This window comes from Nocardioides sp. 503 (assembly GCF_004522095.1).
In the GTDB taxonomy this organism is placed as follows: Bacteria; Actinomycetota; Actinomycetes; order Propionibacteriales; family Nocardioidaceae; genus Nocardioides.
On the sequence record NZ_SPUI01000003.1, the window covers coordinates 1 to 56,617 of the forward strand.

At 72.5% G+C, this 56,617-nt stretch carries 55 protein-coding genes and 1 other RNA gene (1 of these 56 cut by a window edge); 23 read left to right on the top strand and 33 right to left on the bottom strand.

From position 1 onward, the window contains the following. Positions 1–85: 85 nt before the first annotated feature. Entirely contained in the window at positions 86–1,075 is a 990-nt protein-coding gene (locus E4622_RS07260) for a type IV toxin-antitoxin system AbiEi family antitoxin domain-containing protein (protein WP_167736009.1), read from the bottom strand. A 260-nt stretch (positions 1,076–1,335) separates the two neighbouring features. Between E4622_RS07260 and E4622_RS07265 the strand changes: the two genes are divergently transcribed. Both E4622_RS07265 and E4622_RS07270 read left to right on the top strand, forming a co-directional pair. After that, positions 1,336–1,839, top strand: coding sequence for a helix-turn-helix domain-containing protein (locus E4622_RS07265; protein WP_134739463.1), 504 nt, complete (start codon positions 1,336–1,338; stop codon positions 1,837–1,839). Then, the gene (locus E4622_RS07270; protein WP_134739464.1) at positions 1,836–3,074 is read left to right on the top strand and encodes an MFS transporter; all 1,239 of its coding nucleotides are present in this window, start codon (positions 1,836–1,838) and stop codon (positions 3,072–3,074) included. Before E4622_RS07265 ends, E4622_RS07270 begins: the two co-directional genes overlap by 4 nt. Here the strand turns inward: E4622_RS07270 and E4622_RS07275 are convergent. Both E4622_RS07275 and hppD read right to left on the bottom strand, forming a co-directional pair. Further along, a complete protein-coding gene (locus E4622_RS07275) occupies positions 3,046–3,576 on the bottom strand; it encodes a DUF1697 domain-containing protein (protein ID WP_134739465.1) in 531 nt (176 codons plus the stop codon). The genes E4622_RS07270 and E4622_RS07275 overlap by 29 nt on opposite strands. Before the next feature lie 67 nt (positions 3,577–3,643). Then, on the bottom strand, positions 3,644–4,861 hold the full coding sequence (gene hppD / locus E4622_RS07280; RefSeq protein WP_134739466.1) for a 4-hydroxyphenylpyruvate dioxygenase: 1,218 nt from the start codon (positions 4,859–4,861) through the stop codon (positions 3,644–3,646). Between the two features lie 81 nt (positions 4,862–4,942). On the opposite strand from hppD, the gene E4622_RS07285 reads away from it, so the two are divergent. Continuing rightward, complete coding sequence (locus tag E4622_RS07285; protein WP_134739467.1) at positions 4,943–5,401, top strand: Lrp/AsnC family transcriptional regulator; 459 nt, start codon at positions 4,943–4,945, stop codon at positions 5,399–5,401. Here E4622_RS07285 and E4622_RS07290 read toward each other — a convergent pair. Beyond that, on the bottom strand, positions 5,394–5,843 hold the full coding sequence (locus E4622_RS07290) for a PaaI family thioesterase (RefSeq protein WP_209021835.1): 450 nt from the start codon (positions 5,841–5,843) through the stop codon (positions 5,394–5,396). The two genes, E4622_RS07285 and E4622_RS07290, sit on opposite strands and share 8 nt — an antisense overlap. Before the next feature lie 54 nt (positions 5,844–5,897). Here E4622_RS07290 and E4622_RS07295 point away from each other — a divergent pair, with 54 nt between their 5' ends. Next, a complete protein-coding gene (locus tag E4622_RS07295) occupies positions 5,898–6,404 on the top strand; it encodes a helix-turn-helix domain-containing protein (RefSeq protein ID WP_134739468.1) in 507 nt (168 codons plus the stop codon). A 16-nt stretch (positions 6,405–6,420) separates the two neighbouring features. Here the strand turns inward: E4622_RS07295 and E4622_RS07300 are convergent, their stop codons facing one another. The 5 genes from E4622_RS07300 to E4622_RS07320 all read right to left on the bottom strand — a co-directional run bounded on the left by E4622_RS07300 (position 6,421) and on the right by E4622_RS07320 (position 10,332). Further along, complete coding sequence (locus E4622_RS07300) at positions 6,421–7,056, bottom strand: helix-turn-helix domain-containing protein (RefSeq protein ID WP_134739469.1); 636 nt, start codon at positions 7,054–7,056, stop codon at positions 6,421–6,423. 29 nt (positions 7,057–7,085) lie between these two features. After that, positions 7,086–8,876 carry a DEAD/DEAH box helicase gene (locus E4622_RS07305; RefSeq protein ID WP_134739470.1) on the bottom strand — a complete coding sequence of 597 codons (1,791 nt, stop codon included), beginning with the start codon at positions 8,874–8,876 and terminating at the stop codon, positions 7,086–7,088. Next, the gene (locus E4622_RS07310) at positions 8,873–9,121 is read right to left on the bottom strand and encodes a DUF3039 domain-containing protein (RefSeq protein WP_134740716.1); all 249 of its coding nucleotides are present in this window, start codon (positions 9,119–9,121) and stop codon (positions 8,873–8,875) included. Before E4622_RS07310 ends, E4622_RS07305 begins: the two co-directional genes overlap by 4 nt. A gap of 70 nt (positions 9,122–9,191) precedes the next feature. Continuing rightward, entirely contained in the window at positions 9,192–9,749 is a 558-nt protein-coding gene (locus E4622_RS07315; protein WP_134739471.1) for a YqgE/AlgH family protein, read from the bottom strand. 52 nt (positions 9,750–9,801) lie between these two features. Continuing rightward, positions 9,802–10,332, bottom strand: a complete 531-nt coding sequence (locus E4622_RS07320; RefSeq protein WP_134739472.1) for a hypothetical protein — start codon at positions 10,330–10,332, stop codon at positions 9,802–9,804. A 135-nt stretch (positions 10,333–10,467) separates the two neighbouring features. On the opposite strand from E4622_RS07320, the gene E4622_RS07325 reads away from it, so the two are divergent. Further along, positions 10,468–11,151, top strand: a complete 684-nt coding sequence (locus E4622_RS07325) for a TetR/AcrR family transcriptional regulator (RefSeq protein ID WP_134739473.1) — start codon at positions 10,468–10,470, stop codon at positions 11,149–11,151. A gap of 111 nt (positions 11,152–11,262) precedes the next feature. On the opposite strand, the gene E4622_RS07330 is transcribed toward E4622_RS07325, so the two are convergent. Beyond that, a complete protein-coding gene (locus E4622_RS07330; protein ID WP_134739474.1) occupies positions 11,263–12,276 on the bottom strand; it encodes a DUF3048 domain-containing protein in 1,014 nt (337 codons plus the stop codon). Between the two features lie 83 nt (positions 12,277–12,359). Continuing rightward, the gene (fabG, locus tag E4622_RS07335) at positions 12,360–13,127 is read right to left on the bottom strand and encodes a 3-oxoacyl-ACP reductase FabG (RefSeq protein WP_134739475.1); all 768 of its coding nucleotides are present in this window, start codon (positions 13,125–13,127) and stop codon (positions 12,360–12,362) included. A gap of 192 nt (positions 13,128–13,319) precedes the next feature. On the opposite strand from fabG, the gene E4622_RS07340 reads away from it, so the two are divergent. Then, positions 13,320–14,582 carry a hypothetical protein gene (locus E4622_RS07340; RefSeq protein ID WP_134739476.1) on the top strand — a complete coding sequence of 421 codons (1,263 nt, stop codon included), beginning with the start codon at positions 13,320–13,322 and terminating at the stop codon, positions 14,580–14,582. Here the strand turns inward: E4622_RS07340 and E4622_RS07345 are convergent. Continuing rightward, a complete protein-coding gene (locus E4622_RS07345; protein ID WP_134739477.1) occupies positions 14,579–14,989 on the bottom strand; it encodes an HIT family protein in 411 nt (136 codons plus the stop codon). The two genes, E4622_RS07340 and E4622_RS07345, sit on opposite strands and share 4 nt — an antisense overlap. Positions 14,990–15,076: 87 nt before the next feature. Here E4622_RS07345 and E4622_RS07350 point away from each other — a divergent pair, with 87 nt between their 5' ends. Beyond that, on the top strand, positions 15,077–16,318 hold the full coding sequence (locus tag E4622_RS07350; protein ID WP_134739478.1) for an MFS transporter: 1,242 nt from the start codon (positions 15,077–15,079) through the stop codon (positions 16,316–16,318). Here E4622_RS07350 and E4622_RS07355 read toward each other — a convergent pair. Then, on the bottom strand, positions 16,288–18,075 hold the full coding sequence (locus tag E4622_RS07355; RefSeq protein ID WP_245155935.1) for an ABC transporter ATP-binding protein: 1,788 nt from the start codon (positions 18,073–18,075) through the stop codon (positions 16,288–16,290). The two genes, E4622_RS07350 and E4622_RS07355, sit on opposite strands and share 31 nt — an antisense overlap. A 34-nt stretch (positions 18,076–18,109) precedes the next feature. Then, entirely contained in the window at positions 18,110–19,492 is a 1,383-nt protein-coding gene (locus tag E4622_RS07360) for a M15 family metallopeptidase (protein WP_134739479.1), read from the bottom strand. An 81-nt stretch (positions 19,493–19,573) separates the two neighbouring features. Between E4622_RS07360 and E4622_RS07365 the strand changes: the two genes are divergently transcribed. Continuing rightward, a complete protein-coding gene (locus E4622_RS07365; protein WP_134739480.1) occupies positions 19,574–20,617 on the top strand; it encodes an NAD-dependent epimerase/dehydratase family protein in 1,044 nt (347 codons plus the stop codon). Between the two features lie 7 nt (positions 20,618–20,624). On the opposite strand, the gene E4622_RS07370 is transcribed toward E4622_RS07365, so the two are convergent. Beyond that, positions 20,625–21,986, bottom strand: coding sequence for a hypothetical protein (locus E4622_RS07370; RefSeq protein ID WP_245155936.1), 1,362 nt, complete (start codon positions 21,984–21,986; stop codon positions 20,625–20,627). 46 nt (positions 21,987–22,032) lie between these two features. On the opposite strand from E4622_RS07370, the gene E4622_RS07375 reads away from it, so the two are divergent. The 8 genes from E4622_RS07375 to E4622_RS07410 all read left to right on the top strand — a co-directional run bounded on the left by E4622_RS07375 (position 22,033) and on the right by E4622_RS07410 (position 28,706). Continuing rightward, positions 22,033–22,692, top strand: a complete 660-nt coding sequence (locus E4622_RS07375; protein ID WP_134739481.1) for a glycosyltransferase family 2 protein — start codon at positions 22,033–22,035, stop codon at positions 22,690–22,692. Next, positions 22,689–23,366 carry a DUF2064 domain-containing protein gene (locus E4622_RS07380; RefSeq protein ID WP_134739482.1) on the top strand — a complete coding sequence of 226 codons (678 nt, stop codon included), beginning with the start codon at positions 22,689–22,691 and terminating at the stop codon, positions 23,364–23,366. The genes E4622_RS07375 and E4622_RS07380 overlap by 4 nt, the downstream gene beginning before the upstream one ends. A 99-nt stretch (positions 23,367–23,465) precedes the next feature. Then, on the top strand, positions 23,466–24,140 hold the full coding sequence (locus E4622_RS07385; protein ID WP_134739483.1) for a hypothetical protein: 675 nt from the start codon (positions 23,466–23,468) through the stop codon (positions 24,138–24,140). Next, on the top strand, positions 24,137–24,832 hold the full coding sequence (locus E4622_RS07390) for a class I SAM-dependent methyltransferase (RefSeq protein WP_209021837.1): 696 nt from the start codon (positions 24,137–24,139) through the stop codon (positions 24,830–24,832). Before E4622_RS07385 ends, E4622_RS07390 begins: the two co-directional genes overlap by 4 nt. Positions 24,833–24,839: 7 nt before the next feature. Further along, on the top strand, positions 24,840–26,153 hold the full coding sequence (locus E4622_RS07395; protein ID WP_134739484.1) for a molybdopterin-dependent oxidoreductase: 1,314 nt from the start codon (positions 24,840–24,842) through the stop codon (positions 26,151–26,153). Next, a complete protein-coding gene (locus E4622_RS07400; RefSeq protein ID WP_134739485.1) occupies positions 26,153–26,641 on the top strand; it encodes a hypothetical protein in 489 nt (162 codons plus the stop codon). The genes E4622_RS07395 and E4622_RS07400 overlap by 1 nt, the downstream gene beginning before the upstream one ends. Positions 26,642–26,728: 87 nt before the next feature. After that, on the top strand, positions 26,729–27,628 hold the full coding sequence (locus E4622_RS07405; RefSeq protein WP_134739486.1) for a class I SAM-dependent methyltransferase: 900 nt from the start codon (positions 26,729–26,731) through the stop codon (positions 27,626–27,628). Between the two features lie 400 nt (positions 27,629–28,028). After that, positions 28,029–28,706, top strand: a complete 678-nt coding sequence (locus E4622_RS07410) for a hypothetical protein (RefSeq protein WP_134739487.1) — start codon at positions 28,029–28,031, stop codon at positions 28,704–28,706. 133 nt (positions 28,707–28,839) lie between these two features. On the opposite strand, the gene E4622_RS07415 is transcribed toward E4622_RS07410, so the two are convergent. The 3 genes from E4622_RS07415 to E4622_RS07425 form a co-directional block, all read right to left on the bottom strand. Next, on the bottom strand, positions 28,840–29,979 hold the full coding sequence (locus E4622_RS07415; protein WP_134739488.1) for a glycerophosphodiester phosphodiesterase: 1,140 nt from the start codon (positions 29,977–29,979) through the stop codon (positions 28,840–28,842). 245 nt (positions 29,980–30,224) lie between these two features. Further along, positions 30,225–31,910 (bottom strand): ribonuclease J, encoded by a 1,686-nt coding sequence (locus E4622_RS07420; protein ID WP_134739489.1) that lies wholly within the window; start codon positions 31,908–31,910, stop codon positions 30,225–30,227. 40 nt (positions 31,911–31,950) lie between these two features. Continuing rightward, positions 31,951–33,525 (bottom strand): peptide chain release factor 3, encoded by a 1,575-nt coding sequence (locus tag E4622_RS07425; protein ID WP_134739491.1) that lies wholly within the window; start codon positions 33,523–33,525, stop codon positions 31,951–31,953. A gap of 188 nt (positions 33,526–33,713) precedes the next feature. Here E4622_RS07425 and E4622_RS07430 point away from each other — a divergent pair, with 188 nt between their 5' ends. Beyond that, on the top strand, positions 33,714–34,991 hold the full coding sequence (locus E4622_RS07430) for a putative glycoside hydrolase (RefSeq protein ID WP_134739493.1): 1,278 nt from the start codon (positions 33,714–33,716) through the stop codon (positions 34,989–34,991). A 201-nt stretch (positions 34,992–35,192) separates the two neighbouring features. Here the strand turns inward: E4622_RS07430 and E4622_RS07440 are convergent, their stop codons facing one another. The 7 genes from E4622_RS07440 to ftsE all read right to left on the bottom strand — a co-directional run bounded on the left by E4622_RS07440 (position 35,193) and on the right by ftsE (position 41,321). Further along, positions 35,193–36,245, bottom strand: coding sequence for a hypothetical protein (locus E4622_RS07440; RefSeq protein ID WP_134739495.1), 1,053 nt, complete (start codon positions 36,243–36,245; stop codon positions 35,193–35,195). A 156-nt stretch (positions 36,246–36,401) separates the two neighbouring features. Further along, positions 36,402–36,772, bottom strand: a transfer-messenger RNA (tmRNA) gene (ssrA, locus tag E4622_RS07445). Positions 36,773–36,867: 95 nt separating this feature from the next. Further along, on the bottom strand, positions 36,868–37,797 hold the full coding sequence (locus tag E4622_RS07450) for an amidohydrolase family protein (protein WP_134739496.1): 930 nt from the start codon (positions 37,795–37,797) through the stop codon (positions 36,868–36,870). 62 nt (positions 37,798–37,859) lie between these two features. After that, positions 37,860–38,339, bottom strand: coding sequence for an SsrA-binding protein SmpB (gene smpB, locus E4622_RS07455; protein ID WP_134739498.1), 480 nt, complete (start codon positions 38,337–38,339; stop codon positions 37,860–37,862). Between the two features lie 57 nt (positions 38,340–38,396). Then, a complete protein-coding gene (locus E4622_RS07460; protein WP_134739499.1) occupies positions 38,397–39,659 on the bottom strand; it encodes a M23 family metallopeptidase in 1,263 nt (420 codons plus the stop codon). A 55-nt stretch (positions 39,660–39,714) separates the two neighbouring features. After that, complete coding sequence (gene ftsX / locus E4622_RS07465) at positions 39,715–40,626, bottom strand: permease-like cell division protein FtsX (protein WP_134739501.1); 912 nt, start codon at positions 40,624–40,626, stop codon at positions 39,715–39,717. 2 nt (positions 40,627–40,628) lie between these two features. Then, the gene (ftsE, locus tag E4622_RS07470; protein WP_134739503.1) at positions 40,629–41,321 is read right to left on the bottom strand and encodes a cell division ATP-binding protein FtsE; all 693 of its coding nucleotides are present in this window, start codon (positions 41,319–41,321) and stop codon (positions 40,629–40,631) included. 94 nt (positions 41,322–41,415) lie between these two features. Here ftsE and E4622_RS07475 point away from each other — a divergent pair, with 94 nt between their 5' ends. Continuing rightward, entirely contained in the window at positions 41,416–42,045 is a 630-nt protein-coding gene (locus E4622_RS07475; protein ID WP_134739505.1) for a hypothetical protein, read from the top strand. A gap of 9 nt (positions 42,046–42,054) precedes the next feature. Here E4622_RS07475 and prfB read toward each other — a convergent pair whose 3' ends face one another. Together prfB and E4622_RS07485 are read right to left on the bottom strand one after the other, a co-directional pair. Next, positions 42,055–43,173 carry a peptide chain release factor 2 gene (gene prfB / locus E4622_RS07480; protein ID WP_134739507.1) on the bottom strand — a complete coding sequence of 373 codons (1,119 nt, stop codon included), beginning with the start codon at positions 43,171–43,173 and terminating at the stop codon, positions 42,055–42,057. Between the two features lie 32 nt (positions 43,174–43,205). Further along, entirely contained in the window at positions 43,206–43,673 is a 468-nt protein-coding gene (locus E4622_RS07485; protein WP_134739509.1) for a MarR family transcriptional regulator, read from the bottom strand. A gap of 65 nt (positions 43,674–43,738) precedes the next feature. Here E4622_RS07485 and E4622_RS07490 point away from each other — a divergent pair, with 65 nt between their 5' ends. Beyond that, positions 43,739–44,107, top strand: a complete 369-nt coding sequence (locus E4622_RS07490; RefSeq protein ID WP_134739510.1) for a VOC family protein — start codon at positions 43,739–43,741, stop codon at positions 44,105–44,107. 162 nt (positions 44,108–44,269) lie between these two features. After that, positions 44,270–47,656 (top strand): pyruvate carboxylase, encoded by a 3,387-nt coding sequence (locus E4622_RS07495; protein ID WP_134739512.1) that lies wholly within the window; start codon positions 44,270–44,272, stop codon positions 47,654–47,656. A gap of 3 nt (positions 47,657–47,659) precedes the next feature. Here E4622_RS07495 and E4622_RS07500 read toward each other — a convergent pair whose 3' ends face one another. The 5 genes from E4622_RS07500 to lpdA form a co-directional block, all read right to left on the bottom strand. Beyond that, positions 47,660–48,124: an acyl-CoA thioesterase gene (locus E4622_RS07500; protein WP_134739514.1), complete on the bottom strand. Its 465-nt coding sequence runs from the start codon at positions 48,122–48,124 to the stop codon at positions 47,660–47,662. A 47-nt stretch (positions 48,125–48,171) separates the two neighbouring features. Further along, complete coding sequence (locus tag E4622_RS07505) at positions 48,172–49,359, bottom strand: SpoIID/LytB domain-containing protein (RefSeq protein WP_134739516.1); 1,188 nt, start codon at positions 49,357–49,359, stop codon at positions 48,172–48,174. A gap of 120 nt (positions 49,360–49,479) precedes the next feature. Further along, positions 49,480–50,667, bottom strand: a complete 1,188-nt coding sequence (locus E4622_RS07510) for a SpoIID/LytB domain-containing protein (protein ID WP_134739518.1) — start codon at positions 50,665–50,667, stop codon at positions 49,480–49,482. A gap of 38 nt (positions 50,668–50,705) precedes the next feature. After that, positions 50,706–52,088 (bottom strand): NAD(P)H-quinone dehydrogenase, encoded by a 1,383-nt coding sequence (locus tag E4622_RS07515; RefSeq protein ID WP_134739520.1) that lies wholly within the window; start codon positions 52,086–52,088, stop codon positions 50,706–50,708. Positions 52,089–52,307: 219 nt separating this feature from the next. Next, complete coding sequence (gene lpdA, locus E4622_RS07520) at positions 52,308–53,699, bottom strand: dihydrolipoyl dehydrogenase (RefSeq protein ID WP_134739521.1); 1,392 nt, start codon at positions 53,697–53,699, stop codon at positions 52,308–52,310. A gap of 37 nt (positions 53,700–53,736) precedes the next feature. Between lpdA and E4622_RS07525 the strand changes: the two genes are divergently transcribed. The 3 genes from E4622_RS07525 to E4622_RS07535 are packed head-to-tail and all read left to right on the top strand — an operon-like array spanning position 53,737 to position 55,655. After that, a complete protein-coding gene (locus tag E4622_RS07525; RefSeq protein WP_134739523.1) occupies positions 53,737–54,189 on the top strand; it encodes a gamma-glutamylcyclotransferase in 453 nt (150 codons plus the stop codon). 34 nt (positions 54,190–54,223) lie between these two features. Continuing rightward, a complete protein-coding gene (locus E4622_RS07530) occupies positions 54,224–55,045 on the top strand; it encodes a purine-nucleoside phosphorylase (protein ID WP_134739525.1) in 822 nt (273 codons plus the stop codon). A 16-nt stretch (positions 55,046–55,061) separates the two neighbouring features. Further along, complete coding sequence (locus E4622_RS07535) at positions 55,062–55,655, top strand: TetR/AcrR family transcriptional regulator (protein WP_134739527.1); 594 nt, start codon at positions 55,062–55,064, stop codon at positions 55,653–55,655. On the opposite strand, the gene E4622_RS07540 is transcribed toward E4622_RS07535, so the two are convergent. After that, positions 55,652–56,617: the 3' portion of an HtaA domain-containing protein gene (locus E4622_RS07540; RefSeq protein WP_134739529.1), read on the bottom strand. Its footprint extends 462 nt past the window's final position; only the last 966 of its 1,428 coding nucleotides appear in the window; its start codon lies off the right edge, out of view; the stop codon is at positions 55,652–55,654. The two genes, E4622_RS07535 and E4622_RS07540, sit on opposite strands and share 4 nt — an antisense overlap.

The window sequence follows — 56,617 nt, forward strand, 5'->3', positions numbered from 1 at the left end:
CCCCTGCAGGGGAGCCGAAGAGCCGACAGAGGGGCACCAGACGCGGGATCGGCGCGGCCGCGGCGGCGCGGCTCGGCCCGCGGCGTCAGGCGGCGGTGATGACGTACGGCGCCAGGTCGGCGATGGAGGTGCCGTAGCGGGCCCGGGTGGCGTGGTACTCGCGGAGCACGCGGCGCTTCGTGGACTCCCAGCGGTCGGGCTGCACGTCTGCCCAGGTGATGCGGGACATGCCGAGGTGGAAGCCGCAGATCCAGTCCTGCCGCTTCTTCTCGCGCCACCGGACCAGCTGGGGGTCGACCGTGGCGACGCCGCCCTCCGCGGCGGGCTGGTACTTCAGCTTGCCGTCGAACTCCACGACGTGGCGCCCGACGCGGACGTCGCACCATGCCCTGCGAGAGCCGTCGCGGAGCCCGAACTGCGGCTCCACCGGGCCGACCCCCAGCTCGAGGACGAGGAGCCGGGTGAGGGACTCCGCGACGTTGTCGGCGCGGTGGTCGGCGAGCTCGACCGCCTCGCGGGCGACCGTGACGTAGGGCCAGCAGGTCATCGGCGCGACCGCCGCCCACAGGTCCGCACGCGACACCCCGAGCCGCAGCGCCGAGTCGCACGCCGCCAGTCCGTGTCGCAGCCCGTGCTCACGCGCGATGTCGACGGCGGTGCGGGCGCGGTCGAGGGTCCAGATCCCGTCGATCTCGACCAGCTCCTCGGGCAGGTGCGGGGCGCGGTGGTGCTTGACCCCGTGCTTGGTCCGACTGCCGACGACGCCGAAGCGCGTGATGTGGACGAGCTCGGGGACGGCCGCCAGGATCGGCAGCCCGTGGGCGAGCGCGGCGGAGTCGTGGCTCATGACGTGCGGCACCAGCATGTTGCGGCTGGCCGCGCGCGCCCTCAGCAGCGGCCTGCCGACGTGGACGTCGAGCGACTCCCAGAGGGCGGCGGTCGCGTAGACGCCCCGCCGTACGGCGACCCACTCCCCCGCATGGACCAAGCGGTCGATGGCGTCGCCGGTCATGCCGCCCTGCCGCGCCTGTCGCCGCAGCACCAGCCCGTTCTGCGACGCCATGAAGGCGGCCACCCGTGGCCTCATCCCCCGATGGCGCCCTTCATCGGCCGCCCGCCGGCGCCGCGCCGGCGCAGCCTGTGGACAACCGGTCCGACCCCGGCGGCGCCCCGACGCTTGTAACGCTGAGTTATCTGCTCTGGTGCCCCTCCGCAGGGGCGCACCAGAGCGGATAACTCCGCGTTACAGCGGTGGTGAGCGGTGACTCCCCAACAACCGCTTGACAGTCACGACCACCCCGAGGCAGACTCCCCAACGACCATTGGGAGGTTGTCATGTCAGACTCGGACGACGTCAGGGCACTGCGCTCCACGGCGCACCCGCTGCGGTTGCGGATCCTGTCGCTGCTCACCGCCGCGGAGCTGTCCGCGGCCGAGGTGGCGCGCGAGCTGGGCGTCACGCACGCCAACGCCTCCTACCACCTGCGGGTCCTGCTGGACGCCGGTGAGGTCGTGGTCGCGGGCGAGGAGCGGATCCGCGGCGGGGTCGCCAAGCGCTACCGCCACCCGTGGCGCCAGGAGGACCACGGGGACCGCCGGCGGGGCGTCGACATCCGCACCATGGCCCACGAGATGGTGCGTCGCATGGACCTGCGCGAGCCCGGGCCGAAGGCCAGCTTCACCGACGCCGAGCTCTGGGTGGAGCCGGAGGTCTGGGAGCGCGCCGTCCGCCTGGTCGTGGAGGCCTCCGAGCTGGTCCACGCCGAGGCGCGGCCGTCGCGCACCGAGGGCACGGCGCCGGTCAGCCTCACGGTCGCGGCGTTCGGGATGACGTCGTGAGTCGCCCCGGCGCGCTCGCGCCGCTGCGCGAGCAGAACTTCCGCTGGTACTTCCTCGCCCGCATGGTCAACATGGCCGGCACCACGATGGCGAGCGTGGCGCTGGCCTTCGCCGTGCTGGAGGTCAGCGACTCGCCCAGCGCCCTCGGGACCGTGCTGGCCGCGATGAGCATCCCGATGGTGGTCTTCCTGCTCGTCGGGGGTGTCGTCGCGGACCGCTTCGGCCGCACGCTGGTGATCCAGACCTCCAACGTGGTCTCCGGCCTGTGCCAGCTGTCGATCGCCGCGCTCGTGCTCGGCGGGCACGCGCAGGTGTGGCAGCTCGTGTGCCTGGCCGCGGTCATCGGCACGTCGTCGGCCCTGAGCTTCCCGGCCATCGCCAGCGTGCTGCCCCAGCTCGTCCCGCGCGAGCAGCTCCAGCAGGCCAACGTGCTGATCTCGATGATGCGCGGGACGCTCACGGTCATCGGCCCGTCGGTCGCCGGCATCCTCGTGGTCACGGCCGGCCCCGGCTGGGCGCTCGCCGTGGACGGCACGACGTACCTCGTCTCGGCGGCGCTCCTGCTGAGGGTGCGCATCCCCGCGCCCGTACGCCGCCAGGACGGGCCCAGCATGCTGGTCGAGCTCCGCGAGGGCTGGACGGTCTTCCGGAGCACGACCTGGCTGTGGGTCGTCGTGCTGGCATTCATGGCGCTCAACGCGATCCACTCGGGCGCGATCTCCACCCTCGGCCCGGTGCTGGCCAAGCAGAGCGACCTCGGCGAGCGCGGCTGGGGGCTGGTGCTGTCGGCGGAGGCCGTGGGCCTGCTGGTGATGACGCTGGTGATGACGCGGGTCCGCCTGGAGCGGCCGCTGCTCTTCGGGATGGTCGGCATCGGCGCGCTGGCGCTGCCGATGATCATGCTCGGCCTGCACCCCCAGGTGGCCCCGGTGATGGCGGTGATGGTCCTGGCCGGCGCCGGCACCGAGGTCTTCAACCTCGGCTGGAACCTCGCCATGCAGGAGCACATCCCCGACGAGATGCTCTCGCGCGCCTACTCCTACGACGCCCTCGGCTCGTTCGTCGCGATCCCGGTCGGGCAGCTGCTGTTCGGCCCGCTCGGCGTCCACTTCGGGGTGCAGCACGTGATCCTCGCCGGCGGCGTCGCCTACGCCGCGATCGCCGGGATCACGCTGCTGTCGAGGTCGGTGCGCGACCTGGAGCGGGTCAGCACCACTTACGACGTACCGCGCTGAGCACCGTCAGGTTGCGGTTGGTCGCGACGCCGAGCAGCCTCTCGACCGTCGCGTTGGTGGTCATCGAGTCCAGGTAGCTCTCCCGGACGAGCAGGTGGACGGCACGCCCACGGACGACCACCCGCTCCTCCTCGGTCGTCCGCGCCTCCAGCGTCCGCGCGGCCTCCGGGTCCGGCTCCTGCTTGAGCAGCGACACGTAGTGGCGCCCCTCGTGGCCCTCGCCCAGCTCTGCGGCGTCGTCGACCACCCGGCCCAGCTCGGCCTGGGACAGGACGATCGTGGGCACCTCGAAGCCCTGCGACTCCCGGTAGGCGCCCTCGAGCGCCGTCTCGATCCGCGCCCGCGACCGCATCGCCGTGCTCAGCCGGACGTTGCCGGTGTTGATGTGGGTCTCGACGTCCGCGAAGCCGGCCGCCTGCGTCGCCGCGACGATCGCGGCCTTCGGGAACTTCCGCGTGGCGCCCAGGTTGATCGCCCGCAGGAACGCCACGTACGTCGCCATGCGAGCGATCATGCCAGCCCGGGCGTGGGCGGCCCGGCCCGAGCCCGCCCGGCACGCCTGCTGTAAGTCAGAGGTTGCCGCGGGCGTCCTGCTCGCGCTCGATGGCCTCGAAGAGGGCCTTGAAGTTGCCCTTGCCGAAGCCGAGGGAGCCGTGGCGCTCGATCAGCTCGAAGAAGACGGTGGGGCGGTCGCCGAGCGGCTTGGTGAAGATCTGGAGCAGGTAGCCGTCCTCGTCGCGGTCCACCAGGATCCCGCGCTGCTGCAGCTCCTCGATCGGCACCCGGACGTTGCCGATGCGGGCGCGCAGCTCGGGGTCCTCGTAGTAGGAGTCGGGCGTCACGAGGAACTCCACGCCGTTGGCGCGCAGCGCGTCGACGGAGGCCACGATGTCGTTGGTCGCGACGGCGAGGTGCTGGGCTCCGGCGCCGCGGTAGAACTCGAGGTACTCGTCGATCTGCGACCTCTTCTTCGCGATCGCCGGCTCGTTGAGCGGGAACTTCACGCGGTGGTTGCCGTTGGCGACGACCTTGCTCATCAGCGCGGAGTAGTCGGTGGCGATGTCGTCGCCGATGAACTCCGCCATGTTCACGAAGCCCATGACCCGGTTGTAGAAGCCGACCCACTCGTCCATGTGGCCGAGCTCGACGTTGCCGACGATGTGGTCGAGGGCCTGGAAGAGCCGCTTGGGCTGGCCCTCGGGCTTCACGAAGGTGCTCTGCTGGGCGACGTAGCCGGGCAGGTAGGGGCCGGCGTAGCGGCTGCGGTCGACGAGGGTGTGGATGGTCTCGCCGTACGTCGCGATGGCGGCGATCCGCACCGTGCCGTGCTCGTCGGTGACGTCCTCGGGCTCGCGGACGACCGTGGCGCCGGCCTTGCGGGCCTGGGCGATGCACTTGTCGACGTCGGGCACCTCGAGAGCGATGTCGACGACGCCGTCGCCGTGGCGGCGGTGGTGGTCGGCCAGTGGGCTGTCGGGGTCGACCGCGCCGTTGACGACGAACCTGATCGAGCCCGAGCGCAGGACGAACGACTTGTGGTCGCGCTGGCCGTTCTCCGGGCCGGAGTAGGCGACCAGCTCCATGCCCCAGGCGGACTGGTAGTAGTGCGCGGCCTGGGTGGCGTTGCCGACCACGAACACGATCGCGTCCCAGCCGGTGACCGGGAAGACGTCGCCGTCCTCGTCGTACTCGACGAGACCCACGAGCTGGCGCAGCTGCTCGAGGGTGAGGTCGGCCTTGAGCTCGTCGGCGGTCAGGGCGCCGCCGGTGGATGCCGTAGTCGTCATGGCCTCAGGGTGTCGAGCGGTGACATTCTGTGCAACAGTCGGCCTCACGACTGGACAGACTGTCCGACATCGGAGGCACGCATGGACGATCTCGACCGCAACCTGATCGGGCTGTTCGCCACCGAGCCGCGCGTGGGCGTCCTGGAGGCGTCGCGGCGCCTCGGCGTCGCCCGCGGCACGGTGCAGGCGCGCCTCGACAAGCTCGAGTCCTCCGGGGTGGTCACCGGGTGGGGGCCGGACCTCGCTCCTGAGGCGCTGGGCTACCCCGTGACGGCGTTCCTGACCCTCGAGATCAGCCAGTCCTCGGGCCACGAGGCCGTCGCCCAGCACCTCGCAGGAGTGCCCGAGGTGCTGGAGGCCTACACGATCACCGGCGCCGGCGACCTGTGGTGCCGCGTGGTCGCCCGCACCAACGCCGACCTGCAGCGCGTCATCGACCGGGTGGTCGCGGTCGCCGGCGTGCAGCGGGCCTCGACCGTGATGGCGCTGGAGACGCAGGTGCCCTACCGGGTGCTGCCGCTGGTCGGCGCCTCTAGCTGAAGATCATGCAGCTGCTGGTCGCGTGCGCGACCAGCTTGCCGCGGGCGTCGAGGACCTGCGCCTCGGCCAGCGCCGTACGCCGCCCGCGGTGGACCACTCGACCGACCGCGCGCAGCAGGCCGGAGTCGACGGTCGCCGGACGCAGGAACTTCACGGTCAGGTCCAACGAGGTGTAGCCCTCCCCCACGGCGAGCGTGGAGTGCACCGAGCACCCGGCGGCGGTGTCGAGCATCGTGGACAGCACCCCGCCGTGCACGGAGCCGAGCGGGTTGTAGTGGCGCAGCTCGGGCACCAGCTCGACCGAGATCTCGCCGCGCTCGCCGCCGAAGTTGACCAGCCCGATGGTGTCGGCGATCGGCGGGGGTGGCAGCCGGCCGTCGATCATGGCCTGCAGCTGCTCGTAGCCGTCCATCGCGGTCGGGTCCACCTGGGTCTGGGTCACGGACCCAGCCTGCCGGTCCTTGCTGGGTCTGTCAACAAGACCTAGGGTGGCGTCATGACCAGCCGCGCCGCCGACACTCCCCCGGCCCTGGCCTTCGCGACCGACAACTGCACGGTCGGGCGCACCATGGAGATCCTGGGCGAGCGCGGGACGATCGTGGTGCTGCGCGAGGTCTTCAACGGCGTACGCCGCTTCGACGACATGCGCCGCCACACGTCGATGCCGCGCCAGGTGCTGACCAACCGGCTGACGCTGCTCATCGACCACGGCATCCTGCGCCGCGAGCCCTACCAGGTGCCGGGCGAGCGGGCCCGCCACGAGTACCGCCTCACCGCCAAGGGGCTCGACCTCTACCCGGTGATGGTCGCCCTGGCGGCCTGGGGCGACCGCTACGTCGCCGACCCCGAGGGCCCGCCGGTCGAGTTCGCGCACCGCGGCTGCGGGAAGCCGGTGCACCCCGTGCTGGAGTGCGCCGCGGGCCACCGGGTCGACGACGTGCGGCAGGTCGCGCCCCGACCCGGGCCGGGGGTCCGCCCGCTGGCCGCACCGCAGGAGCGGTAGCGCCCGAGCAGCGCGCTCAGGCGAGCTGCTCGGCCAGCCGCGCGGCCGCCTCGACGACCTGGGGCCCGACGACGTCCTCGTCGAGCTCGCCCAGGGTCACGATCCCGATGCTGGCCTCGAGCCCGTTGACGCCCGTCACCGGCGCGGCCAGCCCGCGGGCGCCGGCCTGCAGCTCCCCCGCCGTCACGACGTACGGCGTGAGGTCGCCCTCGCGCCCGGCCAGGAGCGCCTTGCCGGCCGCGCCCTGCTGGAGCGGGTGGCGCGACCCGATGCGGTAGCTGACGTGGAAGTCGGTCCACGACGGCTCGACGACCGCGAGCGCGAGCGCCTCGTCCCCCTCGGCCACGGTCAGGTGGGCCGTGGACCCGACCGACTCGGCCAGCTGCCGCAGCACCGGGACGGCGACGTCGCGCACGAGCGGGTGCACCGCGGCCGCGAGGTGGAGCATGCCGAGGCCGACGTGCAGGCGACCGCGGGAGCTGCGCCGCACGAGCGCGTGCTGCTCGAGGGTGCTCACCAGGCGGTAGACCACCGTGCGGTTGACGTCCAGCCGCGCCGCCAGCTCGGTCACGGTCAGGCCGTCGGGGGCCGAGGCCAGCACCGTCAGGACGCGCAGCCCCCGGTCGAGGGTCTGGGACGTCTCCACGGGCATGCCGCCACCCTAGGTCGGGCGTCCAGCGTCTAGGACGACTTGCGCGAGGCCCACTCGCGCAGTCGGTCGATGCGCAGGTGCAGCTGCTCGGCGTTGGCGACCGCGGCCGCCGGGCCGCCGCACTCCTTGCGCAGCGCGGCGTGGGTGATCCCGTGGGCCTGGCCGGTGCGGTGGAACCACGCCGCGACCAGGCCGTTGAGCTCGCGGCGCAGCACAGCGAGCTGCTCGTGGGTCGAGACCTCCGCGACGGTGTCGGACTCGACCGCGACCCGCTTCTGCTTCTGGGCGCGGTCGCTCTGGCGCTGCTGCAGCAGCTCGCGCATCTGGCCGGGCTCGAGCAGGCCGGGGATGCCGAGGAAGTCCATCTCCTCCTCGGAGCCGACGTGGACCTCGCCCTCGTGGCCGAACTCGCCGCCGTCGTAGAGCACCCGGTCGAAGCGCGCCTCGGAGCCCAGCGCCTCGAACGGCAGACCCTCGTCGTCGCCCTCGGTCTGGGTCGCCTCCGCCTGCGCCATCAGCTCCTTCTCGGCCGCGAAGATGTCGCCCTCGTCGTTGATCTTGCGCCCCAGGACGTGGTCGCGCTCGACCTCCATCTCGGAGGCGAAGCCCAGCAGGGCCGGGACCGACGGCACGAAGATCGAGGCGCTCTCGGCGCGGTTGCGCGCACGCACGAAGCGACCGACGGCCTGCGCGAAGAACAGCGGGGTCGAGGTGGTGGTGGCGTAGACGCCGACGGCCAGGCGCGGGACGTCGACGCCCTCGGAGACCATCCGCACGGCGACCATCCAGCGGGCGTCGCTCGTGGCGAACGTCGAGATCTTCTTCGACGCGGCCTTCTCGTCGGAGAGCACGACGACCGGCGACTCACCGGTGATGCGCTTGAGCAGCTTGGCGTAGGCCCGCGCCGACTCCTGGTCGGTCGCGATCACGAGCCCGCCCGCGTCGGGCACGTGGCGACGTACCTCCGAGAGCCGGCGGTCGGCAGCCTCCAGCACCGACGGCACCCACGCGCCCGACGGGTCGAGGGCGGTGCGCAGGGCCTGCGAGGTGAGGTCCTTGGTGAGCGGCTCCCCCAGCCGGGCGGCGATCTCGTCGCCGGCGCGCGTGCGCCAGGTCATCTCACCGGAGTAGGCCAGGAAGAGCACCGGGCGCACGACATGGTCGGCGAGCGCCTGGGAGTAGCCGTAGGTGAAGTCCGCGACCGAGCGCGGCACCCCGTCGGGCCCCGGCGCGTAGGTGACGAACGGGATCGGGTTGATGTCGGAGCGGAACGGCGTGCCGGTCAGCGCCAGGCGGCGGGCCGCGGGCTGGAATGCCTCGCGCACGCCCTCGCCCCACGACAGCGCGTCACCGGCGTGGTGCACCTCGTCGAGGATCACCAGGGTCTTGAAGCGCTCGGTGCGGATCCGCATCGCGAGCGGGTTGACCGCGACGCCGGCGTAGGTCACCGCGACCCCGAGGTAGTCGCTCGAGATCTTGCCCGAGCCCGCGGAGTACGTCGGGTCGATCGGGATCCCGGCGCGCGCGGCGGCCTCGGCCCACTGCAGCTTGAGGTGCTCGGTGGGCGCCACGACGATGATCCGGTCGACGATGCGGCGCCCGATCAGCTCGGAGGCCACCGACAGCGCGAAGGTCGTCTTGCCCGCGCCCGGCGTCGCGACCGCGAGGAAGTCCTGAGGAGCGCGCTGGAGGTAGTCGGCCATCGCCGCGGTCTGCCAGGCACGCAGCGAGGGCGCGGTGCCCCACGCCGCGCGGTCCGGCCAGGCCGGGGTGAGTGCGGGGGTGAGGTGGACGGCGGCTTCGGAGTCGCCGCCCGTCACTCGTCGTCGCCCTTGAAGCTCTCCCAGGCGTCCTTGCACTCGGGGCAGACCGGGAACTTCTCCGGCGCCCGGCTCGGCACCCAGACCTTGCCGCACAGGGCGACGACCGGGGTGCCCATCACCATCGCCTCCGTGAGCTTGTCCTTGTCGACGTAGTGCGAGAAGCGCTCGTGGTCACCCTCGTCGGTCGGGACGGTACGGCGGTCCTGCTCGACGTCGGTGTCGGTCTTGGTCGAGAAGCCGATGGAGGTCACGGCTCCAACTCTAAGCCCTCTGCGGTGGCCCCGATCAATCCGTCGGAGCGTCGGTGGAGAGTCAGTTGAGCTCGGGGTCCGAGGGCCGCGTGGAGTGCCACGCCAGCTCCCCCGGCTGGCGCCGCAGCACGTCGCGCCACAGGTCCGAGGGGTCCTCGCGGAACACGTCGTCGGCGGTCGCGGGCACGACGTACCAGCTGCCCGTCTCGATCTCGCCGTCCAGCTGGCCGGCCCCCCAGCCGGCGTACCCGGCGAAGATCCGCAGCGAGTCCAGGCTGTCGCCGAGCAGCTCGACGGGGGTGTCGAGGTCGATCAGGCCGAGCTGGCCGGTGACCTCGCGGAAGCCGACGGGGCTGTCGGCCGAGGCGGTGAGCAGGGCGACGGCGAGCGCACCCTCGGTCATCACCGGGCCGCCCTGGAAGAGCACCTCGGGGCCGGACACGACGTCCTGCCACGCGTCGAGCACGTCCGCGACCGGCAGTCCCGACGGGCGGTTCAGCACCACGCCGAGGGTGCCGCTGTCGTCGGCGTCGAGGACCAGGATCACCGTGTCGGTGAAGTTCGGGTCGTCGAGCGCAGGGGTGGCGACCAGCAGCACACCTGCCTCCACCGCGGTCACCTCGCCATTCTGCAGCACGCCGGTCGACCCGGGCTGCACCCCGCAGGGTGGGCTAGGCGGCGACGACCGCCTTGAGGCGCTCCAGCAGGCCGGGGCGTACGTCGGTCACGCTCGCCGTGGCCGGTCGGCCGCGGTGGCGCAGGCGGGCCGCCTCCTCGATCCGGGCGCCGACCGCGGCGGCCGCGGGGTCACCGACGCTGGAGCGGCCGGCCATGACGGCCAGCATCATGTGCTCCTTGGCGGTGGCCTTGGCCATCGCCCGGCCCATGTCGTCGTCCAGCGGCGCGGAGCGGTAGCCGTCGAGGATCAGGCGGACCCCGGGGAGGGCGTCCGCGCTGTCGGCCCATGCGTCCTCGACGGCGGCGTCGAGGTCGAGGGGCTGGTCGGAGAGCGCGCGCTCGATGCGACCGGCGAGGTGCGTGTGCCAGCGCAGCTGGAGGGCGGCGAGCAGCTCGAGCTCGTCGCGGAAGGTCTCGGTCACACCGTCGAGGTCCGTGGGAAGCGTGGCGTCCCGGCGCTCGTCGGCGGTGCGGATGACGGAGCGCAGGATCTCGCCCCGGTGGTGGAAGGTCGTCCAGGTCATGGTGGTTCCCCCTACTTGGTGGCACTCACATACCGTGAGTACGTACCGAGAGTATGCAACCGACCGCCGGTCTGCCAACCGTGAGCCGGGTGATCCCGGCCACCAGAGACGAGCGCCACACGTAAGGTTCGGGGGATGAGCAAGTCCTCGGTGTCCAAGCTGGTGCCCCAGGTGCCCTCCGTGGGCGCGAGCCGACGGGCGGCGTACTCCGCCTCCACCAAGCGCGCCCTGATCGACGTGGCGCAGACGCTGTTCACCGACCAGGGCTACGCCGCGACCTCGCTGGACCAGATCGTCGGCGGCGCGCGGGTGACCAAGGGTGCGCTCTACCACCACTTCAGCGGCAAGCAGGCGCTCTTCGAGGCGGTCTTCGAGCGCGTCGAGAGCGACGCCGCCCAGGCCGTCAAGAAGGCGCTGCGCGGGCACCGTGACCCGTGGGACAAGGCCCGCGCCGGCCTGCGCGCCCACCTCGAGGTCGTCCAGGAGCCCCGCTACCGCCGGATCGTGATCCAGGAGGGCCCCGCCATCCTCGGTTACGAGCGCTACCGCGAGCAGGAGGAGCGCTCGACCTTCGCCAACGTCCTCGACATCGTCCAGTCGGTCCTCGCCGCCGGCAAGTGGGAGCTCGACGACGACATGCAGCAGACCTTCGCGCGGATCTTCTTCGGCGCCATGTCGTCCGCCGGCGAGGCCGTCTCCGGCTCCGAGGACCCGATCGCGGCGGCGGTCCGCGTCGAGACCGCCATCGGCTTCATCCTCGCCGGCTTCCAGATCCTGGTCGAGAACGACGTCCAGCTCCCCAACGCCCTCGCCGACTGACCCCACGCCGCAGCGTCCGTCGAGACCCCCTGACCCGAGGCGGGAGGCCGGGTGCGGGGGTCTCGACGTTCGCTCGCTGCGCTCGCTGCTCGACCAGCGGTTGGTCGACGCCTACTGGAAGGTGATGTTGCCGCCGTTGCCCTCAGGGACGAGCTCGATCCAGGTCTTGCCGGCGGGGACGAGGAGCTTGCCGGCCTTGGTGGTCAGCTGGATCGGGGCCTTGAGGTTCTTCTTGGCCCAGGTCCCGCGGACCAGGCGGCCGTTGTGGAACAGCAGGGCGGCACCCTTGCCCTCGAACTTGGTCTCCGGGACGGGGTTGCCGGCCGGGTCGGTGTAGCCGGCGTCGCCGACCTTGACCCGCAGCACCAGCACGGAGTCGGCCGGGAACTCGTCGCCGTCGGCGGCGAAGGTGTTCTCGTTGACGTAGCCCTTGTCGCGGAAGACCCAGTTGGTCGTGTGGCCGCCGGAGAAGCTGGCCGCGATGCTCGTGGCCTTCTGGCCCTTCGGCAGGTCGGCGGCGGTGCCCCACGGCAGGTAGTCGTCGGGTCGCGCGGCCTTGCCCTTGGCCAGCGTCGCGGTCTTGCTCATGTCGGTGAAGAGGTTGTAGGGGGCGCTGCGCCCGGAGTCGCGGTAGAAGCCCTTGGCGCCCTCCTGGAAGAACTCGATGCCGGCGCCCTGGATGCGACCGATGGTCACGGCCGCGGCGCCGCTGGTGACCATGGCGCCCTTGACGGGCGCCACGATGCCGATGTCGCTCGCGCGCATCGAGCGCACCGGGCCCACGTCGCCGGGGATCTTGGAGTAGTAGAACGCCGCCAGGCGGGTGACCCCACCCTCGACGAGCTCCTCGACCACCAGGTCGGCCTTGCTCAGGCCGACCTGCGGCGCGCTGGAGGCGGTGTTGTCCATCTTGAGCACCATCACCGGGTGCTGCTTCTCGACCTGCTGGCCGTCCGGCACCTGCAGGCCCGTGAGCGGCCAGGTGTCGGGGACCTCCACCGCTGCCGAAGGCGCGGCCTCCGGCTCCTCCGACTCCTTGCCGCCGCCCTTGTCGTCGCCGCCGCAACCGGCGAGCAGCAGGGATCCGGACAGGACGATGCCGGCGAGCATGCGGGCAGAGCGCATGGCAGAACTCCAAACGTGTAGTGATCGACTCGACTTCAGTGTCGCGTGCGGCGCGGCCCTCCCGGGGAGGCGCGCGGCGGTGACTAGCCGAGCTTGGCGCCGCCGTCGACGTAGAGGGTCTGGCCGGTGATGTAGGAGGCCTCGTCGCTGCACAGGAACGCCGCCGCGGCGGCGATGTCCTCCGGGAAGCCGACCCGGCGCACCGGGTTGGCCTCGGCGTTGAGGGCGCGGAACTCGTCGACGTCCATCTTGAGGCGCGCGGCCGTGGCGTCGGTCATCTCGGTGGCGATGAAGCCGGGCGCGATGGCGTTGGCGTTGATGCCGAAGGGGCCCAGCTCGATGCCGAGCGTGCGGGTGAAGCCCTGGACGCCCATCTTGGCGGCGGAGTAGTTGGCCTGGCCGCGGTTGCCCAGCGCGGAGACGCTGGAGAGGTTGAGGATCTTGCCGTACTTCTGCGCGACGAAGTGCTTCTGGGCGGCCTTCGTCATCAGGAACGCACCCTTGAGGTGGACGCCCATGACCAGGTCCCAGTCGTCCTCGCTCATCTTGAAGAGCAGGTTGTCCCGGGTGATGCCGGCGTTGTTGACCAGGATGTGGATCCCGCCCAGCTCCTCCACCACGCGGGCGACCGCGGCGTCGACGGACCCACCGTCACTGACGTCGGCGCCGATGCCGACCGCCTTCGCGCCGTCGGTGAGCGGCAGCCGCGCGGCGGCCTCCGCGGCGGCGGTCTCGTCGAGGTCGATGATCGCGACCGACGCGCCCTCCTCGGCGAACCGCGTGGCGGTCCCGAAGCCGATGCCGCGCGCGGCCCCGGTGATGACGGCGATGCGTCCGTCGAAGCGACCCATGGTGAGCTCTCCTCGTGTGGCGAAGGGGGCGTGCGCCCCGGAACGCCCGCCACTCTAGAAGGCCGTGGCGCGAGGGTGCGGGGAGGGGCGGACCCCGCCGCTGCCGGTCCGCCCTGGAGCGCGTGCCGATCCTGACCGGCTCCTGACCGGCTGCTCACGGGTTCCTGACAAGTCGCTGCCAGGGTCGCGGTCATGACTCGCACCTCGACGTCCCTGCGGACGTACTTGCCCTCCTCGAGGGCCCTGGTCCTGGGGCTCGCCCTGGTCCTCGGCCTCCTGGCGCCGACCCTTCTCCCTCCGGCGGGAGCGGCGCCTGCGGCGCGGGCCGCGGGGCACGAGCCGCGACCCGAGGCGCGGGTGCAGGTCCTGGAGTACGACCTCGGCGACGCGGCCTTCCACGTCGCGGGCTTCCACGGCACGACCCGCGACGGAGCACCCTCCCAGCGCCTGGCTCCGATCGAGCTCACGGGCCGCGCCTACCTGCCGCCCCGGGCCGCGGGGCGGCACCTGTCCCTGGTCGTCATCGCGCACGGGCTCTTCTGGAGCTGCGCGGACCGGTCGAGCGGGCGCCCGGACATGGGCTGGCCCTGTCGCGGCCGCCTGCGTGCCATCCGCAGCGACCGCGGCTACGACTACCTCGGCCGGCACCTGGCGGCCCGGGGCTTCGCGGTGGTCTCGGTCGGCGCCAACGGGGTCAACGCCGGTGAGATGGGCGAGGTCGCCGACCGCGCGCGGGGCCAGGTGGTGTTCCGCCACCTCCGGCTCTGGCGCGACCTGGTCGAGCGCGGGACCGGCCCGCTCGTCGACGCCCTGACCGACGCGCGCACGGGACGCCCGGTCCACCCCGACCTGCGCGACTCCGTCGACCTGCGCAACGTCGGGTTGCTCGGCCACTCGCGCGGCGGTCGTGGCGTGGTGTGGGCGGCCGCCGACTCCCACCGAGAGCGCGTGCCCGACGGGGTCCGGCTCCGGGCGGTCTTCGGGATGGCGGCGGCCGAGCCGCCCTTCATGGACCACGCCACCCGACGGCTCGAGGTGAGCGACCTGCCCCTGGCCACCTGGGCCGGGACGTGCGACGCCACCGGCCGCGACGAGTACAACGTGCTGGCCCAGCGGGTCGGCAACCCGGTCAACATCGGGCTGACCGTGCACGGCGCCAACCACAACAACCTCAACTCGCGGTGGGCCGGCGGCACGGGGCGGCCCGGCGCCGTGGACGACGCGCAGCACCCGGCCGGTCGACCCGGTCGGTGCTACGCGTGGGACCCCGAGGAGCTCGACGACACGCTGCGGCGCGGACCCGAGCAGCGGGTCGCCCAGGCCTACGTGCACGCGTTCTTCGCGCGCTACCTGCGCCACCAGCGTCGCTACGACGCCGTCCTCAGCGGCCGGCGGCACCCGGTGCGCGGCCTCGCGGACGTCGACGTGCGCCGCTACCGCCCGGCACGGGACTAGTCGAGGACGGCGCGCAGCCGGGCGGCGTACTCGGCCGACTCGGCGTCGGCGTACTTCGTGCGCGGCCAGAAGAACCCCCGCAGGCCGTCGCCCTTGGTGCGGGGCACGACGTGCAGGTGCAGGTGGGGCACGGACTGGCTGACGATGTTGTTCATCGCGACGAAGCTGCCCTGCGCGCCGAGGCCGTCGACGACGGCGGTGGCGATCCGCTGGGCGGCCGCGAGGAAGCCGTCGCGCAGCTCGGCCGGCAGGTCGGGCAGCGTCACCACGTGCCGGCGCGGCACCAGCAGGACGTGGCCCTTGAACACCGGGCGCCGGTCGAGGAACGCGAGGAAGTCGTCGTCGTCGAGGACGACGTCGGCGTCGGCCTCGCCGGCCACGATCGCGCAGAAGACACAGTCAGGCATGTCCGCGAGTATCCTTCAGGGGCACAGGGTTTCGCGCGTCTTGGAGGTGGGTTCGACGCGCTGTCGACTCCTACCCTGAGGACCACCGTGTCGCCGCTCGCCTCCTACCGCCGCCTGCTCCACCTGGCCGGCCCCCTCTACGTCCTCGTGGCGTTCCTCGGCCGGCTGCCGCTGAGCATGAGCCAGATCGGCACCCTGCTGCTCGTATCCAGCGCCACCGACAGCTACGGCGCCGGCGGGCTGGCCGCCGGCGCGCTCGCGGTGGCCAACGCCGTCGGCTCCCCGCTCGCCGGCGGGCTCGCCGACCGGGTGGGCCAGCGTCCCGTCGTGCTCGTGCAGTCGCTCGCGGGGTCGGCCGGCCTGGTGCTGCTCGTGCTGCTCACGCGCGCCGAGGCCTCGTCGGCGGTCCTCACCGCGACCGCCGCGGCGGCCGGGCTCATGCTGCCGCAGGTGGGCCCGCTGGCGCGGGTCCGCTGGCGGCCGATCACGAGCCCCGCCCGCGGTGGGCAGGAGCGGCTGATGGACGCGGCGTTCTCCTACGAGGGCGCCGCCGACGAGGCGTCCTTCGTGCTCGGCCCCGCCCTCGTGGGGCTGCTCGTGGCAGCCGTGTCGCCCGCGGCCGCCGTGCTGGTCGCCGCCGGCCTGCTCGTGGTCTTCGGCTGCGCCTTCGCCGTGCACCCGACCGCGCGGATGACCGGGCCCGCCGCCGCCCCGCTCGGCGGTCACGGGCCGATGCTGGGCCTGGTCTTCGTGGGCCTGCTCCTCGCCCAGCTGTGCATCGGGATGCTCTTCGGCTCGATCCAGACCGGCACCACCGCCCTGACCACCGACGCCGGCCAGCCTGGGCTCGCCGGGATCGTCCACGCCTGCCTCGGGGTGGGCAGCGTGCTCGCCGGCCTCGCCACGGTGGCGCTCCCGCCGACGTTCGGCCAGGAGCGCCGGGTGCTCGTCTCGGCCGCGCTCCTGCTGCTGCTGGCCGCGCCGCTGCTGGTGGTGGACTCGGTCGGCGCCCTGGTCGCCGCGGTCCTGCTGCTGGGCTTCGGCGTGGCGCCGTACATGATCGGCGTCTTCAGCATCGGCGAGCGGGCCGTCCCCCCGACCCGCGTGGGGCTGGCGATGACGCTGCTGGCCGGCGCCACCGGCATCGGGTACGCCGTCGGGTCGGGCGTGGCCGGGCGGCTGGCCGACGACCGGGGCTACACCGCCGCGTTCGGGGTGACGGTCCTCGCCACCGCACTGGCGCTGGTCCTCGCCGCCGCCGGACAGCGACCCGCGCGTCGCCTGCTCGCGGCCCGCGCTCAGACGACCGCGGCGGCCTCGCCGGTCTGAACCGCCCACAGGGCGGCGTAGGCGCCGCCGCGGGCGACCAGCTCGTCGTGGGTGCCGCTCTCGGTGATGCGGCCGGCGTCCATGACCCAGATCCGGTCGGCGTGGCGCACGGTGGAGAGCCGGTGCGCGACCACCAGCGCCGTGCGTCGGGCACCGACCTCGGCGAGCGAGCGCTGGATGGCCGCCTCGGTCTCGTTGTCCACCGCGCTGGTCGCCTCGTCCAGCACCAGCACCGCCGGGTCGCGCAGCAGCGCCCGCGCGAGCGCGAGCCGTTGGCGCTGGCCCCCCGAGAGCGTCACTCCGCGCTCCGCCACGGGCGTGTCCAGCCCCTCGGGCAGCGCGTCGACGACGTCGAGCGCCGCGGCCTGCGCCGCGGCCCGACGGATCTCCTCGCGCGACGCGTGCGGGGCGCCGTAGGCGATGTTGTCGGCGATCGTCCCGGCGAAGAGGAACACGTCCTGGGCGACGTAGCCCATCGAGCCGCGCAGCGAGTCCCAGTCGAGCTCGCGCATGTCCTGGCCGTCGAGGAGCACCGAGCCGGCGCGGGGGTCGTCGAAGCGCAGCACCAGGCGCAGCAGCGTCGACTTGCCCGACCCGGTCGGCCCCACCACGGCGTGCGTCTCGCCGGCAGGCACCACCAGGTCGATGCCGTGCAGCACGTCGGGGCCGTCGGCGTAGCCGGCCCGGACCCCGCGCAGCTCCAGGCGCCCGCCCACGGGGCGGGCCAGCACCGTGCTCCCGGCCGGCACCGTCACGGGCACGGCGAGCAGCGCGAGGATCCGCCCGGCCGAGGCCCGGCCGCGCTGGTAGAGGTCGAGCACCGTCGCGACCTCGGTGAGCGGCCACAGCAGTCGCTGGGTCATGAAGACCAGCACGGAGTAGAGGCCGACCGCGAGGTCGCCGCGCAGGGTGGCCCAGCCACCGAGCAGCAGGGTGCAGGTGAAGCCGGCGAGGATCGCCAGCCGGACCAGCGGCACGAAGGCCGCCGACGAGCGGATCGCCCGGGAGTTGGCGTCGCGGTAGGCCGCGGACACCGACGTGATCCGGTCGCGCTCGCGGTCCTCGGCGGTGAACGCCTTGATGGTGGCGATCCCGCCGAGGTTGGCGGACAGGGCGCTCGACAGGTCCGAGACCGCCTCGCGCACCCGGGCGTAGAGCGGCTCGAGCCGGCGCTGGAAGACCAGCGAGCCCACCACGATGAGCGGGATCGGGAGGAACGCGAGCACCAGCAGGGTCCAGGACGAGGCCGCGAACACCGCGCCGACCAGCAGCACGTTGAGCACGGTCTGCAGGATCGCCGGGGCGCCCACGTCGAGGAAGCGCTCCAGCTGGTTGACGTCGTCGTTGAGCGTGGCCAGCGTCGAGCCCGCCGGCCGGGCCTCGTGCCACCCCAGGTCGAGGTGCTGCACGTGGTCGTAGGCCTCGACCCTCAGGTCGTGCTCGACGCCCTGCGCCAGCCCGCGCCACAGCACGTCGGCGACGTACTCGGAGGCGGACTCGACCAGCCAGATGACCGCGTTGATGCCGGCCAGCCACGCCAGCTGGGTGTAGCGCGACTCGACGCCGAGCACCTCGCCGGCCAACGAGTCCGAGCCGCGGACGACGACGTCGACGGCGGCGCCGATGAGCAGCTCCGGGACGACGTCGGCGACCTTGTTGAGCACGGACATCGACACCGCCCACACGAAGCGGGAGCGGTAGCGGTGGTAGCGGCGCCACAGCTCGCGCAGCGGGGCTTCGGGCGGGGCGGTCGACACCGGGTAAGGCTAGCCTTACCGGTGGGGGCCTCTGTCAGTGGCAGACCTCGGCGACGCAGGCGCGCGGCAGGACGACCCGGCCGTTGCGGGCGGCATCGAAGTGCTGCGTGTCGCCGTTGCCGTAGGTCCAGCGCAGCCCGTGGCTCGCCATGAGCCGTACGACGGCGTGGGAGGACGAGCGCCACGCCACCAGCGGGTGCGAGCGCGACTGCCACCAGCTGTTGGGGACCAGGCCCGTCGCGGAGCGGTAGGGGTTCTCCCAGGTGTTGACGTCCAGGGACCGGCCGTAGGAGTGGGGGGAGCGCACCCCCGGGCGGTTGACGACCTGGCGGCAGTTGAACGCCGAGGTGTTGCCGGCCGCCATCGACTCGTAGTCGTCGCCCCCCTGGAGCCGGCCGGACCAGCCGAAGCGGTCGATGCGGTACATCGAGCGGATCGGGAAGCCGCGGCGGTACATCTCGGCGAGCGCCCCGCCGATCTGGTCGCTCGCGCCCGTGGCCGCGACGACCTCGCCGCGGTGGCGGTAGCCGTCGTAGCCCCAGTAGTTGACTCGTACCAGCCGCAGGCCGGCGCGGCCCACGGGGCAGCCGCGGTGCCAGCTCACGCCGGTCATCTGGTCCCAGATGCCGTCCGGGATCGCGCTGACGCGGAGGTTGGCTCCGGTCCCCACGGCCCGGGCCTGCACGGGCAGCCTGACCCGCGGCCTGGGGGCGCCCTTCGGCAGGCGGACCGGCCGGCTCGGCGGCACGTTGTCGACGGCCCGGACGCCGCTGACGTCGGCGGAGACCCAGTCCAGGGAGGGCGCACGGACGCGGTAGCGGGTGTCGACGCGGGGCCGCAGCCGGATCTGCACCCGACCGTCGGAGCGCGTCGTGACCGACCCCGCGGCGCGCCAGCGCCGGCCGGCGGTGCGCCGCTGCAGCTGGACGGTCCCGACGACCGGCACGCCGGTCGTCGTCTGCCAGCGGACCCGGGCGGTGACCGAGCGCTCGTCGACGACGCGGCGCGGGACGGAGATGGAGGCCAGGCTGCGACGGCGGGTCAGGGGCGCGGCGACCACCGGCGAGACCGCCGGGGCGTACGTCGCGTCGCCGGCGTAGGACGCCCGCCAGACGTTGTCGCGCGCGGCCCGTCGCAGCACCTGGCCGAGCGGCGCGGCGCCGGCCGCGTCCGTCGTGACCGTGCCGGCCGGCTGCCAGACACCGGCGACCTGGCGCTCGACGAGCACCTGCGCGCCGTCCAGCGGCGACCCGCCGCTGTGGGTCAAGGTCACCGTGAGGTTGGTCGAGGCGTCGGCGTAGCCGCCGGGCGCGGTCAGCGTGAGCGCCGTCGGCGCGGGCGCCGCGGCGCTCGCCGGCACCGCCGTCACCGCGAGCAGGACCGACACGACTGCGACCACCCAGCGCCCGAACGACATGGGAGGAGTCTCCCCGACGCGCAGTGACGGCTGGGCCCCTCCCCCGGCGTGTCGGTGCGAGCCACCCCGCATGATGGGCGCATGAGGGTGCTGCTGACGGGCTCGGCCGGTTTCATCGGGAGCGCGATCGCCACCGCGCTCGAGTCCGCCGGGCACGAGACGGTCCCCGTGGACCTGATGCTGCCCGCGGCCCACGGTCGCTCGGAGCCCCCGGCGGGCACCCACCGGCTCGACGTCCGCGACGCGCTCGAGTGGGTCGACCTGCTGCGCGGCGTCGACGCGGTGTGCCACCAGGCCGCCCTCGTCGGCGCGGGCGTGCGCGTGGGCGACCTTCCGTCGTACGCCTCGCACAACGACCTCGGCACCGCCGCCCTGCTGGCCGCGATGCACGAGGCGGGGGTCGCCTCGCTCGTCCTGGCCTCGTCGATGGTGGTCTACGGCGAGGGCCGCTACGAGTGCCCCGAGCACGGGCACCAGCAGCCTCCGCCGCGCGCGCGGGCAGCGTTGGACGCCGGCGACTTCGAGAACCACTGCCCCCACTGCGGCCGCGCGCTCACGTGGGCGCTCGTGGAGGAGAGCGCTCGCCTGGACCCGCGCAGCACCTACGCCGCCAGCAAGCTCGCCCAGGAGCACTACGCCTCCACGTGGGCGCGCCAGGCCGACTCCGCGGTCGTCTCGCTGCGCTACCACAACGTCTACGGACCGGGGATGCCGCGCGACACCCCCTACTCCGGGGTGGCGGCGATGTTCCGCTCCTCGCTCGAGCGCGGCGAGGCGCCCCGCGTCTACGAGGACGGCGGTCAGATGCGCGACTTCGTGCACGTCAGCGACGTCGCCGCGGCCAACGTGGCCGCTCTGGAGGCCGTGGTGGGCCTGCCCGCGGGCGGTGCGGCGGCCTACAACGTCTGCTCCGGCGAGCCGGTGACGATCGCGCGCGTCGCCGAGCTGGTGGCCGGCGGGACCGGCAGCGAGCTGGCGCCCGAGGTCACCGGCCAGTACCGCGCCGGCGACGTGCGCCACGTGGTCGCCTCCCCGCGCCTGGCGCGCGAGGAGCTGGGCTTCTCCGCCGCGGTGTCCCCCGAGGACGGCCTCCCGGCCTTCGCGACCGCACCGCTGCGGGACTGACCGGGCGCTACCAGCTCGTGTGGACCAGGTGCTGGAGCGCCAGGGCGGCGGCGAGCTGCAGGCCGAGCGCCGGGCCCCGCCACCGGGACGGCAGCGCGCTCGTCGCCACGAGCAGCCACGGGACGAACGGCAGCCAGATCCGCTCCACCTCCGCCTTGCTCATCTGCGAGGCGTCCGCCACGGCGATGGACGCCACGGCGGCGGCGACGAGCAGCAGGACCGGGCGCCCCAGGTCCGCGCGCCTGGCGGCCACCTGGCCGAGGCCGGCCCCGAGCACGGGGCCAGCGCTCAGGACCAGCGCCGCGAGGTTGGCCCAGATCCAGTACGACGCCGGCCGGTCGGACGCGACGCCGTCCCAGTAGCGCTCGCGCAGCACCGGGTAGGCCTCCCAGAGGGCGTAGCCCCCGGCGGCGAAGGCCAGCACGACCACGCACGCCGCAACGGCGGCGATCGGCAGCGGGCGCCAGGACCGAGCGGCCGCCAGCACCGCCAGCGCGAGCAGCCCCAGCAGGGGCAGGCCGTAGGACATCATCACGCAGCCTCCGAGCAGCAGCCCCGCGAGCGCTGCCCACGGCGCGGTCCTGGCCCACGAGGTGCGGGTCGCGGCGACCGCCAGCGACGCGAGGCCCCAGGCCGCGACGGCGGCGAACACGGCGTCGCCCGAGACGCAGAGCCACAGCGCCGCCGGCCCGAGCACCAGGAACGGAGCGGCGCGCCGGGCGGCGGCCTCCTCCCCCAGGGTCCGCAGCGTGGTGAGGACCGCGGCCGGGATCGAGGCGGCCACCAGCGTCACCACGAGCCCGGCGGCCCCGGCGCCGCCGAGGCCCAGGCGGTCCAGGACCACGAAGAACAGCAGGGCCCCGGGCGGGTGTCCGGCCACGTGCGTGGGCCAGTTGTCCTGGGAGTCCAGCGGGATCCGGGTGACCCACTCCTGCAGCGCGGCCGGGAAGTCGCTCGTGGCCCGCGCCGTCTCCAGGTACTCGTAGGGGTGCGCCAGGATCGAGGACACGCCGTCGACGCCGTCGACGAGAGCCAGGCTCAGCAGCCACGCCAGCCCGGCGACGTACGTCGCGACGAGGAGGAGCCGCCAGGGCAGCCGCTCGCCCGCGCGGACGGCGTAGCGCCACCCAAGCAGGGCGACCAGCACCGCGGGGACCGTGCCCTGTCCCACCCGCGGCTCCCACTGGGCGTGGAGCGGGGCGACGTCGTCGGGCCCGGGGTGCGCATAGGCGTAGACCGTCCAATCGAGCAGACCCGGGCCCAGGACGGCCGCGGCCACCAGCCCCAGCGCCACGGCGAGGCCGCCCCACATCGCCCGCGTCCTCGTCGCGACGTCCGGGGAGCCCGGGGCGGCGACGTCGGTCTGCATGCCCTCACCGTAGGGGCGGCACCCACGGCGGCCCTACGGTGAGGACATGCCTCCCGTCTGCGACCTGGTCCTGCCGTGCCGGGACGAGGCGCTCGCCCTGCCCGACCTGCTGGCCCTGGTGCCCCCGGAGTTCGCCGTGATCGTCGTGGACAACGGCTCCAGCGACGACACGGCCGCCGTGGCCGTCGGCCTGGGGGCGACCGTGGTCCACGAGTCCGTCCCCGGCTACGGCGCCGCGGTGCACGCCGGGCTGCTCGCCGCCACCCACGAGTACGTCGCGTTCATGGACGGCGACGGCTCCTTCGACCCCGCCGAGCTGCTGCCCATGCTCGAGGACGTGCGCTCGGGCGGCGCCGACCTCGCCGTCGGCCGTCGGCGCCCGGTCAACCACCGCGTGTGGCCGTGGCACGCACGGCTCGGCAACCGCCTCATCGTCGCGTGGCTGCGGCGTCGCATCGCCATGGACGCCCACGACATCGCGCCGATGCGGCTGAGCCGACGCGACGCCCTGCTGGCCCTCGACGTGCGGGACCGGCGCTTCGGCTACCCGGTGGAGCTCCTGCAGCGGGCGACCGACGCCGGCTGGAGGCTGGTCGAGCGGGACGTGACGTACCTGCCGCGGGCCGAGGGCACCCGCTCCAAGGTGTCCGGCTCGGTGAGCGGCACGCTGCGCACCGCCCGCGACTTCTGGAGGGTGCTGTCGTGAGCCGCGTCCTGGTGGTCGCCAAGGCCCCGGTCGCGGGTGCGGTGAAGACCCGGCTGGGTGCCGACATCGGCCTCGCGCAGGCGGCGGAGGTGGCGGCGGCCGCGCTGCTCGACACGCTGCAGGCCTGCGCCGACGCGTTCCCCTCCGGCCATCGGCACCTGGCCCTGGCCGGGAGCCTCGCGACCGCCGTGCGCGGCGCCGAGCTCGAAGAGGCGCTCCGGGACTGGGACGTCTTCGCCCAGGAGGGCGACGGCTTCGCCGAGCGCCTCGTGCACGCGCACGCCGTCGTCGCCGGGCGCGGCGAGGGACCGGTGGTCCAGATCGGGATGGACACCCCGCAGGTGACGACCGAGCTGCTGCTGGCGGCCGCCGACGCACTGGGCGAGCCGGACGGCGCAGAAGCCCACGACGGCGTGCTCGGCCCCGCCGACGACGGCGGCTGGTGGGTGCTCTGCCTGCGCGACGGCCGGGCCGCGGCCCCGCTGGCGACGGTCCCGATGTCCACGCCGACGACGTACGACGACACCTGGCGCGCCCTCGAGGCCGCCGGGCTGCGGCTGGCGGTGACCTCGGTCCTGAGCGACGTGGACACCGTGTCCGACGCGGACGCGGTGGCCGCGCTGGCCCCGGACGGGCGCTTCGCCGAGGTGTGGGGGCGTCTGAGAGCCACCTGAGATTGCGGTGTGGGTCGTCACATCGGCAATCCGTACGGCCGTGCGGACCGAATCCCCTTGCGACAGGCACGAAAAAGCCATCGTGAAGGACACATCCCCATGCGCACCAACCACAAGCGCTTCATCGGCGGCCTCGCGGCTGCCGCCCTGCTCACCCTCCCCCTGACCGCCTGCGGCACCGAGAACGAGACCGACGCTCCCGTCAACGGCGGCTCCTCCGCCTCCGCCGAGGCTCCCGAGCCGGTCGCGTCCATCGACGCCCTGACCGGTGAGAGCACCGCCATCGCCCTCGACCAGGGCTTCGTCGACGCCCTCACCACCCTCAAGCTCACCCCCGGAGTCACCGGCGACGCCAAGCTCACCGACGGCTCCCTGATCTTCCCCATCACCGGCGGCAACGTCTCGGTCTTCGAGCCCGGCTCGGTCCCCAACTACGTCGTGGGCCAGATCCAGCACGAGAACTCCGGCCTCTCACTCACCGCCGGAGACACCAAGGTCGAGCTCACCAACTTCAACGTCGACCCCGGCGTCTCCCGCGTCTACGGCGACGTCAGCGTCAACGGCAAGACCGTCGTCACCAGCGCGTTCCTCTTCAACCTCGACGGCTCCACCCTCGAGCCCCTCAAGACCGAGGGCACCAACGCCATCCTCACCGGCACCCAGGTCCAGATCTCCGACGTGGCCGCCCCCCTGCTCAACGACACCTTCAAGACCGACGCCGTCAAGCCCGGCCTCCTGGTCGGCATCGCCACCATCACGGTCGCCACCAAGTGACCTCCCGTCCCCACGCCCGTGGGGACGCCGTCGAGCAGGCGGCGTCAGGGGTCACGGTGCTCGGTTGCACCGAGGCCTTCGACGCCGCCTTCTCCGGGCTCGCCTGCGAGGTCGTCCGGGCCGACGGCACCATGCGGCCGCTGGCCACGCAGTCGTGGCTGGGCGAGGCATCCGTCACGGACGTCGCCCTCTTCGTGGAGCCGTGCCACGGCCCCACCCTGGACGTCGGGTGCGGACCCGGCCGGCTGACGAGCGCCCTGGCGTCCCGTGGTGTCGAGGTGCTCGGCATCGACAGCTCCACCGAGGCCGTCCGCCTCACCCTGGCGCGCGGCGCCATGGCACTGCACCTGGACGTGTTCGCCCCGCTGCCCATCGGCACCTCCTGGAGCCACGTGCTGCTCGCGGACGGCAACGTCGGCGTCGGCGGCGACCCCGTCGCGCTGCTCCGTCGCGTGCGCGAGCTGCTGGACGAGAACGGCACGGTGCTGGTGGAGCTCGCCCCGAGCGGCGTACGGTCAGGGCCCGAGCAGCTCCGCCTCAAGGTGGGAGACACCATCAGCACCCCGTTCCCCTGGTCCGTCGTCGGAGTCGACGACATCGAGCAGGTCGCATCGGGGGCGGGGCTCATCGTCATGGGCGTCCGCGAGCTCGACGGCCGGGTCGTGGCCACCCTCCGTCCGCGCGGCGCCTGAGCTCACCGTGACGGAGGAACGGACCGACTACGGGTTCCCCGCCCGCGCCTGGGCGGGGATCGCCCGCCGCCGCCCGCCCGGCCTCGACCGGGTCGCGTGGCGCAGCCCCCTGCGGGGGCCGTGGCTGACCTCGGTCCTCGGCGCGGTGCTGCTGGCCTCGATCCCGGTGGTGATCCTCACCGGCCTGCTCTCCTACGTCGCCTACGGCGAGCAGGCGCGGCCGAGCGACGTGGGCTGGCTGCACCTGCCGATGTTCGACTGGCCGACCGACCCCTCGTGGCTGTTCCGCCTCACGCAGGGCCTCCACGTCGGCCTCGGCCTCGTGCTGGTGCCGGTCGTCCTGGCCAAGCTCTGGTCGGTGATCCCGCGGCTGTTCGCCTGGCCGCCGGCGCGCTCCGCGGCGCAGGCCCTCGAGCGGCTCACGCTGCTGATGCTCGTGGGCGGGCTGCTGTTCGAGATCGTGACCGGCGTCCTGAACATCCAGTACGACTACGTCTTCGGCTTCAGCTTCTACACCGCGCACTACTACGGCGCCTGGGTGTTCATCGTCGGCTTCGTCTCCCACGTGGCCCTCAAGCTGCCCACGATGGTCCGCTCGCTCCGCACCCGCTCGCTGCGCGAGGAGCTGCGCACCCGGCGCGCGGACACCAGGCCCGAGCGCGTCGCGCCCGATGACGGCGCCGGTCTCGTGGCCGCCGACCCCGCGGCGCCGACGATGAGCCGGCGCGGCCTCCTCGCGCTCGTCGGTGGGGGCTCGCTGCTGACCTTCGCCCTCACCGCCGGCCAGACCGTCGGCGGGCCCACCCGCCGGCTGGCCCTGCTCCTTCCCCGTGGCCTCGACAGCGGCGACGGGCCCCTCGACTTCCCCGTCAACAAGACCGCCGAGGCCGCGGCGATCGTCACCGCCTCCACCGGGGCGACGTGGCGGCTCTCCCTGGAGGGCGACGGCCCGACGGTGACCCTGGACCGCGAGCAGCTCCTGGCGATGACGCAGCACACCGCCGTGCTCCCGATCGCCTGCGTCGAGGGCTGGTCGACCACCCAGACGTGGACCGGCGTCCGCCTGCGCGACCTCGCCGCCCAGGTCGGCATCGGGGAGCCCACCGGCGCCTTCGTGAAGTCGCTCCAGGAGCAGGGCGCCTTCAAGGCAGCCGATCTCAACGCCGGCCAGGTGAGCCACGCGGACGCGCTGCTCGCCCTCCAGGTCAACGGCGTCGACCTCTCGCTCGACCACGGATTCCCGGCCCGCATCATCGTCCCGGCCATGCCCGGCGTCCTGAACACCAAGTGGGTCGCCTCGATCCGCTTCGAGGGCTCCTGATGTCGTCGCCCAGGAGCACCCGCTGGTCACGCGCCTACGGCGCCTCCGGCTGGCACCTCGCGCTGATGCTCGGGAGCCTCGTGGTCGTCGCCTACGTCGTCGCGACGGTCGGCCTCGATGCCCTGTGGGACCCCGACGTCTGGTGGCAGTCGATCGCGGTCTGGTTCGTCGGCGCGGTGGTGCTGCACGACCTGGTCCTTTTCCCCCTCTACGCCCTGGCCGACCGGCTCCTGACCCGGGGCCGGACGACGGCGCCGGACCCCGCGCGCGTGCCCCTCGTCAACCACGTGCGGGTGCCCTCGCTGGTGGCGGCCCTGACGTTCCTGCTGTTCTTCCCCGGCATCCTCCGGCGGGGCGGCGACACCTACGTCAACGCCACCGGCCTCGACCAGGACCCGTTCCTCCTCCGCTGGCTCCTGCTCGTGCTGGCGGCCTACTTCGTCAGCGCCGCGGTCTACGCCGTCAGGTGGGTCCGGGTGCGCCGCTGACCCCGGGGCCACGGAGGGCACGGCGCCAGGGGTCAAGCTCGCCCGAGGGGGTACCTGCGACCAGCCGCAGCGAAAGGGGTGCCGCACATGATCGACTCTCTGCGCCAGGTGCAGGTCGTCGGTGCCCTGGCCCGTCTGGCCGGCAACGGCGGGTGGGCCGAGATCCTCGCCGGCGAACCGCTTCAGGGCACCCTGGACGTGGCCGACGCGCGACTCCTCATCGCGGCCGACGTGCTCCACGAGCACGCGGACGGCCGGCTGGAGCCCGTCGAGCTCCATCCCTGGTACGACGACCCGTCAGTGCTGGCCAGCGGGCTGACCGCCGAGCTGCGGCGGGCGCTGCGCCACGGCACCGGGGCCGACCAGCCGACCGGCGGCGACCCCGACGAGATCGTCGCCATGGGCATGGCCAGCCAGTCCGTGGCCGCGATCCTCGCCGAGGCGGTGCTGCCCCTGCTCACCCAGACGCGGGACCGCTTCGCGGACGGCACGGCGCGCTTCCTCGACGTGGGTGTGGGCACCGGCGCGATCGCCGAGACCCTGTGCCGGCGCTTCCCCGGCACCCGTGCCGTCGGCCTCGACATCTCGCAGGAGGCCCTGACGATGGCCAGGGACCGGATGAGCGCCGCGTCCCTCGAGCACCGGGTCGAGCTGCGGGAGCTGTCCGTCGTGGACCTCGACGACGTCGACCTCTACGACCTGGCGTGGGTGCCGCAGGTCTTCCTCGCCCGCGACGACCTGGAGCGCGGCCTCCACCGCGTGCTGGCCTCGTTGCGGTCGGGCGGATGGCTGGTCATGCCCGTGGCCGCACCCGGCGACGACTGCAGCCGGCTGGAGGCCGCCGCGGTGGCGCACGACGCGGCGCTGCGGGGCGGCGGAGCCATGTCGGTGGAGTCCGCGCTGGCGCTCCTGACCTCCGCGGGCTTCGAGGACGCGTGGGACATGCGGGGCGTCTCCCAGTCCCTGACGTTCGCCCGCAAGCCCTGACCCTCCGCCCGGAGGCCGGCGGCCGGCGGTCAGCGGCGGGCGCCTCGCGCGTCACCCGGGGGTCCGGTCCCGGCGGACGAGGTCCGCCACGCGGCGGGCCCCGTCGTCCAGGACGGACTCACGACACTGCGAGACGGTCGGGTCCTTGCGTGCGCAGCGCAGGTGCATGCCACGACCGTGCTGGACGTCGAGGGCCGATCGTGGCCACCCCCAGGCCGTCGGTGTCGGTCCAGTCGAGCTCGACGTAGTAGTCGCCGCTGGTCGAAGACACCCGTCCGGCGAGCTCGTCGTCGGACGGCCACCTGAGAAGGTGCTGAGTTTCCGGGGATCTGCAATCCGTAGGTCGCGCGGTGGCGGATGACTCTCGACACCAACACGAAGTCAACTGTTAGGAAATCTCATGCGCACCACCCACAAGCGCTTCATCGGCGGCGTCGCCGCCGCAGCACTGCTGGCCTTCCCGCTGGCCGCCTGCGGCAGCGACGACGACTCCACCAGCTCGTCGAGCTCCTCGGAGTCGTCCGCCCCCGCGAAGGCTCCCGAGCCGGTCGCGTCCATCGACGCCCTGACCGGTGAGAGCACCGCCATCGCCCTCGACCAGGGCTTCGTCGACGCCCTCACCACCCTCAAGCTCACCCCCGGAGTCACCGGCGACGCCAAGCTCACCGACGGCTCCCTGATCTTCCCCATCACCGGCGGCAACGTCTCGGTCTTCGAGCCCGGCTCGGTCCCCAACTACGTCGTGGGCCAGATCCAGCACGAGAACTCCGGCCTCTCACTCACCGCCGGAGACACCAAGGTCGAGCTCACCAACTTCAACGTCGACCCCGGCGTCTCCCGCGTCTACGGCGACGTCAGCGTCAACGGCAAGACCGTCGTCACCAGCGCGTTCCTCTTCAACCTCGACGGCTCCACCCTCGAGCCGCTGAAGACCGAGGGCACCAACGCCATCCTCACCGGCACCCAGGTCCAGATCTCCGACGTGGCCGCCCCCCTGCTCAACGACACCTTCAAGACCGACGCCGTCAAGCCCGGCCTCCTCGTCGGCATCGCCACCATCACGGTCGCCACGAAGTAACACCTCCTCCCCACCCACTGGGGAAGGACACAGACGAGGCGGCGTCCGAAGGCCCGGTGCTTGTGACACCGAGGCCTTGGACGCCGTCTCTTCTCGCGCTTCGTCCCGACGGACGCGGCACCAGCCCTGGGTGCTAGCCCAGCCACTCCTCCAGTGCGTCCACCACGGAGTCGGGGTGGTCCGCGAAGATGCCGTCGACGCCCGCGTCCAGCAGGGCGTGCACCTCCGCGCGCACGTCACCCTTCGCGTTCGGGTCCGTGCCTCGCCGGAAGTTCGTCGCCATGAACTGGTTCTCGTCGCGCACGGTCCACACGTGCACGACCAAACCCCGTCGGTGCGCGTCACGAACCACCGCGCTGGGCGCGCCCGCGGCACCGGTCGCCGGGTCGCGCGGGAGGACCAGGTCCTTGTGCGCGCCCAGCCCGTCGGCGTACCGGGCGATGGTGTCGAGACCGCGCGGCGTGACCAGGTCGCGGTAGGTGCGCGGGTCGCCCGCGGCGACCAGGTCGTACGGCGCACCGGCGGCGTCGACCAGCTGCGCCAGCGGCACCGCGGTCATCCGGTCGAGGTCGCGCAGGTTCGCCGTCTCGAAGCTCTGGATGATCACCTTCGACCGCTTGCGGTCGAGCCCGAAGCGATCGAGCGTCCGCACCAACGGCTCCTCCAGGGAGAGCCCGATCGAGTCGAAGTAGGTCGGGTGCTTCGTCTCGGGGTAGACCCCGATGCTCCGCCCCGTCCGCCGGGACTCCTCGCGCACCAGCTGCAGCACCTCGGTGAGGGTGGGGATCTCGAAGCGGCCGTCGTAGCGGGTGTTGTCGGGGCGCACCAGCGGCAGCCGCTCCTTGGCGCGCAGCGTCTTCAGCTCCGCGAGCGTGAAGTCCTCGGTGAAGAAGCCGGTGACGGCACGGCCGTCGATCGTCTTGGTCGTGCGCCGGCCGGCGAACTCCGGGTGGTCCGCGACGTCGGTGGTGCCGCCGATCTCGTTCTCGTGCCGGGCGACCAGCACCCGGTCCTTGGTCGAGACGAGGTCCGGCTCGACGTAGTCGGCGCCGAGCCGGATGGCGAGGCGGTAGGACGCGAGCGTGTGCTCGGGGCGGTAGCCGGACGCGCCGCGGTGCCCGACCACGACCGGGTCAGCGCGGTGCGGTGCCTGGTGCGCGCGGGCGGTGCCCGCCTCGGCGCTGGCGGGAACGGTCGCGAGCGCCGGCGCCATCGCGAGGGCGACGAGCGGCAGGAGGAGGGGGCGATGACGGAGGTGCTTCCGAGAGGTCATGCCACCAGGCTTGCCGACCCCGGTGACGACCGCGCGTGCCCCAGGTGAACCTGCGGCGTACTCACCGCCCCGAGCCCGGGGGTCGAGGAAGGACGACGTCCTGTCTCGAAACCTCGCCCCGGAGGACCGCCCTCCCCCGGGGGTTTCGAGACGGTCGCTGCGCGACCTCCTCAACCCACGATCGGTGCGCGACCTGGTCAACCCACGGTCGGTGCGCGACGTAATCGACCCACGACCCCCTCGGGTCAGGCGTCGATGACGATCGGGATGACCAGCGGGCTGCGGCGGAAGGTCTTGTGCGCCCAGCGACCGATGTCGCGCGCGAGCATCTGCTCGAGCTGACGCGCGTCGCCGATGCCCTCGCGGGCGGCGTGCGCGAGCGTCTTCTCGATGACCTGGACCGCGGGGTCGAAGGCCTTCGGCTCGTGCACGAAGCCACGCACCAGGAAGTCCGGCGGGTCGGCCAGCTGACCGGAGTCGGCGTCGACGATGGCCAGGACCGTGACGACACCCTCCTCGGCGAGGGTGCGGCGGTCCTTGAGGGTCGCCTCGGTGACGCCGCCGACGGTCTGCGCGTCGACGTAGATGTTGCCGGCCTGCACCTTGCCGGTGATCGTGGCCTTGCCCTGGTGGAGGTCCACCACGACGCCGTCCTCGGCGAGGACGACGTTCTTGGGGTCCATGCCGGTGGCGATCGCCAGGTCGGCGTTGGCCCGCAGGTGGCGGTACTCGCCGTGGACCGGCATCACGTTCTTGGGCTTGACGATGTTGTAGCAGTAGACGAGCTCGCCGGCGCTGGCGTGGCCCGAGACGTGCACCTTGGCGTTGCCCTTGTGGACCACGTTGGCGCCCCAGCGGGTGAGGCCGTTGATGACGTTGGAGATGGCGTTCTCGTTGCCGGGGATGACCGAGCTGGCCATGAGGATCGTGTCGCCCTCGCCCACGCGGATCTTGTGGTCACGGTTAGCCATGCGCGACAGCGCGGCCAGCGGCTCGCCCTGCGAGCCGGTGCAGATCAGCGTCACCTTGTTGGGCGCCATCTTCTCCAGCTGGGCCAGCGGGACGATGAGGTTCTGCGGGACCTTGAGGTAGCCCAGGTCCTGGGCCACGCCCATGTTGCGCACCATCGAGCGGCCGACGAAGGAGACCTTGCGGCCGTGCTCGTGGGCGGTGTCGAGCACCTGCTGGATGCGGTGCACGTGGCTGGCGAAGCTGGAGACGATCACGCGGCGCGGCGCCGTGCGGAAGACCTTCTCGATCGCCGGCGCGAGCTCGCGCTCGGAGGTCGTGAAGCCCGGCACCTCGGCGTTGGTGGAGTCGGTGAGGAACAGGTCCACGCCCTCCTCGCCGAGGCGGGCGAAGCCGCGCAGGTCGGTGATGCGCTTGTCCAGCGGGAACTGGTCCATCTTGAAGTCGCCGGTGTGCAGGACCGTGCCGCCCTGGGTGCGGATGGCCACGGCGAGCCCGTCGGGGATCGAGTGGTTGACCGCGAGGAACTCCAGGTCGAAGGGCCCGAACGACTTGCGGTCGCCCTCGGCGACCTCGTCGCGGACCGGTCGGATCTGGTGCTCCTTGAGCTTCTCGGTGATCAGCGCGAGCGTCAGGCGCGAGGCGATGACCGGGATGTCGCGGCGCTCGCGCAGAAGGTACGGCACGCCGCCGATGTGGTCCTCGTGGCCGTGCGTGAGCACGATGCCGACGATGGACTCGAGGCGGTCCCGGATCCAGCTGAAGTCGGGCAGGATCACGTCGACGCCGGGCTGGTGCTCCTCGGGGAAGAGCACGCCGCAGTCGACGACGAGCAGCTTGCCGTCGAACTCGAAGACGGTCATGTTGCGGCCGATCTCGCCGAGGCCGCCGAGCGCGACGACGCGCAGGGCGTCCTTCGCGAGCTTCGGGGGCTTCTGGAGCTCGGGGTGGGGGTGGCTCACGTGGTGGTCCGTTCTGGAGAGGCGGAGCTGGGCTCCATGGTCAGCCACCACTCGCGGGCAGCTGTTCTAGCAAGATGTCGGGGTGGTCGCGCTTCGCGGTGTGCGCGCGCCACTTGTCCGGGAAGAGAGCGAGGTAGGCGCCGTCGGAGCGGCGCATGACCTCGACGCCGCGCACGGTGCCGAGGGCCTCGACGCCGTCGGCGTCGGTGAGCATGGCGAGCTGGTAGTCGAGGCGCTCGAGCCGGATGGCGGCGCCGTACTCGGACTCCATGCGGGCGCTGACGACCTCGAACTGCATCGGGCCGACCGCCGCCAGCACCGGCGCCTGGTCGCCGCGGAGGTCGGAGCGCAGCACCTGCACGACGCCCTCCTGGTCCATCTGCTCGATGCCGCGGCGGAACTGCTTGTAGCGGCCGGTGTCGGCGGCGCGCGCCGACATGAAGTGCTCGGGCGCGAAGCTGGCGATCGGCGGGTAGCGCACGGGGCGACCCTCGTAGATCGTGTCACCGACCCGCAGCGCGGAGGCGTTGACCAGGCCGACGATGTCGCCGGGCAGCGCGGTCTCGACGACCGAGCGCTCGCGGCCGAAGACGGCCTGGGCGTACTTGGTCGCGAACGGCTTGCCGGTCTCGCCGTGGTTGACCACCATGCCGCGGTGGAAGACACCCGAGCAGACGCGGGCGTAGGCGAGCCGGTCGCGGTGGTTGGTGTCCATGCCGGACTGCACCTTGAACACGAACGCGCTGAAGTCCTCGTCGACCTCGCGGCGGGTGCCGTCGACGGCCTCGGTCGCCGACGGCGGCGGGGCCAGCTCGAGGAGCACCTCGAGGAGCTGGGCGACCCCGAAGTTCTGCAGCGCCGAGGCGAACAGCACCGGGGTGGTGCGCCCTGCGAGGAAGCGCTCCTGGTCGTGGTCGGCGCCGTCCATCTCGAGCAGCTCGTGACCCTCGAGGGCCGCCTCCCACGCGTCGCCGGCCATCGCGCCGGCCTCGTCGGCGGGGACGTGGCGCTCGGGAGCGCGCGTCGCGCCGCCCGCCGTACGCGTGAAGTGGATGAAGTCTCCGCTGCGGCGGTCCAGGACGCCCTGGAACTCCCCGGACTGCCCGACCGGCCAGGTGAGCGGGGTCGGCTTGAGCCCGATCTCCTTCTCGATCTCGTCCATGAGCTCGAGGGCGTCGAGGCCGGGGCGGTCCCACTTGTTGATGACGGTGACGACCGGGATCCCGCGGTGGGCGCAGACCTGGAAGAGCTTGAGCGTCTGCGGCTCGAGGCCCTTGGCCGCGTCGACGAGCATCACGGCGGAGTCGACGGCCGATAGGACCCGGTAGGTGTCCTCGGAGAAGTCGGAGTGGCCGGGAGTGTCGACCAGGTTGACCACGTGGTCGCGGTAGTCGAACTGCAGCGCGGCCGAGGTGATCGAGATCCCGCGCGAGCGCTCCATCTCCATCCAGTCCGACACGGTCCCCCGCCGGCCCGCCTTGCCGTGCACCGCTCCGGCCTCCGAGATCACGCGTGCGTGCAGCGCGAGGGCCTCGGTGAGGGTCGACTTGCCGGCGTCGGGGTGGCTGATCACCGCGAACGTGCGGCGCGGGCGGGTGTCGGTCGTGCTGGTCATCGGGTCAAGACTCTCAGGTCGGGGGTCAAAACCCGTAACGGGCGAGACTCGCGCGACCACGTTCCGCAGAATTAACGTCCCGAATGGCTGTCATTTCCACCGGTTCAGGAGCAACAGGCGTGTAATGGGGCCCACGGGCAGGCTCGACGACCTGGCCACGGCACGCGGACGGGTCTCGGGAGGTCACGATGCACCACCGGCTGGGCACGCTCACCACCATCGCGTCCACGCTGCTGCTGGCCGTGGCGACGCTCAGCGGCAGCGCCCAGGCTCGCACCGCCGGGGCGCCGCACACCGCCGCGGGGACCACCTCGACCACCGGCGCGCACGGCACCCCGACAGCCTGGCGGCCCGCGGCACCGCGGTCCCGGAAGGCCCCCGCGCGGGCGCCCAGCGGCTCGGGGGTGATGGCCCTGGACTGGACCGACCTGGACGACACCCCTCAGCGCGCCGCCGGGGACTACCTGGTCATGCAGCCCTGGGAGTACGCCCGCATCCCGGCGCTCAAGGCGGCCAACCCGCGCCTGCGGGTGCTGATGTACAAGGACGCGGCCGCCACCGTGGTCGAGCCCCACGAGACGGGTCTCTACCCGACGGGCGTCGGCTACCGCGAGGCGTCCGCGCACCCGTGGTGGTTCCTCAGCGACGCCCAGGGTCACCGGCTGGAGTGGTCGGACTGGCGCGGGCTCTACCCGATGAACGTCGCCAACCCCTCCTACCAACGCGCCTGGGGCGACAACGTCCTGGCCGAGCTGCAGGCGCACGACTGGGACGGCGTCTCGATCGACGACACCCTCACCTACCTCAGCCACCCCACCGTCGACGACCGGGTCTCGACGCAGATCCCCGACGACGCCGCGATGTACCGCGCCAGCGAGTCCTTCCTCGCCCACGTCGGCCCCCGGCTCCGCGACGCCGGCTACCTCGCCGTCCCCAACGTCACGGTCGAGTGGGACACCTGGAGCTCGACGCTGAGCGACTGGAGCCGCTACGTGTCCGGCTGGGAGAACGAGTACTTCGTCAAGTGGGGGCTGGACCGCGAGACCCGCTTCGACGACGCCGACTGGGAGTGGAAGATGCGGATGGCCGCCTGGTGCGCGCAGCGGCGGCTCCCGCTGCTGGCGATCACCTACAGCAGCCGCTCGGACCACGCGACGATGCGCTACCACCGCGCCACCTGGCTGCTGACCTGGAACGGCCGTACCGGCGCGAGCATCTTCGTGCCCTCCGAGGAGGGGGCGAGCCACTGGTCGCCCCGCGCCAACACGCGCCTCGGCGCACCCCGCGGCGCGGCACGGCAGCGGGCCGGGGTGTGGCGGCGCAGCTACACGCGCGGGCTGGTCCTGGTGAACCCGACGACCCGCGCGCGCCGCGTGGCCGTGCCCCGGGGCTACCGGACGACGAGGGGCAAGGTCATCCGGACCGTGCGCCTCGGCCCCCGTACGGCGCGCCTGCTGCGCCGCTGAGGTCCACCGCGGGCGGGCCGGTTCAGCGCGGCGCCACCCGGAAGACCGGCCACCGCGGGACCGAGCAGGTCCGGAGGTTCCTGACCAGGGCCGGCGTCAACCGCCTGGAGGGCGACTTCCCCGGCGGCGTCGTGGACCTGCGCTACCGCTTCACCCTGGCCGACGACCTCGTCGCCGAGCTCGTCATCGCCCCCTGAGGTGTCACGGCGCCGAGGGGTCGACGCCGAGGTTGACCTCGCGGTCGTCGTTCTCGTCGGTCGCGCGTTCGCACTGACCTTCGAGGTCGCACCGGACCACGGTCGAGACGTAGACCGTCTCGCCGCTGGCGTCGTCGCCGACGCCCACGCTCACCTCGGCGAGCACGTGGCCGTCGTCCTCGAAGTAGGGCGCCGAGTCCATCTCGACCCAGGCGGTGCACCGCCGCGGGCGGCCCGTGCACCGCGCGAAGATCTCCTCGAGGTCGGCGAGCTCGGGGGCGATCGCGAAGGGGATCTTGACCACGACGGACTTGTCGGCCACGGTCCTCACCTGCACGAAGTAGCGGTCCTCGCCACCCCCGGCGTCCTCGAAGCCGATCGAGACCCGGTGGACGCCGTCCGGGGAGAGGGCGCCGGCATCGGCCGGCAGCTCGGCCTTGCCGAAGTAGACGTCGAGCGCGGCCTGGTCGGCGGGATCGAGGTCGGAGGGCTCGTCGGGAGTCGTCAGCTTCTGCAGCTGCTCCCCGGTGCGCACGTCGATCTCCCAGATGACTCGCTGCCCGGTGCCGCGGTCGTCGTAGTTCACCCAGAGGTGGCCGGTCTCCTCCACCAGGACGGGCGGGTAGCTGTAGGTCTCGTAGCCGCCCTTGCCCAGCCGTTGCGCGTGGCCGGACTCGTCGACGGCCCAGAAGCTGGTGAGGAAGTCGCCCGGAGCGCTCCCGGTGACCACGACCCGCCCGTCGACGGTGCCCATCATCTGCACGCTCGTCCCGGGCAGGTCCGTCTCGAGCGGTCGCCCGTCGATGACGAGGGTCGTGCCGACGGTGTGGTCGATCGCCGGCGGCTCCCCCATCGCGAGCTCGAACGGGTCGACGACGCCGTCGGGGAGCGGGGCGGACTTCGGGGTGAACGGCGCCTTCGACGGCGGCTCGGACGACGGCGACGAGGCCTTCTCCTCGGACGGCTGCTCCTCCCCACACGCTGCGAGGGCGCCGGCGAGGGCCGTGACCGTGACGGCGACGAGCGCCATCCGGCGGAGTCGGGGACGGAGCGACATGGAGGTCTCCTCGAGAAGGCGCGGCGGGCGACGGCAGTCGCCACCAGGTAGGACGCGCTGGCGCACGGGGAAGTTGCCCCGATCCGGGGTCCGTCACACGCGCGAGAGCCGCCCCGACCGAGGTCGGGGCGGCTGACGTGCTTCAAGAGGGCGAACGAGTGGAGCTGGCGGGAATCGAACCCGCGTCCTCGAGCGTCGAACCAGGTCTTCTCCGGGTGCAGTTCGTGATGTCGCTTTTCTCGGCCCCGGGGCTCGCACGAACACGTCCCCGACAGGCTCAGTCACGGAAAAGTCCCGCTCAACCTCCGCGACGCGGATTGAGCAGCAAGCCTCCTAGATGACGCCAGTACCCGGGACGGAGACAGGTGCCCGGACTGACGCTTCGATCACTGCTCAGGCAGCGAGAGCGAAGGAACTGCGATTGGTGTTGGCAGTTATAGGTTTCCAACGAGCGTTTACGAGATGACGTTGGCTCCTCGACCCGCTTCTCCTGGAACTAACGTCCCAAGTCGAAACCGATCAGCCCCTCTTGAGTTATGACCTCAGTCTACGGGGTGCGGAGCCAGGTCACGAACCGGTTGTCCGGCGTGAGGGGTTTCGAGACGGTTGCTGCGCAACCTCCTCAACCCCCGGAGGCCCGGACATTCCCGGTGCCGAAGAGCCTCGTCCCGTTGTGCCAGCAGACGTCGCGCAGCCAGTCGTCGCCGAGGTCGAGGCGGGCCAGACCCTCGAGCTGCTCGACGTAGGGGTAGGGGATCGTCGGGAAGTCGCTCCCGAGCAGCACCTTGGGCTGGAGGTCCCGCAGCCGCGGCACGAGCTCCGCGGGGTAGGGCATGGCGAAGAACTCGGTGAACATCATCGTGGTGTCCAGGTGGACCCGCTCGTAGGTCTCGGCCATGGCCAGGAACTCCGCGCACTCGGGCGCGCCCATGTGGGCCACGACGACGCACAGCCGCGGGAAGCGCTCCAGCACGCGGCGCAGCGGGTCGGGTCCGGTGAAGGCGTTGCCGACCGGGCCGGACCCGGCGTGGATCACGACCGGCGTGCCGGCGTCCTCGAGCGTGCCCCAGACCGCGTCGAGCAGCGGGTCGTCGAGGTGGAACTCCCCCACCTGCACGTGCACCTTGAAGACCTCGACGCCCTCGTCGACGAGCCTGGCGACGTACGACGGCGCCTCGGGCTCCGGGTAGAACGTCGCGGAGCGCAGCACCTCGGGCACCCCCGCGGCGAAGTCGCGCGACCAGTCGTTGAGGTAGCCGGCCACACCGGGCTTGTGGGCGTAGGGCAGCGTCGAGAAGCGACGGACGCCGAAGCCGCGCAGCACCTCGACCCGCTCCTCGTGGGAGAGCCGGTAGCGGATCGGCCAGTCGCGCCCGATCTTCGGCCCGGCGGAGTCGAAGACGGCGTAGACCGCGCGCTGGATGTTCTCGGGGAGGAAGTGGACGTGGACGTCGAACAGGCCGGGCAGGCCGAGTCGCTGCCAGAAGTCGCGGACGGCTGTCGTGTCCGGGTGGGGTGGTTTCGAGACGGGACTTCGTCCCTCCTCAACCACCGGGAGCTCCCCGCCGGGGGTTGAGGAGGTTGCGCAGCAACCGTCTCGAAACCCCTACCCCGTCAGTCACGCATGCCCTTCGCGCGGCGGCCGATGGCCTGCTCGACCTCGCGGGTGGCCTGGCGCTCGGCGAGGGAGTGCCGCTTGTCCCAGGACTTCTTGCCCTTGGCGAGCCCGATCTCGACCTTCGCCCGACCGTCGACGAAGTAGAGGGCCAGCGGGATGACCGTGAGGCCCTTCTCGTTGACCCGGCGCTCGATCTTGTCGATCTCGACCCGGTTGAGCAGCAGCTTGCGCTTGCGGCGCGCCGGGTGGTTGGTCCAGGTGCCCTGTGTGTACTCCGGGATGTGGACGCCGTGCAGCCAGGCCTCGTGGTCGTCGATGTCCACGAATCCGTCGACCAGCGACGCGCGGCCCAGCCGCAGCGACTTCACCTCGGTGCCCTGCAGGACCATCCCGGCCTCGTAGGTGTCCTCGATGTGGTAGTCGTGGCGCGCCTTCTTGTTCTGCGCGACGATCTTGCGCCCCTGCTCCTTCGGCATCTGACCAGTCTCTCAGGCGAGGTCAATCGGATAGCGGGCGCAGGGGCCTCAGGTCGGTCAGAGGAACTTCATCGGGTCGACGGGGTCGCCGTTGACCAGGATCGTGAAGTGCAGGTGGCAGCCCGTGGACCAGCCGGTGTTGCCGGCGTAGCCGACGACGTCGCCGCGCTTGATGCGCTGCCCCTCGGAGGCCTTGTAGCCGGAGAGGTGGTTGTAGACGGCGGTGAGGTTCTTGCCGTTGTACTGGCCCAGGTTGAGGTAGAGCCGGTTGCCGTAGACCGAGGAGTAGTAGGTGTCCATCACGGTGCCGGTCGCGACCGCCCGCAGCGACTGCCCGCAGGACACCCCGAAGTCGGTGCCGTCGTGGAGGCCGTAGTAGCCGTAGATCGGGTGGATCCGGTAGCCGAACGGCGAGGTGATGCGGCCGTCGGCCGTGGGGGCGTCCAGGATCCCGTTGGTGCCGCCCCGGTAGCCGCCGCTGCCGGCGCGCGCCGCGGCGGCGAGGATCTGGTCCTTGATCTGGGCCTCGCGCTGCTTGAGCTTGCGCAGGACCCGGGCGTCGTGGGCGCGGGCGCTGACCGCCCTGGCACGGGCGGCGCGGGTGGTGACGAGCAGCCCGACCACGCTGGCACGGGCGTCGCGCGCCTTGACGACCAGGTCGCGCACCATGGCGAGGTTGGCGGCCGCGTCGGCGCGACGGTCCTCCATGTCCTCCTTGGCGCTCTCGACCAGCGTCTCGCGGGCGGCGAGCTGGATCTCGGCCGCGTGCAGACCGGCGTACGCGCGGTCCTGGCGGCCCACGATCGCGTCGGTCGCACCCATCTGGCGGACGACGTCCTCGGGCGTCTTGGCGTTCATCAGCGAGGAGAGCGCCAGCAGGTGCGGGTCGCCGCTCTCGTAGAGCTCGGTGACGGTGTCGACGACCTCGCTGCGCTGGTCGGCCAGGGCGGCCTGCCCGTCGGCCAGGTCCTGCCGGGCCTGCGCGAGGGCCTCCTCGGCCTCGACCAGCTTGGCCTGCATCGCGGCGTCCTGGGCCTGCGCGGTGACGAGGCGGGCCTTGACGTCCGCGAGGTTGGCCCGCGCCGTCGAGAGCTGGGCGCGTACGCCGTCCAGGCGGGCCGTGGCGCGCTGCACGCGCTTGCTCGCCTCGCCCAGGTCGTCGTGGACCTGGTCGATCTGCCTCTCGACGTGCTTCTGCTTGTCCTTGAGCGGGTCGTCGGCGGCGTTGGCCAGGGGGACGGCCGCCCCGCCGAGGGCGGCGGCGGTGACGAGAGCGGTCACGACGGCGCGCTGACGCGACGCGCTGGGGAAGTAGCGCACAGGTATTGCCTTCGGCGTTCGGGGAAGTGAACGCTCCAACCGTAGGCGGCGCAGGTCAGACTTTGATGTATTTGCGCGTCAGTAGGAGTGTCGGCAGCACGGTGAGCACCGGACCGAGGATGCCGATGACCGCGACGGCCACGCCGTACTCCGGCCAGCCGATCCACGGGATGAACTCCAGCTCGCTGCTGAGGTCGTCGATGATGCCGTACTTCACGAGCGCCGCCAGGGCGCCCGCGGCCAGTGCGACCCCCAGGAAGGCGGTCACCAGGGCCTCCATCAAGAACGGCAGCGCGATGTAGAGGGTCGAGGCCCCCACCAGTCGCATGATCCCGATCTCCTTGCGGCGCGCGAGGGCCGCAAGCCGGATGGTGTTGGCGACCAGCAGCAGCGCGGCCAGCACCAGGAAGCCCGCGATCGCCCACGAGGCGATCTTGATGCGGTCGATGGTGCTGAGGATCGGCCCGACGACCTCGCGCAGGTCCTGCACGCCCGCGACGCCGGGCAGGCCGACGACCTGGCTGGTGATGCCTTGGTACTCGTTGGGGTCCTCGAGGGTGATCCAGATGGACTCGGCCATGTCGTCGGCCGTGAGGGCCGCGTCCGGGCCCTCGAACCGCTCGTCGCCGTAGAGGTCCTTGACCTTCTCGAAGGCCTCCTCCTTGGACTCGAGGTACCAGGTGTCGACCTCGGGGCTGTCCTCGACGACGTCCTGGACGGCCTGCTTCTGCGGCTCGGTGACCTCCGCGTCGCACGAAGGGTTGTCGTCACCGTCACGGCAGAGGTAGACGGTGATCTGGAGCTCGCTGCCCCACTGGTCGGCGGCGGCCGCGGCCTGCTGGTTGAGCAGGGCGCCGAAGCCGACCAGGGTCAGCGACACGAAGAGGGTGAGGACGACCGCGATGTGCATCGAGACGTTGCGGCGCAGCCCCTGGCGGAGCTCGGTGAACGAGTGGCGCAGCTGCATGCTCACACCACCTCCGAGCCGTAGGAACCGGTGGCCTCGTCGCGGGTGACCCGACCGTGGTCGAGCTCGATGACGCGCTTCTGCATCTGGTCGACGACGGAGTTGTCGTGGGTGGCCATGAGCACGGTGGTGCCGGTGGCGTTGATGCGGTCGAGCAGGTTCATGATCCCCGCGGACGTGGTGGGGTCGAGGTTGCCGGTGGGCTCGTCGGCGATCAGGATCATCGGCCGGTTGACGAAGGCGCGCGCGATCGCCACGCGCTGCTGCTCTCCGCCGGACAGCTCGTCGGGCAGGCGGTCGCCCTTGTCCTGCAGGCCGACCAGCTCCAGCGTGCGCGGCACGACGTCGCGGATCTCGTCCTTGGGACGGCCGATCACCTGCAGGGCGAACGCGACGTTCTCGCTGACCGTCTTGTTGGACAGCAGCCGGAAGTCCTGGAACACGGTGCCGATCTGGCGGCGCAGGCGCGGGACCTTCCAGCCCGCGAGCCGGTTGACCTCCTTGCCCGCGACGTGGACGCGCCCGGAGGTGGGACGGGACTCCCGCAGCACCAGGCGCAGCGCCGTCGACTTGCCGGAGCCGGAGGCGCCGACGAGGAAGACGAACTCGCCCTTCTCGATGTCGATCGACACGTTGTCGAGGGCGGGCCTTCCGGGGCCGGGATAGGTCTTGGTGACCTTCTCGAAGCGAATCACTGAATCGACAGTAGCCGAGCAGGCAGCGCCCGTCCGGGACCCCCCGCCGCACCTCCCGGGGGTGTGGCGGAGGTCGCTTCCGTATCGTGGCCGCGTGCCCGTCGTCCGTCATCTCGCGCTCGCCCTCGCCGCGACCGCCCTCGCGGTGGGAGGCGGCGTCGCGCTGGCCGACGTCCCGCAGGACACCGGGAAGAGCACCGCGGAGCCCAGCGTGCCGTTGACGGACTTCGACACGACCGAGCTGGTCGCAGCGCGTGCGGCCTTCTGCGACGACCTCCCCGAGACGGCCGTCACCGAGGCGCTGGACGGCGAGCCGGTCGACGAGGCCGCCTACGGCAGCGGCGACCGCGCCGACCTCACCCCCCGCGTCGAGGACGTCGCGCACGAGTTCGGCTGCTCGTGGCAGGGCGAGGACGGGGTGGTGGCGCGCGCGTGGCTGTTCGTGCCGCCCGTGACGCCCGCGAGGGCGGACTCGCTGGTGGCCGCCGCCCGCAAGCAGCGGGGCTGCACGCCGGAGGCCGGCGCCCCGGCGTACGGCGTGCCGTCGCTGGCCCTGGTGTGCACGGCGGGCGGCGAGCGCACGCAGTCCTACCGCGGACTCTTCGGCGACGCGTGGTTGACCTGCGAGCTGTCGGCCCCCACCACCGTGACCCCCGCGGCCCTCGCCGACCGGGCCGGTCGCTGGTGCGTCAGCGTGGCGTCGGCCGTCGAGGTCACCGGCTGAGCGTCGGAGCTAGTTGGCCTCGGCCTTGTCGGCGCCGCGGCGCCAGCGGATGCCGGCCTCGAGGAAGCCGTCCAGGTCGCCGTCGAAGACCGCCGTCGGGTTGCCGACCTCGTAGCCGGTGCGCAGGTCCTTGACGACCTGGTAGGGGTTGAGCACGTAGTTGCGCATCTGGTCGCCCCAGCTGGCCTGGACGTCGCCGCGCAGGCCGTCGAGGTGGGCCTTCTCCTCGGCCTTCTTGCGCGCGAGCAGCTTGGCCTTGAGCACGACCATCGCGCTCGCCTTGTTCTGGAGCTGGCTCTTCTCGTTCTGGCAGGACACGACGGTGCCGGTGGGGATGTGCGTGAGCCGGACCGCGGAGTCGGTGGTGTTGACCGACTGGCCGCCCGGACCGCCGGAGCGGTAGACGTCGACGCGGATCTCCTCGTCGGGGACCTCGATCTCGTCGGTCTGCTCGAGCACCGGGACGACCTCGACCGCGGCGAAGCTGGTCTGGCGGCGGCCCTGGTTGTCGAAGGGGCTGATCCGCACCAGTCGGTGGGTGCCGGCCTCGGAGGTGAGGGTGCCGTAGGCGTAGGGAGCGTGGATGGCGAAGGTGGCCGACTTGAGGCCGGCCTCCTCGGCGTAGGAGGTCTCGAACACCTCGACCCCGTAGTCGTGCTGCTCGGCCCAGCGCACGTACATCCGCATCAGGCTCTCCGCGAAGTCCGCGGCGTCGACGCCACCGGCGCCGGAGCGGATGCTGATCAGCGCCTCGCGGGCGTCGTACTCGCCGTTGAGCAGGGTGCGGACCTCGAGGCCGTCGACGGCCTTCTGGATGCGGCCCAGCTCGACCTCGGCCTCGGCCAGCGTCTCGTCGTCCCCGGCCTCCCGCCCGAGCTCCACGAGCGCCTCCAGGTCCTCGATCCGGTCGCCGAGCGCCTTGAACCGGTCGACGGTGCCCTGCAGGAAGGAGAGCCGACCGGTGACCCGCGTCGCGTTGGCCTGGTCGTCCCAGAGGTCGGGTGCGGCGACCTGCTCGCCGAGGTCGGCGATCTCGGTGCGCATGTTGTCGATGTCGAGCACCTGCTCGATGGTGTGCATCGTCGCCTGGAGCTGCTTGATCTCGGAGTCGTAATCGGGTCCTGCCACGCTGACCCACATTACGTCACCCGGCCCCAGGGCTAGGCACCGTCGGCTGCGCCCTCGCCCTCACGCAGGGACCGGACCATGCTCTGCAGGCTCCGGAAGGCGTCCGCGCGCTCGGTCTCGGTCATGCCGGCCAGCATCCTGACCTCGACGGAGCGCACCGCCGCGCTCGCCCTGGCGAGGACCCGGCGGCCCCGCGGCGTGAGCCGCGTGGGCAGGACCTTGCCGACCGGCGCCTCGGCGGCCCTGGTGACGTGGCCCTCGCGCTCGAGGTGCTGGAGCAGCGTGTTCATCGACTGCCGCGTGACGAAGGCGCCGCGCGCGAGCTCCGAGCCCGAGAGGCCCGGGCGCTGGGCCAGGAGCTCGAGGCAGGAGTAGTGGGTGACGGTCATCCCGAGCGGGCGCAGCACCTCCTCCATCGCGGCTCGCAGGGCGCTCGACGCCTCCTTCAGCAGGTAGCCCAGGGACGTCTCCAGGTGGATGCTCGCGCCGTCTTGCTCCATGTCAGAAGTCTGACATACAGTTGCGCGTGTCAGATAACTGACACACCTTCGACCAGGAGCAGCCCATGCCCGTCACCGGCCCCGACTTCATCTCCCTCCAGGCGCGCGACCTCGCGGCCTCGCAGGCGTTCTACGAGCAGTACCTCGGCCTCGTCCGCTCGCCGGCCGGCCCTCCGCACGCCGTCGTCTTCCAGACCGAGCCGATCGCCTTCGCCCTGCGCGACCTCGTGCCCGGCACCGACCTCTCGTCGGTCGCCCAGCCCGGCATCGGCGCCGCGATCTGGCTGCACGCCACCGACGTGCAGGCCATCCACGACGCGCTGGCGGCCGACGGCCACCGCATCGTCTCCGAGCCGGTCGACGGCCCCTTCGGCCGTACCTTCACCTTCGCCGACCCCGACGGCTACCACGTCACCCTCCACGACCGCGCCTGAGCGGACCGTGGTTTCGAGACGGGACTTCGTCCCTCCTCAACCACCGAGACCTCCGTCGGTTGAGGAGGTTCCGCTGGCAACCGTCTCGAAACCACCGGGGGTGGTGTCCATGGGTGACGTGCCGCACACCATGGAGGCGCGAGTCCTCATAGGGTGAAGCCCATGTTCTCCAAGGTCCTGGTCGCCAACCGCGGCGAGATCGCCATCCGTGCCTTCCGGGCGGCCTACGAGCTCGGGGCTCGCACGGTCGCCGTGTTCCCGCACGAGGACCGCTGGTCCGAGCACCGGCTGAAGGCCGACGAGGCCTACGAGATCGGGGAGCGCGGGCACCCGGTGAAGGCCTACCTGGACCCCGAGGCCATCGTGGCGGTCGCGGTGAAGTCCGGGGCGGACGCGGTCTACCCCGGCTACGGGTTCCTCTCGGAGAACCCCGCGCTGGCCGAGGCCTGCGCCAACGCCGGCATCACGTTCATCGGTCCCACCTCGGACGTGCTGACGCTGACCGGCAACAAGGCGCGCGCGATCGCGGCGGCCAAGGCCGCCGGCGTACCGACGCTGGCGAGCGTCGAGCCGTCGACCGACGTGGACGCGCTGGTCGAGTCCGCCAAGGACATGCCCTACCCGCTGTTCGTCAAGGCCGTCGCCGGCGGTGGCGGGCGCGGGATGCGCCGCGTCGACGACCCCCAGGACCTGCGCGAGGCCGTCGAGACCTGCATGCGCGAGGGCGAGGGCGCGTTCGGCGACCCCACCGTCTTCATCGAGCAGGCGGTCGTGGAGCCGCGCCACATCGAGGTCCAGATCCTCGCCGACGGCGAGGGCAACGTGATCCACCTCTTCGAGCGCGACTGCTCGGTGCAGCGTCGTCACCAGAAGGTCATCGAGATCGCGCCGGCGCCCAACCTGGACCCCGCGATCCGCGAGCGCATGTGCGCCGACGCGGTGCGGTTCGCCACCGAGATCGGCTACCGCAACGCCGGCACCGTGGAGTTCCTGCTGGACCCCCACGGCAACTACGTCTTCATCGAGATGAACCCGCGCATCCAGGTCGAGCACACCGTGACCGAGGAGGTCACGGACGTCGACCTGGTCCAGTCGCAGCTGCGCATCGCCTCCGGGGAGACCCTCGCCGACCTCGGGCTGTCCCAGGACAGCATCAAGCTGCGCGGCGCCGCCCTGCAGTGCCGCATCACCACCGAGGACCCCGCCAACAACTTCCGCCCCGACACCGGGGTCATCACGACCTACCGCTCCCCCGGCGGCGGCGGCGTCCGTCTGGACGGCGGTACGACGTACACCGGCGCCGAGGTCTCCGCGCACTTCGACTCGATGCTGGCCAAGCTCACCTGCCGCGGCCGCACCTTCGACATCGCGGTGCAGAAGGCCCGTCGCGCGGTGGCGGAGTTCCGCATCCGGGGCGTCTCCACCAACATCGCGTTCCTGCAGGCCGTGCTCAACGACCCCGACTTCGCCGGCGGCCACATCACCACCTCGTTCATCGAGACCCACCCGCAGCTGCTCCAGGCGCGCGCCAGCGGCGACCGGGGCACCAAGCTGCTGACCTACCTCGCGGACGTCACGGTCAACCAGCCGCACGGGCCGGCGCCCGTGACGCTCGACCCGGCCAGCAAGCTGCCCGACGTCAACCTCGAGGTGCCCGCCCCCGACGGCACCCGCCAGCAGCTGCTGGCGCTGGGTCCGGAGGCGTTCGCCCGCCAGCTGCGCGAGCAGAGCACCGTGGCGGTCACCGACACGACGTTCCGCGACGCCCACCAGTCGCTGCTGGCGACCCGGGTGCGCACCCGCGACCTGACCGCCGTCGCCGGGCACGTCGCCCGCACGACCCCCCAGCTGTGGTCCGTGGAGGCCTGGGGCGGTGCGACGTACGACGTCGCGCTGCGCTTCCTGTCCGAGGACCCGTGGGAGCGCCTCGACAAGCTGCGCCAGTCGATCCCCAACATCTGCCTGCAGATGCTGCTGCGCGGTCGCAACACGGTCGGCTACACGCCCTACCCCACCGCCGTGACCGACGCGTTCGTCCAGGAGGCCGCGGCCACCGGCATCGACGTGTTCCGCATCTTCGACGCGCTCAACGACGTCGAGCAGATGCGACCGGCGATCGAGGCCGTCCGCGCCACGAACACGACGGTCGCCGAGGTCGCGCTCTGCTACACCGGCGACCTCTCCGACCCGGGCGAGAAGCTCTACACGCTCGACTACTACCTCGAGCTCGCCGGGCGCATCGTCGACGCCGGCGCCCACGTGCTCGCGATCAAGGACATGGCCGGCCTGCTGCGGGCCCCGGCCGCACGCACGCTCGTCACGGCACTGCGGCGCGAGTTCGACCTGCCGGTGCACCTGCACACCCACGACACCCCGGGCGGCCAGCTCGGCACGCTGCTGGCCGCGATCGACGCCGGGGTCGACGCCGTCGACGCCGCCAGCGCCTCGATGGCCGGCACCACGTCGCAGCCGCCGCTGTCGGCGCTGGTCTCGGCCACCGACTACTCCGCCCGCGAGACCGGGCTGTCGCTGGCCGCGGTCAACGCGCTGGAGCCCTACTGGGAGGCCACGCGCCGCGTCTACGCGCCGTTCGAGTCCGGCCTGCCGGCGCCGACGGGTCGCGTCTACCGCCACGAGATCCCCGGCGGGCAGCTCTCCAACCTGCGCCAGCAGGCGATCGCGCTCGGCCTGGGCGAGAAGTTCGAGCAGGTCGAGGACATGTACGCCGCCGCCAACGACATCCTCGGCAACGTCGTCAAGGTGACGCCGTCCTCCAAGGTGGTCGGCGACCTGGCCCTCGCCCTCGTGGGGCTCGGGGCCGACCCGGCGGAGTTCGCCGACGACCCGGGGAGGTTCGACATCCCCGACTCGGTCATCGGCTTCCTCAACGGCGAGCTGGGCGACCCTCCGGGCGGCTGGCCCGAGCCGTTCCGCACCAAGGCCCTGGCGGGCCGCTCCTACACGCCACCCTCGGAGGAGCTCACCGACGAGCAGGCGGCCGGACTCGCCGGCGCCCAGCCGACGCGTCGCCAGACGCTCAACGAGCTGCTCTTCCCGGGTCCGACGAAGACCTTCGCCGAGGGCCGCCAGACCTACGGCGACGTGTCGGTCCTGCCCACGCTCGACTACCTCTACGGCCTGCGGCGCGGCGAGGAGCACGAGGTCGAGCTCGAGGAGGGCGTCACCCTCCTGCTGGGGCTGCAGGCGATCGGCGAGCCCGACGAGCGCGGCTACCGCAGCGTCATGGCCACGATCAACGGCCAGATGCGCCCGATCAGCATCCGCGACAGCTCCGTCGCCTCCCAGGTGTCCGCGGCCGAGAAGGCCGACACCTCCAAGCCGGGTCACGTCGCGGCGCCGTTCCAGGGCGCCGTCACGATCGTGGTCGAGGAGGGCGCCACGGTCTCGGCCGGAGACACCGTCGCGACCATCGAGGCCATGAAGATGGAGGCCTCGATCACCGCGCCCGTGGACGGCACCGTGCAGCGCGTGGCGCTGAGCGGCACGCAGTCCGTCGAGGGCGGCGACCTGGTGCTGGTGCTGGGGTAGCCCTCAGCCCCGCAGGACGACCGGCTCGCCGCGGTAGCGCTCGAGGCTGCGGCGTACGTCGTCCGACAGCGCCCACGACGACTGGGCGCCGTGGTCCCACAGGACCAGCGCGGTCTCGGCCACCAGCGCCGGCTCGTGGCCGGGCTCGACGCGGACCTCGGTGGCGACGCTGAACGACGAGCCGCCGACCCGGCTCACCCAGATCCGCACGAGGAACGGCTGGAACGGTGCGAACCGCATCTCGGCGTGGTAGTCGACGCGCTGGGAGCCGACCAGCTCCACGACGCCGCCCGGGACGTCGGCGAGCAGCCCGGGGGCCGCCTCCGGCGCGCCGCCCAGCGGCGCGAAGCGCAGGAACTGGATCCGCGCCTCGTCGATCAGCCGGATCGCCTCGACGTTGTCGACGTGACCGCCGAGGTTGACGTCGCGGTAGCGCGCCTGGATCTCGCAGTCGAACACCTCAGCCATGGGCCGCATCCTCGCAGCCGCCCCTCCGGGCGGCGCGGACGCCTCGGCTATCGGGCGGCGACGCGGAAGGTCAGCCAGGTCGAGCGCAGACCGAGGACGGAGCGGAAGGTGTCGCCGGAGACGACGACCTTGCCCCTGCTGCCGGTGAGCGTGAGCGAGCGGATGCGCCCGCCCCACTCGCCGTTGCCGTCGCGGCGGGTCACGGCGACGCCGGTGAGGTCGCCGATCGCCGGCCAGGCGCGCTCGACGGCGGTGTCGGCGAGGCGCAGGCTCCAGTCGTGGACGGGGTTGCCCGCCCAGTCGTCGTAGGGGTCCTCGACGGCGGCGAGGTAGGGCACGGAGCCAGCGGAGGTCCAGCCGCCGCTGCTCGAGGCGAACTGCGTGAACGCCGGCGCCCCGCGATGGGTCAGCACCTGGCCGGCGGTCGCCTCGACCGCGGCGTTCGCCGCCGGGTGCTCCGCACCGTGACCGCCGTAGACCTGGCAGGAGGTGGAGTCGCACAGGCGGCCGCCGGCCCGGTGCGCCCGCTCGTACGTCGCATAGGTGCGGGCGGCCACCGCCTGGGCCCGCACGGCCTCGGTGCTCCACGAGGCCGGGATCTCCAGCGGGACGACCCCGCGCACGTAGGCCTCGAGGCTGAGCGTGTTGACCGTGTCGCGGCCCCTCGAGCCGCGCGCGACCGCGGTCGCGCGCAACCGCCCGCGGTAGGACCTCAGGCCGGTCGGGGTGACCAGGGTGATCGGCCGGCCGCCCGCCGAGAGCTCGCCCTCCCCGCGCAGGTCGGCCCAGCGCCGCCACCGGTCGGTCCGGAACTGCACGCGGTTGCGCCCGGTGGCGGTGACGACCACCCGCCAGCGCGTCGCGCCGTTGGCCGGCAGCTCGACCGCCGCCCCTCCCCCGGTGTCGCGCAGCCGCAGGCCGCGCCGGCTCACGACCCCCAGGTCGTCGGTGGTGTCGGAGCCGATCACGACGCTCACCGGACCGGCGGCCGTGCCCCACTGGGTGCCCGGGTAGTAGAACCCCAGGATCCGCCGGTGCGTGAGGCCCTGGCGGGCCGCGCCCTCGGCGCCGTACTGGGACATGCCGTGGCCGTGCCCGTAGCCGTGACCCGTCAGCGTCAGCCAGGCCTTGCTCGGCACGCGCCACGAGTCGGCGGCCACGGCTGCGGGCGCGGACGCGACGACCAGCGCGAGCGTGAGGAGGCCGGCCGCGAGGACGGTGGGACGGGTGCGCATGCAGGACTCCGGACGTGACGGGCGTGGCTCGAGATCACGCGAGTGAACGCGTGTGACCCCACATGGCACCACGCGTCCCAAGGGCCCGCAATCGCCTGACGCGAACTACAGATCGGTAGTTCAGGAGACGCGCAGGGTGAACCAGGTGGAGTAGAGCCCCAGCAGGAACCGGAAGTCGTCGCCGGTGACCACGACGGTGCCCCCGCTGCCGCGCAGCGTGACCGTGCCGACCCGACCGCCCCAGTCGCCGTTGCCGTCGCGGTCGGAGGTCTCGACCGAGGTCAGGTCGCCCACGGCGGGCCAGGTCTGCTCGATCCTGGCGTCGGTCACCCGGACGGTCCAATCGTGGTAGTCGTTGCCGGCGAAGGCGTCGTAGGGGTCCTTCTTGGCCGGCAGGTAGGCGAACGAGCCCCGCGAGGTCCAGCCGCCGCTGCTCGCGGAGAACTGCGAGAAGATCGGGCTGCCGCCCTGGGTCAGCACCTGGCGGCGCGTGGCGTCGATGGCTTTCGAGGTGGACCGCTGCTCGTCGGTGGCGCCGCCGTAGACCTGGCACTGGTCGGTGTCGCAGAGCTGGTAGTGCCCGTGCCGCGCGTGCTTGCGCTCGTAGGCGGCGTAGGTGCGGGCGGCGACCGCCTGGGCGCGCAGCGCCTGCGGGTGCCAGTAGGACGGCACCTCGCGGGGCACCACGCCCTTGAGGTAGGAGTCGAGCGGCAGCACGTTGACGGTGTCGCGGTCCAGCCCGCGGCCCGTGGAGGCCGAGCGCAGCACGCCGCGGTAGGAGCGGCCACCGCCGGCGAAGACCAGCCGGACGGGCTTGCCCCCGGCCAAGAACTCCGCGTCGCCGCGCACGGTGCGCAGCCGGCGCCAGCGCCCTGAGGTCTGGTAGTCCACGGCGCTGCGCCCGCCCGCGACGGGGACGATGCGCCAGCGCTTGGCGCGCGGTCGCGCCTGGGCGAGCCGGGTCGCACGCCCCGCCTTGACCGGCCGGACGACGAGCCCGCTGCGGGCCGCCACGACCACGTCGCGGCTGGTGTCGGCGCTGATCAGCACGCGCACGGCGCCGCCGGACCTCCCCCAGCGGGTGCCGGGGTAGTAGAAGCGCGCGATCGCCCGGTAGCCCAGCCCCTTGGTCGCCGCCCGCTGGGCGCCGTACTGGGAGAGGCCGTGGCCGTGGCCGAAGCCGTGGCCGACGATCGCGACCGAGGCACCGTCGGGCACCTGCCAGGTCGCGGCCGACGCGGACCCCGACGGCATCAGGGTCGACAGCACCAGGGCGAGGGCAGCGAGAAACGAGGTCCGAGACAGCACCGGGTCACGGTACACGCGAGCGGCGCGGGCAGGACCGCTCAGATGTGGTGCAGCCGGCGTGCGGCCTCGGCCACGGAGCCGCTCATCGACGGGTAGACCGTGAACGCCTGGGCCACCTGGTCGGCCGTCAGCGACTCGGCGACGGCGATCGACACCGGGTGGATCAGCTCGCTGGCGCGCGGCCCGACGACCACCCCACCGACGATGATGCCCGTGCCGGGACGGCAGAAGAGCTTGACGAAGCCGTCGTGCACGCCCTGCATCTTGGCGCGGGCGTTGCCCGACAGCGGCAGCATGACGACCTCGGCGGTGATCTCGCCGGCGTCGACGGCCTTCTGGCTCCAGCCGACGGTGGCGATCTCGGGGGCCGTGAAGACGTTGGAGGAGACCTTCTTGAGGTCGAGGGGGCTGACCTTGTCGCCGAGGAAGTGCCACATGGCGATCCGGCCCTGCATCGCCGCCACCGAGGCGAGCATCAGGACACCGGTGCAGTCGCCGGCGGCGTAGACCCCCCGGGCCGAGGTGCGCGAGACCCGGTCGACGTTGACGAAGCCGCCCTCCTTGAGCACGACGCCCGCCTCCTCCAGCCCGAGGTCCGCGGTGTTGGGGACCGAGCCGAGGGCCAGGATGCAGTGGGAGCCCTGGATGCTGCGGCCGTCGGTGAGCGTGACGGTGACGACCTCGCCGTCGCGGGTCACCGACTCCATGCGCGACTCCGAGAGCAGCCGCATGCCGCGGCGCTGGGAGACCTCCTCCAGCACCAGCGAGGCGTCGGCGTCCTCGCCCGGGAGCACCCGGTCGCGCGAGGACACCAAGGTCACGGGGATCCCGAGGGCGAGGTAGGCGCTCGCGAACTCCGCGCCGGTGACGCCGGAGCCGACGACGATCAGCTCCGTCGGCACCTCGGTGAGGTCGTAGACCTGCTCCCAGGTGAGGATCCGCTCGCCGTCCGGCTGGGCGCTGGGCAGCGTGCGCGGGGCCGCACCGGTGGCGATGAGGATCGCGTCGGCCTCCAGCGTGTCCCCGCCGTCGACGCTGACCCGGCCCGGGCCGTCGAGGCGCCCGCGGCCCTGGACGACGCGCACGTCCTCCTTGGCCAGGCGACGGGCGATGTCGGCGGACTGGTCCGCCGCGAGCTGCATCACGCGCTTGTTGACCCGACCCAGGTCGACCGACACCGCGGTCGCGAGGTCGCCCTCGTGGTCGTGGAAGTTCACGCCGAGCTCGGCCGCGCCGGCGACGTCGGTCATCAGCTCGGCGGTCGCGATCAGGGTCTTGCTGGGCACGCAGTCGGTGAGCACCGCCGAGCCGCCGATGCCGTCGGTGTCGACGACCGTCACCTCCGCGCCGAGCTGCGCCGCAACCAGCGCCGACTCGTAGCCGCCGGGTCCGCCTCCGATGATGACGACCTTGTCGGTCACAGGGCTTCCTCTCGGTCGCTCATCTGGCTTCCTCTCGTCTTACGGGGTCGGACTCCCTCGCCTCGACTCGCCTGAACTCCCTCGTCCCGACTCGCCTGAACTCCCTCGCCTCGACTCGCCTGGTCTCGACAGCCGGTCGCGACTTCGTTCCTCAGTCGCGCGGCTGCTCGACCCTGCCGGGGCTCTCTCCGAAGCGACTCCGTCGCGTCGGAGAGCCGGCTAGAAGTTGATCATGTGGCCGGCGATGCCGTGGATGGCTTCCTTGACGGACTCGCCGAGCGTCGGGTGGGCGAAGATGTTGCGGGCGACCTCGTCGGCGGTGAGGTCCCAGGTCTGCGCCAGCGTGAGCACCGGCAGCAGCTCGGTCACGTCGGGGCCGATCAGGTGCCCGCCGATGATCTCGTTGTGCTCGGCGTCGGCCACGATCTTGACGAAGCCGGCCGTGTCGCCCAGGCCCTGGGCCTTACCGTTGGCCGAGAACGGGAACGTCGCGGTCTTGACGTCGTATCCCTTCTCCTTGGCCTGCTCCTCCGAGTAGCCGAACGAGCCGATCTGGGGCTGGCAGTACGTCGCCCGCGGGATCATGTCGAAGTTGATCTCCTGCGTCTCCGCGCCGGAGATCGTCTCGGCGGCGACGATGCCCATGGCCTCCGCGGCGTGGGCCAGCATCATCTTGCCGGTGACGTCACCGATGGCGTAGACGCCGTCGACGTTGGTGCGGCCGCGGGCGTCGACGGCGATCGCGCCGCGCTCGGTCAGCTCGACGCCGGCGGCCTCGAGGCCGTAGCCCTCGACGCGCGGCTGGAAGCCGATCGCCTGCATGACCTTGTCGGCCTCGAGCACCTCGGTGCTGCCGCCCTTGGAGACGGTGACCTTGACCTTGTCGCCGGAGTCGTCGATGCCCTCGACCTTGGTGCCGAGCAGCACCTTCACGCCGAGCTTCTTGTAGTGCTTGGCCAGCTCCTTGGACACGTCGGCGTCCTCGGTCGGGACCATGCGGTCGAGGAACTCCACGATCGTGACGTCCACGCCGAAGTTCTTCAGCACGTAGGCGAACTCGACGCCGATGGCGCCGGAGCCGGCGATGATGATCGAGCCGGGCAGCTCGGAGTCGAGGATCTGCTCCTCGTAGGTCACGACGCGCTCGCTCAGCGAGGTGCCGGGGATCAGCCGGGTCTTGGCGCCGGTCGCGATGATCAGGTCGTCGCAGGTGTAGGACGTGACCTCGCCGTCCTTGCCCTTGACGTCGACCGCCTTCGGGCCGGTGAGGGTGCCCCAGCCGTCGATCTCGGTGATCTTGTTCTTCTTCATGAGGAAGTGGACGCCCTTGACGATGCCGGCGCTCACCTGGCGCGACCGCTTGTGGGTCGGCCCGTAGGACATCGTGGCGTCGCCCTCGATGCCGAACTTGTCCTTCTCGTGCGTGAGCACGTGGGCGAGCTCGGCGTTCTTGAGGAGCGCCTTGGAGGGGATGCAGCCCACGTTGAGGCACACCCCTCCCCAGTACTTCTCCTCGATGACCGCCACGGACTTGCCGAGCTGGGCCGCGCGGATGGCGGCGACGTAGCCACCGGGGCCCGCGCCGAGGACGAGAACGTCGAAGTGAGTCACGCTCCCAGCCTAGTGCGGCGCCCGATAGCCTTCAGCCGTGACCCTGTACGCCGCCTACGGGACGAACCTCGACCCCGCCCGCATGAGCGAGCGCTGCCCCCACTCCCCGCTGCACACCACGGGGTGGCTGGAGGGCTGGCGGCTGACGTTCGGCGGCGAGGACCACGGCTGGGACGGCTCGCTGTCGACGATCGTCCAGGACCCCTTCGAGCAGGTCTTCGTCGCCGTCTACGACATCACCGAGGCCGACGAGGCCGACCTGGACGGCTGGGAGGCGGCCGACTCCGGCCTCTACCGCAAGACCAAGGTGCGCGTGTCGACCCTGACCGGCGAGCTGGTGGTGTGGACCTACGTCCTGGACGCCTACGAGGGCGGCCTGCCCTCGGCGTCCTACCTCGGGATGCTCGCCGAGGCGGCGGAGGCCGCCAGCGCCCCCGACGACTACGTCGCGGCCCTGCGCCGTCGCCCCTGCCGCACCAACGGCAGCTGACCGCACCGGTCCCGGCACGACCTAGAGTGCTGCCGTGATCCCGACGACGCCGGACAGCCCCGACCACTCGCCGTACGACCTCGCGCAGGAGGCCGCCGCGCGGCTCGCCGAGCTGACGGGCGTGGCCTCCCACGACGTGGCGCTCGTGCTCGGCTCCGGCTGGCTGCCCGCGGTCGACGCGCTCGGCGAGGCGACGGCCGAGATCGACACGACCGACCTGCCGGGCTTCTCCGCCGCCGCGGTGGCCGGCCACTCGGGCAAGATCCGCTCGATCCGCGCCGGCGAGCGCAACCTGCTGGTCTTCCTGAGCCGCACCCACTACTACGAGGGCAAGGGCGTCGCCGCGGTCGTGCACGGCGTGCGCACCGCGGCGGCCGCGGGCTGCCGCACGATCGTGCTCACCAACGGCTGCGGCGGCCTGCGCGAGACCTGGACGCCCGGCACCCCGGTGCTGATCAGCGACCACATCAACCTCACCGGCCGCTCCCCCATCGTGGGGGCCCGGTTCGTGGACCTCACCGACCTCTACTCCTCCCGCCTGCGTGCGCTGTGCCGCGAGGTCGACGCGAGCCTCGACGAGGCCGTCTACGTGCAGTTCCCCGGCCCGCACTACGAGACGCCCGCCGAGATCGGCATGGTCCGGGCGATCGGCGGCGAGCTGGTCGGCATGAGCACCACCCTCGAGGCGATCGCCGCCCGGGAGGCCGGCATGGAGGTGCTCGGGATCAGCCTGGTGACCAACCTGGCCGCCGGCATCACCGGCGAGCCCCTCAACCACGAGGAGGTCCTGGAAGCCGGCCGCGCGGCCGCGTCGCGCATGGGCGAGCTCCTCGGTCGCATCGTCCCCACGATCTGAGGGCTAGCCTTCGGCTGTGCCCCGGATCACCGGCGACTCCCTCGCGGAGCATCGCGAACAGCTGCAGCGCCGCGTCTTCGACGCGTTCGCGGCGCTGATGAGCGAGCGCAGCTTCGACGCGGTGTCGATGGCCCAGATCGCCGAGCGCGCCGAGCTCGGGCGCACGACGATCTACCACCACTTCCACGACAAGGAGTCCGTGGTCGTCGCCTTCGCGAGCCACGAGACCGCGCGCTACGTCGAGGAGCTGCGCGACACGCTGGGTGCCACGGACGACCCCGCCGAGCGGCTTCGCATCTACGTGCGCCACCACCTGGACGCCGGGGAGCGCTTCCACATGGGCCTGGGCCCGTCGCTGTACGGCGTGCTGTCACCCGACTCGCGCCTGGCCATCCGCGAGCACGTCGTCGCGGTGGAGGACGTGCTGCGCGACATCCTCGAGAGCGGTCGGGCGGCCGGTGCGTTCGCGTTCGAGGACACCGCGGCCACGATGTCCCTCGTCCACGCGTGCCTGAGCCCGCGGCACCTCCCGCCGAGCACGATCGAGTCGTTCGTGCTCGGCGCGGTCGGCGCCGCGGGCTCGGGTCCTGCGGTTCCTGCTGGGGGCTAGCGGCCGGCCTTGCGCACCTTCAGCGGCAGCGTCTTCGCGCTGCCCAGGTAGGCCGGCGAGCCGACGTAGCGGATCCGGACCTTCCAGGCGCCGGCCGCCAGGCGGGGCAGGGCGAACGTCGCCCGGCCGCCGGCCAGCGCCTTGCCGAGGGTGCGCTTGACCTTGCCGGCCTTGACGAGCTGCACGGTCACGCGACCGGTCGGCTTCGCGGCCGCGCCGCGGACCGTCACCGTCAGCCTGCCGGCCTTCTTCGTGGTCGGCTTCTTGACCCACGACGACGCCAGGGCGGACTTCGCCTTCGCCGGCGGGGTGACGACGGGGGCGGCCAGCTTGCTCCAGTCGATCGTCACCGGCGTCTCGGTGTCCTGCGAGGTGTTGGAGTGGGAGTGCGCCTGCCAGGTGTAGACCGAGTAGCTCTTCGTCCGGTCCAGCTTGGCGGTGGGCGCGGTGAGCGTGGTCGCGAACGACCCGTCGCTGATGGCGCTCGCCGGGACCCAGGCGGCCGCGGCGAAGAGGTCCATGCTCTCCTGCGAGGAGGTGTCGGGCATCTCCCCCGAGACGGCCAGGCCGGCGTAGACGCCGTTGTCACCGGGGTTGGTGACGCCGGTGAAGTCGGTGCCGCTCACCTGGAGGGTGAGGCCGTCGGAGTACGACGCGGACGTCGTCGCGACCTGCACGGTCGGCGTCAGGACTTCGGGCGCGACCTGCGCGGTGAAGGCCGCGGGCGCCTTCTTGGGGTCGGAGCCGCTGCCGCTGGCGTAGAAGTGGGCGCGCACTCCGGAGGTGAGGTTCGCGAGGAAGGCCGGGTTGAACGCCTTGCCGTCCACGGGCTTGCCGGCGCCGATGCCGAGGTCGGTCGCCTGCTGGCTGTCGGCCGGCAGCACCCCGGCCCAGTCGGGGACGTCGGTCACGGAGTCCAGGCCGGCGTCGCCCTGGGTCCACGAGCCGGCCTCGTTCTCGAA

Coding starts and splice junctions, on each gene's coding strand:
- E4622_RS07265 (WP_134739463.1), top strand. CDS start 1,336: ATGTCAGACTCGGACGACGTCAGGGCACTGCGCTCCACGGCGCACCCG.
- E4622_RS07275 (WP_134739465.1), bottom strand. CDS start 3,576: ATGGCGACGTACGTGGCGTTCCTGCGGGCGATCAACCTGGGCGCCACG.
- hppD (WP_134739466.1), bottom strand. CDS start 4,861: ATGACGACTACGGCATCCACCGGCGGCGCCCTGACCGCCGACGAGCTC.
- E4622_RS07285 (WP_134739467.1), top strand. CDS start 4,943: ATGGACGATCTCGACCGCAACCTGATCGGGCTGTTCGCCACCGAGCCG.
- E4622_RS07295 (WP_134739468.1), top strand. CDS start 5,898: ATGACCAGCCGCGCCGCCGACACTCCCCCGGCCCTGGCCTTCGCGACC.
- E4622_RS07300 (WP_134739469.1), bottom strand. CDS start 7,056: ATGCCCGTGGAGACGTCCCAGACCCTCGACCGGGGGCTGCGCGTCCTG.
- E4622_RS07320 (WP_134739472.1), bottom strand. CDS start 10,332: ATGACCTGGACGACCTTCCACCACCGGGGCGAGATCCTGCGCTCCGTC.
- E4622_RS07325 (WP_134739473.1), top strand. CDS start 10,468: ATGAGCAAGTCCTCGGTGTCCAAGCTGGTGCCCCAGGTGCCCTCCGTG.
- E4622_RS07330 (WP_134739474.1), bottom strand. CDS start 12,276: ATGCGCTCTGCCCGCATGCTCGCCGGCATCGTCCTGTCCGGATCCCTG.
- fabG (WP_134739475.1), bottom strand. CDS start 13,127: ATGGGTCGCTTCGACGGACGCATCGCCGTCATCACCGGGGCCGCGCGC.
- E4622_RS07340 (WP_134739476.1), top strand. CDS start 13,320: ATGACTCGCACCTCGACGTCCCTGCGGACGTACTTGCCCTCCTCGAGG.
- E4622_RS07345 (WP_134739477.1), bottom strand. CDS start 14,989: ATGCCTGACTGTGTCTTCTGCGCGATCGTGGCCGGCGAGGCCGACGCC.
- E4622_RS07360 (WP_134739479.1), bottom strand. CDS start 19,492: ATGTCGTTCGGGCGCTGGGTGGTCGCAGTCGTGTCGGTCCTGCTCGCG.
- E4622_RS07365 (WP_134739480.1), top strand. CDS start 19,574: ATGAGGGTGCTGCTGACGGGCTCGGCCGGTTTCATCGGGAGCGCGATC.
- E4622_RS07370 (WP_245155936.1), bottom strand. CDS start 21,986: ATGCAGACCGACGTCGCCGCCCCGGGCTCCCCGGACGTCGCGACGAGG.
- E4622_RS07375 (WP_134739481.1), top strand. CDS start 22,033: ATGCCTCCCGTCTGCGACCTGGTCCTGCCGTGCCGGGACGAGGCGCTC.
- E4622_RS07385 (WP_134739483.1), top strand. CDS start 23,466: ATGCGCACCAACCACAAGCGCTTCATCGGCGGCCTCGCGGCTGCCGCC.
- E4622_RS07400 (WP_134739485.1), top strand. CDS start 26,153: ATGTCGTCGCCCAGGAGCACCCGCTGGTCACGCGCCTACGGCGCCTCC.
- E4622_RS07405 (WP_134739486.1), top strand. CDS start 26,729: ATGATCGACTCTCTGCGCCAGGTGCAGGTCGTCGGTGCCCTGGCCCGT.
- E4622_RS07410 (WP_134739487.1), top strand. CDS start 28,029: ATGCGCACCACCCACAAGCGCTTCATCGGCGGCGTCGCCGCCGCAGCA.
- E4622_RS07415 (WP_134739488.1), bottom strand. CDS start 29,979: ATGACCTCTCGGAAGCACCTCCGTCATCGCCCCCTCCTCCTGCCGCTC.
- E4622_RS07425 (WP_134739491.1), bottom strand. CDS start 33,525: ATGACCAGCACGACCGACACCCGCCCGCGCCGCACGTTCGCGGTGATC.
- E4622_RS07430 (WP_134739493.1), top strand. CDS start 33,714: ATGCACCACCGGCTGGGCACGCTCACCACCATCGCGTCCACGCTGCTG.
- E4622_RS07440 (WP_134739495.1), bottom strand. CDS start 36,245: ATGTCGCTCCGTCCCCGACTCCGCCGGATGGCGCTCGTCGCCGTCACG.
- smpB (WP_134739498.1), bottom strand. CDS start 38,339: ATGCCGAAGGAGCAGGGGCGCAAGATCGTCGCGCAGAACAAGAAGGCG.
- ftsX (WP_134739501.1), bottom strand. CDS start 40,626: ATGCAGCTGCGCCACTCGTTCACCGAGCTCCGCCAGGGGCTGCGCCGC.
- E4622_RS07485 (WP_134739509.1), bottom strand. CDS start 43,673: ATGGAGCAAGACGGCGCGAGCATCCACCTGGAGACGTCCCTGGGCTAC.
- E4622_RS07490 (WP_134739510.1), top strand. CDS start 43,739: ATGCCCGTCACCGGCCCCGACTTCATCTCCCTCCAGGCGCGCGACCTC.
- E4622_RS07495 (WP_134739512.1), top strand. CDS start 44,270: ATGTTCTCCAAGGTCCTGGTCGCCAACCGCGGCGAGATCGCCATCCGT.
- E4622_RS07500 (WP_134739514.1), bottom strand. CDS start 48,124: ATGGCTGAGGTGTTCGACTGCGAGATCCAGGCGCGCTACCGCGACGTC.
- E4622_RS07505 (WP_134739516.1), bottom strand. CDS start 49,359: ATGCGCACCCGTCCCACCGTCCTCGCGGCCGGCCTCCTCACGCTCGCG.